This is a genomic window from Sphingomonas sp. S-NIH.Pt3_0716 (assembly GCF_003950715.1).
Lineage (GTDB): Bacteria > Pseudomonadota > Alphaproteobacteria > Sphingomonadales > Sphingomonadaceae > Sphingobium > Sphingobium yanoikuyae_A.
In genome coordinates this window covers 172123-220341 of sequence record NZ_QLJK01000005.1, presented here as the reverse complement: position 1 = coordinate 220341, position 48219 = coordinate 172123, and the positions used below count along the sequence as shown (strand labels likewise).

The window sequence follows — 48219 nt, the reverse complement described above, 5'->3', positions numbered from 1 at the left end:
ATTTGGGCTTCGCTACCGCCGAAGCGAAGCGGGCCGGACGACCGTCGAAGCCGAAGCGCACACCCGAGGAAGAGCGAGAACATCAGCGCGAGAAAAAGGCCCGGCAGCGGGCAGAAGCGAAGGCGAAAAAAGCCGCCTGACGAAACAAAAAAGCCCCGGACCATCGCTATCCTGGGCAAGTCGTAGTTTGAAAAGAAACAGTCTTAAAGACCTTCCCCTTATATCACATTTCGAAATTAAGTCCAAATATAACCAGAAATTCTCAATGATAAATAAAAGTATCAATCATTTTGGTGCTTTTGATTATGATTACCGTTACTGCATTCGGCCAGGCAAACCGGCCGACCACTTCCACCGAAACCTTCAAATCGATCCCTGGCTTCACCCGCTACCGCGTTTCCGACCAGGGCCGCATCGCTACCGCTTCCGGCGCGATCATGGCCGACTACGACAGCGGCAAAGGCTACCGGCAGATCGTCCTGATCGACGACAACGGCAAGGCCCGTCACATGTATGTCCATCGCCTCGTCTTGATGGCGCACGACAGCCTTCCGCCCTTCGAAGGCGCACAGGCCGCGCACTGGAATGGTCGTCGCGCCGACAATCGCCTGGACAATTTGCGGTGGGCCACGCCCCGCGAAAATTCCGCCGATAAGCGCCGCCACGCCGCCGAACGCCGTGCCGCCACCACCCCGACCACCCTGCATTGAGAGTTCCACACCCGTGATCACATTCGACCTTTCCACCCTTCTCGATTTCCCGTCGATCGTCACCGAATTCGCCGAGGAATTCTGCTTTGATTATGACATCGAAAACATCGGCGATTTCATCGCCCGCGCTTCGAAGCGCATCGGACCTGACCTCGACGCCGCCATCTATTCGACCGTCCAGGTCATCGACGGCCGCCTGGTTCTGCAAGCGTCACCGCATCGCCGTGCCCTTGGTCACTTCGTGCAGGTCCACCAGGATATGGTCCGGGAGGGCGCGGCATGACCCACGAAGCCATCCACCAGGCCGTGACGTTCGTCGCCGGTCTCTCGTTCATCGTCGGCTTCCACCTGCTCGACAGCCACATCGACCACCCGGATCGGACATGGCTGCGCCGCTGGGGCCGTCACTTCGGCAGCGCCGGGTCGATGATATTGCTGGCCGGTGTCGCGCCGACTGTCTTCGATTGGCTGACCAAGGGGGGCGCGGCATGACCATCGACCGAACCATCACCCACCGTCTGATCACCATCGAGACCAAACTCGACCGCGTCGAAACCAAGCTGGACCGGCTGCTGTCAATGCTCGACCCGGACGGTCCCGACCAGCAGGCGATGCACCATGATCTGGAAAGCATCCTGTCGTCGATCGGCCAGGCCGTGCTGACCCCGAAACTGGAGGTGAAGGGATGACCGGCAAATCCGTCCAACCATCCCCCGCCATACTGGCGATTTTCGGGTTCGGGCTGTCCACGATCCGCCTTAGCGAAGCCATGAAAGGAATACTGTCGCCCACGGTTGAGCAAAAGGCTGAATTCGAGCGGATGATTTCAAAGCCGTTCATCGTCCGGAGTGACGAGACTTTTGGTGTTCCCGACGACATGCGCATATGGTGTCGTCAGGCGGGCATCTGGTGCCGATTGATCAGCCCCGATTTCGAGATGTATCCGCTCGTCTTCCAGTTCGGTCGGGCCGAAGATGAAATTCTCTTCCGCCTGCGGTGGGGAGGACAGCCGGAGTGACCGACCGTCTGGCCCGCCTGATAGCCCTTGCGGACGCTGCCGATCGTGGCCTGGTCAAAACGGTGGACGTGACGGGCTGGCCCGACGATCGGGTGATGGCCGCCCTGACCGACCTCGATGTCGTCGTCCTGGTCGAACCGATCACCGAAGACTGGGCCACCCCGACCGGGACCGTCAAGCGAACCGTCCCGGCCGGAACAATCGGCGCAATCGTTGCGACCTACGCCGACGGATCGTTCGAGGTGGAATTTCCGGCCACGACCGTGCGGGTGACGGCTGGGCAATTACGGACGGTCGGACGGTCGGAATGACGGGGCGCGACGACGATAGCGCCAATCCGAAAATCTGTCGATTTAATTGATTTATCGGCGAAACGCGGTGACCCGGCTATGATCAGGCTTCAACAGTTTGAAACCATCTAACACCATGTCTGATTACTACCTGTCCCAGGCCGAAGCCATCCGTCTGACCGGCTTGTCGCGCACCACTATTTTCCGCATGCGAAGGGCGGGAGAATTCCCCCCGCCCCGACAGTTGACCAAAAACAGGATCGGCTATCTCGCAAGCGATATCACCGCCTGGCAGACCTCTAGGCCGCCTGCTTAATTGCTTCGGCTCGCTGGACGCTCTCCTGTCGGATCGCGTCCAGTTCGGCTTCCCAGACCAGTAGCGCGCGCTTCTTCTGCGCCCGGTAGGCCGCCCGGTTATAGACGCCTGCCACGTCTGATTTGACGCCACTGATGTGGTTCAGCGTCGCTTCCACGATGGCCGGTTGGATCAGCGGGTTACCGTCCTCGTCCGCCAGGTCGTTCATCATGGTGGCAACGGTGCGCCGCAAATCATGCGCCGTCCAATTCTCCAGCCGAACCCCCTCCGCTGTTGCAATTTCGACCGTGCGTCCGAAAACCACGTCTTTCGCCTTGCTAAATCCCGACATCGGCACTGTCGGCTTCGACACCGAATTGAAGACATATTCGCTGCGGTTAGGTGCTTTCAATCCGCTCAAATATTCCAGCGTGTTCGGCGTCAAATCGAGTAAGAGCGGCAGGCCATTTTTCGTTCGCTCGCCCGGGATGAGCCAGCTTCCCCCATCAAGATCGAATTCATGCCAAGGCGCTTCTGCTGCTTCATCTCGACGAACGCCTGTGGCAACGATCAGGCGCAAACTCCTCGCATAGGGTCCGTAGAATTCCTGGCTGTCGATCATTTCGTCTATGACGCGTAGGACGATTCCAAATTCGTCGCGGCGAAGCACCCGATCGCGCGAGACTTCTTTGGTCGGCGCCATGACATATTCGGCCGGATTGGTCGTCATTAGCGTTTGGCTGCGGTAATAGCTCAATGCGCGTTTGAAGATCGTCTTCGTCATCGAGAGAACGCGATTGGCCCGAACCGGCGCGCGCTGACGCACTTTCTCGACCATGCGTTCGACATCTTCGTGCCTGATGTCGGTCATTACCAGGGCGCCCAGCGCAGGCTGTATGTCGTTCCGCCACATTCCCCGCGAATTGGCTGCGTCGTCCAACACGTCGATAAAGCGCGGCTCGTAAATCGTCCAAAACCAATCGAGCGTCCGGCTGGCGCGATCAGAAGCCGCAGCCGCCGCCGCCGCCGCCTTTGCCTCTTCCTCCCGTCGAACCGCGTCGAGATCGATCCCAGCTTCGCGCGCAGCAGTCAGCTTGTCGGCCCAATCACGCGCTTCTGCCAAGCTGTGCGCGGGATACGATCCCAGCGTCTTCTTCTGGACCGCCGAAGCCCCTTTCGCCTTCCCGCGCCAAGCCCACGACTTTTTCCCGCCAGGCGCAGGCTGCACGATCAGATAAAGGCCGCGACAGCCAGGGTCTGAAATTTCCTGCCGCTTGTCGGTCGCCTTGACTGCCTCGACCCAACGGTCGGTGAATGCCTTTTTCGCTGCCATACTTCCCTCCGAATGTTTCCCCCGATACCGAAGGTCAAAATGCAGAGCAACACAAATCCGGGGGAAACTTGGGGGAAACTTTTGTCGAAACAGCGCAAAACCGCTTGGTTCGACATGAAACAAAGAGCGTGGAATAGATCGTTGTATTTTATAGGATTTTCTAGTTCTAGGCAGTTTCGCTCGGTTTCACCGAGAACACGGCTTTTCGGTTTTGTAAACCGAAGGTCGGGGGTTCGATCCCCTCAGCCGGCACCGACGGACTCTTGAACAGTGCGTTCATGCGCACTGGATGGCACTCGGCATCCCGGAAACAAAATGGGGGCCGACATTGCTGCCGGCCCCCACTAACGTCGATTCCTTTCGGCCACATGCCCTTGCAGGCTGCGCCTTCCGGTCCGGCGATGTGATGTGTTGCCACATCTTCGCGCGGGAGAACGAGCCCGAAGGTCTGTTCACCGTTGCTGACCTTTCATCCGAAGCCCGACGTTCACTTTCGCGCGTACCCGGCATCATCCTGAAAGGCTTGGATCCGATCGTCCCTGCCATCCTCGCGCATGGCAGCTTCCAACGGACCATCAGGGCAAAAAATCCTTGATTTCTCTTGGATTTTCCGGCTTTGGATCGCTCCTTGCCGAATGTCCCGATACGAGGATGCTGTCACGATCCGCGAGTCGCACAAAGCGGATTCCGACAGTTTGAAGACAGGCCGCGCCACAAATCTGTGGATAACTTTGGATAAGTCTGAAAATCGACGGAAATCTGCGCGCTTCAGGCGGGTGCCCAATCGGGCGGTGCCAGCGTGAATCCGGCAAAGTCGAAGCCCGGCGTGACCGTGCAACTGACGAGCGCCCATCCGTCGACCGGCCGCGCCGCCTGCCAATGATGCGCCGGGACCAGGCGCTGCGGCATCTGTCCCGCGGCGATATCCGGGCCGAGGTGATGATCGACGCCAAGCCCCTGCGGCGGAGCGATGCCCAGGACGATCGGCGCCCCCGCATGCCAGAACCACATCTCGTCAGCATCGACCCTATGCCAGTGTGATCGCTGATGCGCCTCCAACAGGAACAGGATCGCCGTGCCGGCCGCCCTCTGGCCCACAGCCGCCTGTGCGCGCCAGGTTTCGCGATACCAGCCGCCTTCGGGATGCGGGGCCAGGTCGAGCGCCCGGATCAGTGCCGCAGCATCCTGCCCGTCGCCTGCGTTCATCGCTTCACCTCAAATTTAATTTCCGCTGAAACAAAAACTTATGCCGTTGTCAGAGGTTCATGCAACCTAGGTCAATAGGCAGGGGTTCAATCGGCTGACAACGCAATTCGGAGGAGATATTATGCGTAACGCCCTGATGGCCATGGCCGCCCTGTCGCTGGCCATTCCCGTGTCGATGGCCGTTCCCACGGACGGCGCACAGGCCCGCAAACATTATCGCTACAAGGAATGGCGCGGTCGCGACGGGCGCACCTATTGCCGCAAGTCCGACGGCACGACCGGCCTGATCATCGGCGGCGTCGGCGGCGCGCTGGTCGGCCGCGCGATCGACACCCGCGGCGACCGTGCGACCGGCACCATCCTGGGCGCTGCTGGCGGCGCACTGCTCGGCAAGGAAATCGACAGCAAGCGCCGCTGCCGCTGATCCCGTCGTCAAGGACAACGAAAAAGGGCGGCTTCCCATTGGGAAGCCGCCCTTTTTGATGGCCGAGGCCAAATGGCTTAGTTGGTCGCGCCCGAAGCCGCGCCGCGCGCGTCATCGACCTTGAACGACACGGTCTGGCCGCCCGAGACGCCCGAAACCTTGTCACCCTTGACCTGCAGGTTGAAGGCGACGGCGTCGGGGTAACGACGGCCCGAGATCACCTTGCCGGTCTTGGTATCCTTGACGTCATAGACGTAGGTGTAGCCTTCGTGGGTGAAGCGCTGCTTGGCGGCGTCCTGCGCATTGGCGGGGGCAGCGACGGCAACGATGGCGCTCAGGGCGCCGGCGACAACAAACTTGGACAGCATTCGCATGGGTGTGCTCCTTGTGAATGCCCTCAAACACCTCTTGGACATTCTGTTCTGTTGCCACCCATATGTTGCAGCGCAAAAACTCATACAATCGCAAAAAACGGCGTTCCAGTTGCGCGGAACGCAATCGAGGCAGTCTCGTTTTTCTAAGCCTTTGACAAGGCGACGATATGCTCGAACTGCTGCGGCGTCAGCGGCGCGACGGACAGGCGCGATTGCCGCAACATCACCATGTCGGCCAATGCCGGGTCCGCCTTCATCGTCTTCAGCGTCACCGGGCGATCCAGTTTCTTGTGCGGCGCAACATGGACCGCGATCCACTTGCCGGTCTCGTCGGTGCTGTCCGGCGCCGCTTCCTCGACAATCTCCATGATGCCGACCGCCTCGACGCCGATATTGCTGTGATAGAAGAAGGCCAGGTCGCCCTTGCGCATCGCCTTCATGTGCAACTGGGCGGCATGGTTGCGCACCCCGTCCCATTCCGCCTTCCCCTTCTTGACCAGGTCGGCATAGGAAAAGACGTCGGGTTCCGATTTCATCAGCCAGTAGTTCATGCCGCATCCTTGCATCAGGCGCCAAGGACGATCAAGGATGGGAACCATGGCGGCTGATCGCTATATCATCTGCAAGCAAATCGATCTGGAGAATATACGTGTCGCAATCCGTGCTGGACCAGGTGCCCGTCCTGTCCATGGCAGAGATGAGCAAGGGCGATTTCGCCGCCGCCTTCGGTGGTTCCTTCCAACGCTTCGGCTTCGCCATGGTCAAGGACCATGGCATGGACCAGGCGCTGGTCGACAAGGGATGGGCGCTGGCCCGCGAATTTTTCGCCCAGCCAGTCGAAATGAAGCGCGCCTATGATGCCAAGTTCAATGGCGGCCAGCGCGGCTACACCGCTTTCGGCGTGGAGATCGCCAAGGGCGCGAGCGAGAATGACCTCAAGGAATTCTGGCATGTCGGCCGCGACCTTGCGCCCGGCGATCCGCTTGCCGAAACCATGCCGCCCAATGTCTGGCCGACCGAAATGCCGGCGTTCCGCGACGTGTTCGCGCCGCTCTATGCCGAGTTCGACCGGGTCGGCGCGGAACTGCTGTCGGCGATTGCCCTCTATCTGGGCCTGCCCGAACGCTGGTTCGACGGCCCGATCAAGGATGGCAACTCGATCCTGCGCCTGCTCCATTATCCGCCGGTGTCGCCCGAGGCACCGGGCATCCGCGCCGGCGCGCATGAGGATATCAACCTCATCACCCTGCTGCTGGGCGCCGAAGAAGGCGGGCTGGAACTGAAGGACCGCGACGGCAACTGGCTGCCGGTCGTGCCGCCGCCGGGCGCGCTCGCGATCAATGTCGGCGACATGCTGCAGCGGCTGACCAACCATGTGCTACCCTCGACCAGCCACCGCGTCGTCAATCCGCCGCCCGAACGGCGCGGCCATTCGCGCTATTCCATGCCCTTCTTCCTGCATCTGCGCCCCGACTTCATGATCGACGCGCTGCCGCAATGCGTGACGCCCGACAATCCGCGCCGCGAGGAGCCGATCAGTGCGCATGATTATCTGACCGAGCGCCTGATCGAGATCGGCCTGATCAAGAAGGCGTAAGAAAAGGCCCGCCGCTGCATCCGGCAGCGGCGGGCCTTTCATTCTCAGCGCAAGCTGCGCTTATTTCCGGCCGCGGCCCAGGGTGATGCCGATTTCCTCGCCCCGCTCGCTCAGCGCCAGCTTGACGATCTTCACCTCGACATGGCGGACCTTGTCGTCCTGCAGGAAGATGGTCTCGATGATATGGTCGGCCACGCCCTCGATCAGAGTGAAGTGCAGCCCCTCGGGCAGCGCGGTCGACGCGGCATGCTTGAGGTCCATGTAATTTTTCGATTCGCTGAGCGGCGTATCGGGATCATAATGGTCCGCAATCCGCAGCTTGGCCCGGATCGAGATGCGCAGCGGCTGGGGCAGATGCGTCTCTTCCGAATAGATGCCGGTCAATACGTCGACGTGCAGGTTGTTGACCTCCAGCGTCAGATAATCGTCAAAAATGCTGTCCATAGCTCGCCATGTCCGGTCGCGCGAAGGGCGCGGGTCCAGTTTGATCTTTCCTTTTGCGGCATGGACGCTATAGGCCCGCCGCTTCCGGCGCGGTCCATGCGCCATTGATGGCGGATCGGCAAGACATGTCAGCAATTCTTCCCCTCGACAGCCAGCCCGCCGACGCGATCGAGGGCCTGCTGGACGCCGCCTTCGGTCCTGACCGGCACGGCCGCACCGCCTATCTGATCCGCGATGGCATGCCCTGGCTGCCCGCCCTGTCCTTCGCGGTGCTGGACGAAAAGGGTGAACTGATTGGATCGCTGCAAAGCTGGCCGGTGGCGCTAACCCACGAGGATGGCAGCCAATTGCCGCTGATCATGGTCGGCCCGGTCGCGGTTGCGCCGGCGCATCAGAAGGGCGGCCACGGCCGCGCGATGATGGATGCGGTGGTCGCCGCCGCCCGCGCACAGGCCTGCGAACCGCTGATGATGATCGGCGATCCGGAATATTATGGCCGCTTCTGGGGCTTCACCGCCGACGGCACCGCCGGCTGGGATTGCCCCGGCCCGTTCGAGCCCCGGCGCCTGCTCGCCTTGTCGGTCGATGGCCGCCCGGTCGGCGGAACCGGCATGCTGTCGCCGCGAATCACCGTTACCGCCTGACCCGACCGAAAGACCTTTGCCAAGCGGGCCGGCCGCTCCTATCTGCTTTTCATGCCGATGGAGCCCCTGCCCGACCTCGCCGAGCTGTCGCTCGCCGACATTGCCCGCCTAGCCGCCGAAAAGCGGCTGCCGCCGGTCGAGAAATGGAATCCCGACCATTGCGGCGACAGCGAGATGCGGATCGCGCGCGACGGCACCTGGTTCCATCAGGGATCGCCGATCGGGCGCGAAGCGATGGTGCGGCTCTTTTCCACCATATTGCGGCGTGAGGGCGACGGCTCCTATGTGCTGGTCACCCCGGTCGAGAAGCTGAGCATCGCGGTCGAGGATGCTCCCTTCGTTGCGGTCGAACTCAAGAGCGAGGGCGAAGGCGCCAGCCGGAACCTCGCCTTCCGGCTCAACACCGGCGAACTGGTACCGGCCGGCCCCGACCATGCACTGACCCTGCGCGAGAAGGATGATGGTCCCCATCCCTATCTCCACGTCCGTGCCGGGCTCGACGCGCTGGTCGTGCGCAGCGTCTATTATGAACTGATGAACCTGGCCTTGGATGAAGAAGGCGAGCGGGTCGGCTTGTGGAGCGAAGGCAGTTTCTTTCCGCTGGACGGCGCGGCATGACGCTGGCCGAGCGGCTGCGCGCCGCCCTGATCGACGGGCATAGCCGCGACATCCAGTTGCTGCCGTCCGAAACCCGCGATCCGCGCATCGTCGGCGACATGGCGCTGGCGCCCGCCGCGGTGCTGGTCGCGATCACCGACCGGGCCAATCCCGGCCTGATCCTGACCCAGCGTTCAGAGACGCTGCGCAAGCATGCCGGCCAGATCGCCTTCCCCGGCGGCCGGGTCGACCCCGGCGATGCCGATGAGATTGCCGGCGCCCTACGCGAGGCCCGCGAGGAAATCGCCCTCCCCTCCGACCGGGTCGACATCATCGGCACCTCGGATCGTTATCATACCTTCACCGGCTTCGACATCGTGCCGGTGCTGGGCGTCATCCCGCCCGACCTGCCGCTGCGCGCCCAACCGGGCGAAGTGGCCGACTGGTTCGAACTGCCGCTTGACTATGCGCTCGATCCGGCCAATCGGGTGCGCCGCAGCCTGATGTTCGAAGGCATCGAGCGGCAATATTATGAAATCGACTGGCAGGGCCGCCGCATCTGGGGCGTGACCGCTGCCATCCTCGCCAATCTTTCCCGCAGGCTCGGCCATGACCCGCATTCTTCCTGACGCCCCGTGGCGCCACCGCTCCGGCCTTTCCGGCCTTCTCGCCGCACTCGATGCCAACCAGGGCCGTGCCCGCTATGTCGGTGGCGCGGTGCGCGACGGGCTGCTTGGCCTGCCGGTCAATGATCTCGACATCGCCACCAGCCTGATGCCGCAGGATGTGGTCGATCGGCTGAAGGCGGCCGGGATCAAGGCGGTGCCGACCGGGATCGAGCATGGCACGATCACCGCCGTGCTGCCCGACGGGCCGGTCGAAATCACCACGCTGCGCCGCGACGTCAGCACCGACGGCCGCCGCGCCACCATCGCCTATACCGATGACTGGCAGCAGGATGCCGCCCGACGCGACTTCACCTTCAACGCCCTCTATGCCGATCCGCTGACCGGCGCGATCAGCGACTATTTCGGCGGCGTGGCCGATCTCGACGCCCGGCACCTGCGCTTCATCGGCGATGCCAGCGCGCGGATCGCCGAGGATCATCTGCGCATCCTGCGCTATTTCCGTTTCCTGGCCCGCTATGGCGACAACGAAGTTGACGCATCGGCCTACGATGCCTGCGTCGCTGCTGCCAACAGCCTGATGGCGCTGTCACGCGAGCGGATCGCCGACGAACTGCTCAAATTGCTGGTGGTGCGCGATCCCGTACCGGCGCTGCGGCTGATGGTGGACGGCGGGATCTGGCTGCCGGTGCTGCCCGAAATCACGCACGAAGGCATCGACCGGCTGGCTAAGCTGATCGCACGGGAGAATGAGGCGAACATGGCGCCATCGGCGCTGCGCCGGCTGGCCGCGCTGGTGCCGGCCGATGCGGCGATAGCCGACCAGATCGGCGCGAGGCTGAAACTGTCCAACAAGGCACGCAAGCGGCTGATCACCGCGCTCGAAACCGCCTCCGCACCCGAAGGGCCGCGCGCGCTGGCGCACCGGGTCGGCATGGAAGGCGCGATCGACCGCATCCTGCTCGATCCCGCAGCGCCCCTGTCGGCATTGGTCCCGCTCGACGGCTGGACACCGCCCAGCCTGCCGATCGGCGGCGGCGCGCTGATCGCGCGCGGCCTCCAGCCCGGCCCGGACGTCGCCCGTGCCTTGCAGGAAGTGCAGAAATCATGGGTGGCGGAGGATTTCCCCGACGCCGACCGGGTCGGCGAAATCGCCGATCAGATCGTCTCGAAATTCCAGCGCACGCGCCAATAGTCGAAGGCATCGGCTTCGCTCATCGGGCGGGCGAAATAATAGCCCTGCCCCTGCCAGCATCCCATCTTCTGCAGCATGTCGGCCAGTTCCTGGGTTTCGATACCCTCGGCCGTGACCCGCAGGTTGAGCGATTCGGCCAATGACAATATGGTGCGTACGATCACAGCTTTATCGTGATCTTCCAGCATGTTGGATACGAAGCTTCGATCAATTTTGAGGATGTCGATCGGCAGGCTGTGCAGGCTCGCCAGGTTGGAGAAGCCGGTGCCGAAATCGTCCATCGCGATCGGCATCTGCAGATCCTTGAGCGCGAACAGCAATTTGCGCGCCTTGTCCGGATCGGCGATGATCGCGCTTTCGGTCAGTTCGGCGGTCAAGCGATGGCCGCCAATGCCCGAATAGCGCAGCGCTTCCTCAAACATCGATGCGACATCGTCGCGCGCCATCTGGATCGGCGACAGGTTGACGTTGACGCCGACCGGCAGGGCCTGGCCGAATTTCGCGTCCCAGCGGCTCAGCGCCTGCGCCGCTTCATAGGCGGCCCAGCGACCGAGCGGGGTGATGAGACCGCTCTCTTCCGCGACCGGCACGAACTCCACCGGCGAGACATGGCCCAATTCCGGGTCATCCCAACGCGCCAGCGCCTCGAAACCGGTAATTTCGCCGGTCTGGAGATGGATCAGCGGCTGATAGGCCAGGGTCAGCCCGCCATGGGCCAGCGCATCACGCAACCGGCTCTCGATCGAGAAGCGGCGCTGCGCTTCCTTGAGCACGCCATTGCGATAGATCTCGACCTTGCCGGTGCGCTTGGCGATCTTGACCGCCGCCTGCGCCTTGCGGACGACATCGTCCGGATCATCCTCCAGATGCGTCGACAGGGCGCAGCCGATCGCGCAATCGACACGGATCTGCAGGTCAGACAGGCGGATCGGCGAACTCAGCGCCTCCCTGATCCTCTGAACGATCTGAAGAGAATCGGACAAGCCATTGTTCAAGCGCGCAAAAATTGCAAAGTCATTGCCGCCGATGCGGGCCAGCACATCGCCCTGACGCAGGCAGGATTTGAGCCGCTTGGCGACCGTGATCAACAGTTCGTCACCCGCCATCGGACCCAGCGATTCGTTCACCCGGCTGAAGCGGCTGAGATCGATCGCGATGATACCGAACTGGGCATTGTCCGGCCAACTGCCATTGGCCAGCCGATCGTCGATTTCCTCACCAAAGCCGGTGCGGTTGGGCAGCGCGGTCAGGCCGTCGGAAAGCAGCTCGCGCCGCAAATTCTTCTCCATCGTCCGCTCGCTGGTGCGATCGATCGCGGTGAAGAGAAATTGTTCGGTGCGCGCACCGGTGGCCCGCAGCCGTCCGAGCGTGCAGAGAAAATATTCAGGGCCAAGCTTGCCATCGCGGCGGATTTCGAAACTTTCCGAATCGCGATCCGACTGGGCGAAACCAGTGACGCGCGCGCGCCATTCGGCCGATGCCTGGGCCGTTGCGGCCGTACGTTCGCGATGTTCCCGGAACGCCTTGAGGAACGGCTCATTCGCCTCGACAATGTTTATAGCATTGTTTTCACACGATAAAATTGCCGCAGCCTGCGACAGGGCGGTGAGCCATTCGCTCGCTCCGATCATGTGCGGCAGATGCGTGTCATCATCCCCGGGCAAGGGGAGGCCACTGGTCTGTTCAGGGGGCCAGCTACGCACCGACATGGCTTTCATGCCTCTGCCTTATCCGCCAAGGGTAAATATTCGGGAAACGAACATCTGCCGATGGTGCTGAATTTGCGTCAGAACTTGTTGTCGCGCGGGAAGCCTGTCGGTGGCATGCGACCGGCGGCGCCGCGCGCGACCCGCCATGGCGTCATGTCCGCCTCGGTCCGGGTCCGGCCGGTCTCGCCGCCCATCGCCCAGCTGATCCCGTCGCTCAGGCGGAAGGCGATCGCGTCGGACAGGCCGCCGTCGCGATAGCGCTGCATCTGCACCCCCTGCCCGCGCGCCATCTTGGGCATTTCGATGATCGAATAGACCAGCAGCTTCCGGTTCTCGCCGATGACGGCAATGCTGTCCGCCTCCGGATCGACCGCATGCACCACGGCAAGCTTGGCGCCCGTGCGGACATTGACCACCTGCTTGCCCTTGCGCGTCTCCGCTAGGATATCCGCCACATCAGCGAGGAAGCCGCGCCCGTCGGACGAAGCCAGCAGCAACTGCCCACCCGTCCTGGCCGGCATCAGCGCGACGATGCCGCCCTGATCGTCCATGTCGACCATCATCCGCACCGGATCACCAAAGCCGCGCCCGCCCGGCAGCTTGTCGGCGCCCAGCGTGTAAATGCGCCCGCTCGACGTCGCCATCAGCAGCTTGTCGGTGGTGTATGCGTGGAAGGCGAATTGCGGGCCATCGCCTTCCTTGAACTTCAGCGTATCGGCCGCGGCCAGGTCGCGATGCCCGCTCATCGCGCGGATCCAGCCGCGCTCGGACAGGATCACCGTCACCGGCTCGCGCTCGATCATCGCCTCCAGCGGGATCTCACGCGCCGGACCGGCTTCCTCGACCAAAGTGCGGCGCCGGCCGATCACCGTATCGGGACCATAGCGCTTGCGCAGGTCGGCAATGTCGCGCTTCAGCCGGGTGCGCTGCCGGGCCGGGCTCTCGACCAGCTTTTCCAGCTCAGCCTGCTCCTTGACCAGTTCGGCATGTTCGCGGCGCAACTCCATTTCCTCCAGCTTGCGCAAGCTGCGCAGCCGCATGTTGAGGATCGCTTCGGCCTGACGGTCGGTCAGGCTGAACTCGGCCATCATCACGTCTTTCGGCTCATCCTCGGTGCGGATGATCTCGATCACCCGGTCGAGGTTGAGATAGGCAATGATATAACCGTCGAGCAGTTCCAGCCGCGCGGCAATCTTCTCCAGCCGGTGCTGCGCCCGGCGGACCAGCACCTCGATCTGGTGCTTGAGCCATTCGACCAGCACCGCGCGCAGCCCCAGCACCCTCGGCGTGTGGCTGGCGTCGAGCACGTTGAGATTGAGCGGAAAACGATTTTCCAGGTCGGTCAGCCGGAACAGGCTGTCCTTGAGCACATCGACCGGGACGTTGCGGCTCTTGGGCACGATGACGATACGGATCGCCTCGTCGCTCTCGTCGCGCACATCTTCCAGGATCGGCAGCTTCTTGTCGTTGATCAGCGCCGCAATCTGCTCGATCAGCTTGGACTTCTGTACCTGATAGGGGATTTCGGAAATCACCAGCTGCCAGGTGCCGCCGGCCAGCTTCTCGATCCCTTCCGCTTCCCAGCTGCCATCCTCGTTGCGGCCGGTCGAGAAGCGGGCACGGGTGCGGAAGGAGCCGCGCCCGGTGCGATAGGCTTCGGAAATGATCGCCTGATTATCGACCAACACGCCGCCGGTCGGGAAGTCCGGTCCCTTGACGATCTCCATCAGCGCGGCGTCGTCCGCCTCCGGGCTGTCGATCAGCAGGGTGGCGGCATCCAGCAGTTCGCCGACATTGTGCGGCGGGATGCTGGTCGCCATGCCGACGGCGATGCCGCTGGCGCCGTTGGCCAGCAAATTGGGGAAGAGGCCGGGAAAAACCTCCGGCTCCTCATCCTCGCCATTATAGGTCGGACGAAAATCGACCGTGCCTTCGTCAAGGCCCGCCATCAGGTCGGCAGCCGCCTGGGTCAGTCGCGCCTCGGTATAGCGCATGGCCGCCGCATTATCGCCGTCGATATTGCCGAAATTGCCCTGGCCATCGACCAGCGGGGTGCGCAGCGAGAAATCCTGCGCCAGACGCACCATCGCGTCATAGACCGACGCGTCGCCATGCGGGTGATATTTACCGATGACATCGCCGACGACGCGGGCGCATTTCTTGTAGCTGGTGGTGTTGCGCGCCGGATTGGCGACCAGAATGTCCGGGTTCGCGCCGCCCGGCTCCATCCGCAACAGGCGCATCGCCCAGAGCAGGCGCCGATGCACCGGCTTCAGCCCGTCGCGCAGGTCCGGCAGCGAACGCGCGGTGATGGTGGAGAGCGCATAGACCAGATAGCGCTGCGAGAGCGCCGCGTCGAAAGGATGGTCCTTGATAGCGTCGAACGGGTCGCGAAAATCGGTCATCGGGAGTGGCTTAGCAGGACGGAACGTGAACGGAAACGAGAATTATGCACCCCCAAGGCTGGGCGCCGCGATCAAAAATTTCGATATTTGTCGAGCGGGAGGCCATGCTTCTCGACATAGGCGTTCCAACTTTCCATCGCGTCCCTATTGGCTTCCATCCAGCGATGGCGGACTTCCTCCACGAAACCGGGCTCGGACCGTAGACTGAGATCCATCCCCAGTTCTTCGGCAGCAGCAATCAGGTTTCGCTCTCGCGCGGCTTCGACCCGCGCCCGGCTTGCCGCGAACTCATCGTCATCCATTGGCCGATCACCTTTTGCAGGACGATATCATGCCATGGATTAACGCGGCAAGAAACGCGCGTCCGGATCGGCGGCGATGGCGGAAGCAAACTCGGCGCTGATCCAGTCGCGAAAAGCCTTGATCTTGGGCGTGTTGCGGGCATGGGGCGGATAGACCAGCCAGTAGCTGGCGATTTCGCGGACATAGGAGGGCACCGCCTCCACCAGTTGCCCCGCTTCCACCTCCGCCCTCCAGAGGAAATGGTTGAGGATGGCCACCCCCTGCCCGGCGATCGCGGCGCGCCCCTCCATCACCTGGCTGTCGAGCGCGATGCCGGGCGGGCCATCGGCCGGGTCGGCCTCAACGCCCATCGCCGCGAACCATTCATGCCACCACATGTCGTCGGGCGACAGGCGCGGCAGGGCATGGAGCGCCTGCGCATCGGCGATCGGCCCGTACCGGTCGCGCCAGGCCGGGCTGCACATCGGCACCAGCCGGTTATGGGTCAGCAGCTTCGCCTCCAGCCCCGGCCATTCGCCCTTGCCGCCGCGCACCGCCAGATCGATGCCGTCGCGCGCCAGGTCGACCACCGCGTCATCGGCCATGATCCGCACGGCGAGGTTCGGGTGGCGCATCTGGAAGGCGCCGATCCGCGGCGCCAGCCAGAGATGCGCGAAACTGTTGGTGCAGCTTATGCTCAGCACCGCCGAATGATCCTGGGTCAGTGCGGCGAAGCCCTGCCGCATCTGGTCGAAGGCGCGGGTCAGGATCGGCGCGATCTCGCGCCCCTTCTCGGTCAGCGCCACCTTGCGCCCGGTTCGCTGGAACAGGCTGATGCCCAGCCGCTCCTCCAGCAATTTCACTTGATAGCTGACCGCCGCTTGGGTCATCCCCAGTTCCTGCGCGGCGGCCGTGAAATTCTCCAGCCGCGCGGCGGCCTCGAACACGCGAATAGCGGACAGGGGCGGCAGCGGCGACATGCGCCATTCGATAAGCCAGGCTTATCTATGCTGTCCATGCTTTTGTTGGCGCCAGAGGGGCCGTTCGGGCAGAGACAGCGGTGCCGGCGGCCCTCCGCGCCCGGCGATGATCATGGGCGGAAGGAACAGTGATGCGCGATCAATATGACGCCCGGCTGTGGAACGACAGCCATGAAGAAATCAGCAAGAGTGCCGACCATTTCCTGCATCGCGTGATGCAGGCATTTCGCGTGCTTCACCGCATCGAATGGAGCGCGCCCTGGGCCGATGAACGCCAATGCAAGCGCCCCTGCCAATCGTGAAAATCCCGGCAAGGGGCAAAACAGGGGTTGCGGTTTCCGGTACAGGCGCCACCTTTAGGCCGTGCCCGAAACCGCTCTTCCCCCTCTGCCCGATCTTCCCGCTCCCCCGCCCGCGCTGCTGACCGGCGCCGCCCTGTTCCTCGATTTCGACGGGACATTGGCGCCGATTGCGGACACGCCCGACGGGGTGCATGTCGATGATGATCTGCTCGCCCTGCTGGCGGCGCTGCGGCGCAAGCTGGACGGGAGGCTCGCCATCGTCAGCGGCCGGTCGATCGCCACGCTGCGCGATTTCGGCTTTCAGGATTTCCTGCTCGCCGGCACCCACGGCCTGGAATTTGCCGCGCCCGGCGAAGCGCCGGATGCCCCGCCCCGCCTGCCCGCCATCGATGCGGTCGAACGGGCCTTCCATATCTTTGCCGACACCCGTCCCGGCGTGCTGGTCGAACGCAAGTCGATCAGCGTCGGCCTCCATTTCCGCGGCGCGCCCGATTGTGGCGAGGCCGCCGGCCTGCTCGCCCATCAGCTTGCAGAGGAACATGGCCTGGCCGTGCAGGCCGGCAAGATGCTGTTCGAACTGCGCCCCGGCGGCGCCGACAAGGGCAGCGCGCTCACCCGCCTGATGCAGCAGGCGCCGATGGCCGGCGGCACGCCGATCTTCATCGGCGACGATGTCACGGACGAGGAAGGTTTCGCCGCCGCCGCGCAATTGGGCGGCCATGGCATATTGGTCGGGCCCGCGCGGCACACGCACGCGGCCTTCGGCTTGGAACAGGTTGCCGCCGTCAGGCATTATCTGGCGCAGGGGGTCGCCGCGATCATCTGACCGGCGGCCACCATTCGCATGAACGAAGGGGGCCGAACATCATCGATACCAGCGACCATATCCTGGCCGGAAACGAGCGTGACCTCGACCTCTGGCCGATCGGAAACTGCCAGGCATCCGCCCTGATCGACCGCGCCGGGCGCATGGTCTGGGCCTGCGTGCCGCGGGTCGACGGCGACCCCGTCTTTTCCGCCCTGCTCGACAACAAGCATTGGGACAGCAAGGAAGCGCGCGGCTTCTGGGCAATCGAGCTGGAAAATTGCGTCGCGGTCGAGCAGCATTATATCCGCAATACGCCGATCCTGGTAACCCGCCAGAGCGACGGCCAGGGCAATACGATCGAGATTTTCGATTTCTGCCCACGCCACAAGCATAAGGGCCGCATGTATCGCCCGGTCGCCTTCGCGCGCATCGTGCGCCCCGCTGCCGGCAGCCCGCGCATCCGCGTCCGCCTGCGCCCCACGACAAGCTGGGGCAAGGAAAATGTCCCGGTCACCTACGGCTCCAACCATATCCGCATGGTCCTGTCCTACATGGCGATGCGGATATCGACCAACGCGCCGATCGGCCTTATTTCCCAGGAAAGCTGGTTCCGGCTGGAATCCGACATGCATTTCTTCATGGGGCCAGACGAGGGATTTTCCGACGCGCTGCGCCCGGCGATCGAGCGGATGCTGGACGACACCATCCTGGAATGGCAGCTCTGGGTGCGCGGCCTTGCCATCCCGCCCGAATGGCAGGAGGCGGTGATCCGTTCCGCCATCACGCTCAAGCTCTGCCAGCATGAGGAAACCGGCGCGATCGTCGCCGCGCTCACCACCTCCATTCCCGAACATGCCGACAGCGGCCGCAACTGGGACTATCGCTACTGCTGGGTGCGCGACGCCTATTATACGGTCGAGGCGCTGAACCGGCTCGGCGCGCTGGACGTGCTGGAAACCTACCTCGTTTATCTGCGCAACATCGTCGACGGTGCCAAGGGCGGCCATATCCAGCCGCTCTACGATGTGCGCGGCAATGCGACGCTGCATGAATGGGAGGCCGCGCACCTGCCCGGCTATCGCGGCATGGGACCGGTGCGGGTCGGCAATGCCGCCTATGAACAGATCCAGCATGACGCCTATGGCCAGATCGTCCTGTCCTCGGTCCAGGGCTTCATCGACCGGCGGCTGCTGCGCATGGCCGGCCATGCCGATTTCGAGGCACTGGAGGCGGTGGGCGAACGCGCTTGGCAGGTTTATGACCAGCCGGACGCGGGCCTGTGGGAATTGCGCACCCGCGCCCATGTCCACAGCTACAGCGCGGTGATGTGCTGGGCCGCCTGCGATCGTCTGGCCCATGCCGCCACCGCGCTCGACCTGCCACTGCGCGCCGCCCATTGGGAAAACCGCGCCGAAACCATGCGCGCCCGTATCATCGAATCCGCCTGGCGCGCCGACAGCAAGGCGATCTCCGCCAATTTCGAGGATGACGCGCGCGACGCGTCGCTGCTGCAACTGCTCGACCTGCGCTTCCTGACCGCCGACGACCCGATGTTCACCGGCACGCTCGAAGCGCTGGAAAAGGACCTGCGCCGCGGCAACGACATGCTGCGCTACAGCGCGCCGGACGATTTCGGCGAGCCGGTGACCGCCTTCAATGTCTGCACCTTCTGGCTGATCGAGGCGCTGCACCGCACCGGCCGGACCGAGGAGGCACGCGAACTGTTCGAGGAGATGCTGTCCCGTCGCACCGCCGCCGGCCTGCTGTCCGAAGATATCGATCCCCATAGTGGGGAACTCTGGGGAAATTACCCGCAAACCTATTCGTTGGTCGGCATCATCAACTGCGCCGTCTTGCTGAGCAAACCGTGGAGCGTGATGCGATGAGCCGTCTGATAGTCATTTCCAACCGGGTCAGTCGCCCCAATGGCGCCGCCAATCAGGGCGGGCTGGCCGTGGCGCTGGCCCAAGCACTGCGCGAAAGCCGGGGCATCTGGGTTGGCTGGTCAGGTGGCACGACCGACAATTTCACCGGCCATATCGGCTTTGCCGACGATGACGGGGTGAAGACCGCGACGATCGACCTGGAAGAACAGGACGTCGACGAATATTATAATGGCTATGCCAACAAGACGCTGTGGCCGCTGTTCCATTACCGCATCGACCTGGCCGAATATGCCCGCGATTTCGAGGGCGGATACAACCGCGTCAACCAGCGCTTCGCCGACACCGCCAGCCCGCTGATCGAACCGGAAGACATTATCTGGGTGCAGGATTATCACATGATCCCGCTGGGCCAGATGCTTCGCGACCGGGGGCATCAGAACCGGATGGGCTTCTTCCTGCACATTCCCTGGCCGCCGACCCGCCTGCTGGTATCCCTGCCCCACCATACCAAGCTGGTCAGCACCCTCTTCGCCTATGACGTGATCGGCTTCCATACCGAGGAATGGCTGGAATCCTTCCGCCATTATGTCGAGCGCGAGATGGGCGGCACCGTGGATGGCGATTTCGTCACCGTCGGCGGTCGCACCATCCAGGCCGTCGCCTGCCCGATCGGCATCAATGCCGAGGAGTTCAAGCAGGCCGCCGCCAGCGACGCGGCGGTGGAAATGCACCGCCAGGTCCGCGCCTCGCTGCAGGATCGCTCGCTGATCGTCGGCGTCGACCGGCTCGACTATAGCAAGGGTCTGGAAGAACGGTTCAACGGCTATGCCCGCTTCCTGAAGGATCATGCCGAACATCATCGCCGCGTCGTGCTGGCGCAGATCGCCCCGCCATCGCGCGGCGAGGTGGAAAGCTATCAGCAGATCCGCGCCACGCTGGATTCGCTCGCCGGCCGCATCAACGGCGAATATAGCGATGTCGACTGGACCCCGATCCGATACGTCAACCAGGGCTATCCGCGCGACAAGCTGGCCGGCATCTACCGCTCCGCCCGGATCGGGCTGGTGACGCCCCTGCGCGACGGCATGAACCTGGTCGCCAAGGAATATGTCGCGGCCCAGAACCCGGACGATCCCGGCGTCCTGATCCTGTCCCGCTTCGCCGGCGCGGCGATGCAGCTCAAGGATGCGCTGCTCATCAACCCCTATAGCCCCGAAGAAATGTCCGACGCGATCGACCGGGCGCTGGCCATGCCACTCGACGAGCGCAAGCGGCGCTGGCGGGCGATGATGGACAGCGTCGAGCAGCAGGATATCAGCTGGTGGCGCAGCGCCTTCACCGATCGGCTGGCGGCGACCCGCCAGGAAGAGCCGGAGGCCGAGCCGGAACCGGCGACCGAATGATTGAGATCAGGCACCGGTCCCGCTAGGCCGGTGCCATGCATAGCGAAGATGATGACGAACCGCGCGGCCTGTGGGCCGCCATCAGCGCCAAATCCGGCGTGATCATTGGCAGCATCGGCCTGATCGCCTGGCTGGCGCTGATCTGGTTCATGTTCGGCGACGTGCTGTAGCGCGCCCTGCGGATTTCCCCTTGCGCCTCGTTGAACCAGCGGCAGACATGATGCCGCTCCGGCTTCGGGAGCGCCAGATGGGGGATGTCCATGCTCGATCGCCGTTCCTTCCTCGGCAGTGCCGCTGCCGCCTCGCTCGCCGCGCCGATCGGTGCGGAGGCGCTGACCAGCGTGCCGCTGCCGGCCGCCGATCTCCATGCGAAGAATGAAGATGCCTATTGGGCGGCGCTGCGCAAACAGTTCCTGATCCCGGCTGATGTCGTGAACCTCAATGTCGGCACGGTCGGCTCCTCGCCGCGCCCGGTATTGAAGGCGATCTTTGACGGGTTCGAGACGACCGAGCAGATGACGCAGCAAGGGTCGGAGGATTATCCGATCTGGGGCTATGGCGCCTGGGACCAGTATCGCAAGCCCTTTGCCGACTTCATGGGCGCCAAGGTCGAGCAGATGGCGATCCTGCGCAACTGTACCGAGGCGAACAGCTACATCGCCAATGGCTTCGACATGAAGCCGGGCGACGAGGTGCTGATATCCGACGAGGAACATGGATCGGGCGAAATGCCCTGGATGCTGCGGTCGCGCCGCTATGGCGTGGTGGTCAAGAAATTCGCCATGCCCAAGCCGCCGAAAAACGCGGCCGAAATCCTCAACCGCATCAACGACGCGATCACGCCGAAAACGCGGATCATCTTCGTCAGCCATATCAGCACCTCGACCGGCGTGGTGCTGCCAGCCAAGGAGATTGCCGCGCTCGCCCGGTCGAAGGGGATCATCTCCGCCTTTGACGGCGCCCATGCGCCGGGCATGATGAAGGTCGACCTCAACGATATCGGCTGCGACCTCTATACCGGGTCGATGCACAAATGGCTGTTCGCGACCAAGGGCACCGGCTTCCTCTATCTGCGCGACAAGGGCGTGATGGACCGGGTCTGGAACACGATCGCGACCGGCGGCTATGACGACCCGAGCCGCATGGCGGATCGTTACATGCAGATCGGCTCCTCCTGCATCCCGACCTTGATGGGCCTCAACGCCGCGATCAGCTTCGCCGACAGCATCGGCATGGACCGGATCGAGGCGCGCAACCGCATGCTCGCCGACTATATCCATGCCGAAATGGTGAAGCGCGGCGCGCAGGACTGGACCTCGCCCGATCCGGCGCTGCGCTGCGCGATCGCGACCGTCAACGTGCCGCCGGTGCAGCGGATGGAATTGCAGGACTGGCTCTGGAAAAATCACAAGGTGCGCATTCGCGGCGGCAACCCCAGCAAGTTGCGCCTCGCCACCCCCTATTTCCTGAGCAAGGCGGACATCGACCGCTTCCTTGGCCTGTTCGACGAATATCGGAAGATGAAGGGGGCATAGCCGCCACAATTGCACCCCCGCCTATATTGCTCTATGGGCCACCCCAAGCAGCCCCGGCACCCGCTGATCCTTTCCGATTCGCGTTTGCCGGGGCAAAATCTTTTGTAAGAAAAAGACAGGAACGCGCATGGCCCGTCGCCGCCAGATCTACGAAGGCAAGGCAAAGATCCTTTACGAAGGCCCCGAGCCCGGCACGATCATCCAATATTTCAAGGATGACGCCACCGCCTTCAATGCCCAGAAGAAGGGCACGATTTCGGGCAAGGGCGTGCTCAACAACCGGATTTCCGAGCATATCTTCACCCTGCTCGGCCAGATCGGCGTGCCGACCCACTTCATCCGCCGCCTCAACATGCGCGAACAGCTCGTTCGCCAGGTCGAGATCGTGCCGATCGAGGTCGTGGTGCGCAACGTTGCCGCCGGTTCGCTGTCGAAGAAGCTCGGCATCGAGGAAGGCACCCAGCTGCCCCGCACGCTGATCGAATATTGCTACAAGGATGATGCGCTGGGCGACCCGCTGATCTCCGAAGAGCATATCGCCTGCTTCGGCTGGGCCACGCAGGAAGAGATGCACGACATCGCCGACATGGCGATCCGCATCAACGACTTCATGTGCGGCCTGTTCGCCGGCATCGGCATCCGCCTCATCGACTTCAAGCTGGAATTCGGCCGCCTCTATGACGGCGACTACAGCCGCATCATCCTGGCCGACGAGATCAGCCCCGATGGTTGCCGCCTGTGGGACATGGCGACCAACGAGAAGCTGGACAAGGATCGCTTCCGCCGCGACCTCGGCGGCGAAGTCGAAGCCTATCAGGAAGTGGCGCGCCGCCTGGGCCTGCTGCCCGAAGGGCTGGATACCACCGTCCTCGACCTCGACACGCATCGCAAGAAGCGCGAGAAGGACTGATCTACGAAAAGGCCGGCCGCAACGCCGGCCTTTTTTTAATGCGCCTTTGGCGCGCCTGCACCGGCCCACACCCCCACCCGACCTCCCATTCAGGATACACTCTGTGGGCGGTCGGGTGGGGGTGTGGGCCGGTACCGCTTCCGAAATGCGCTTTTTCGCGCATTTCGCGACAGCCTCTCAACCGATCAGCGCATCCGCCATCAGCTTGAGCCCCAGCAGCACCATCAGCACATAGATGAGCGTGTAGAAGCGCGCAGCATCCACCCGCCGGACCAGCCAGACGCCGGCGAAGGTCGAGACCACCGCCACCGGCACCAGCAGCGCCGTCGCCATCAGATTGGCATGAGTGAACTGGCCCAGCGCGGCATAGGCCGGCACCTTCATCCAGTTCATGACAGCGAAGGCGACAGCCGTGGTGCCGACCAGCATGTCGCGCGGCAGCTTCTTGGGCAGCACCCACATCTGGAAGGGCGGCGATCCGGCATGGGCGATCTGGCTGGTGAAGCCGCTCGCGATACCGAAGAGGGTGCCGACCCAGCCCGGCGAGGTCGAGGGCAGGACGATCGCCCCGCCCCGCTCGACCCAGAGCCGCTGTAACCCGAACAGGGTGGAAATGGCGCCGAGAGCGCCCAGCACTACGGTTTCGGAAACTTGCGCCGCGAACCAGTAGCCCAGCCCGACGCCGATCGCCATGCCGGGCAGCATCGCCGCCAGGATATGCCCGTCCCAGCTGCGGCGGAAGGCCCAGACGCTGACCGCATCCTGCAGGATCAGGATCGGCAGCAGGATCGCCGCGCCGCGCACCGGATCGACTCCCAGCGCCATGATCGGCATCGCCAGCGCCCCGACACCGGCAAATCCGCCCTTGGCGAGCCCCGATATGATGACGGCGATGATGGCACAGGCGAGATAGAGAAGGTCGGGACTCATGCCCCAGCCTTATAAGCAGTTGCCGGCAAAGAGAATAAGCGGGGCGACCTGGGCCGCCCCGCCCGTGACATTCAGTTCCGCTCGCGCCCCAGATTGGGCAGGAAGGCGGTGAGCAGGCCGATCGCCGGCAGGAAGGCGCAGACCCTGAACACCATCTCGATGCTGCTATGGTCCGCCAGCCAGCCCAGCCCCGCCGCGCCCAGACCGCCCATGCCGAAGGAGAAGCCGAAGAACAGGCCCGAGATCATGCCGACCTTGCCGGGCACCAATTCCTGCGCAAACACGACGATCGCGGGGAAGGCGGAGGCAAGGATCAGGCCGATGATGACGGTCAGCGGCCCGCTCCAGAACAGCCCGGCATAGGGCAGCGCCAGGGTGAAGGGCAGCGCCCCCAGGATCGAGAACCAGATCACATATTTACGCCCGAACCGGTCGCCCAGCGGCCCGCCCGCGACCGTGCCGACCGCCACCGCGGCCAGGAAGGCGAACAGATGGAGCTGCGCATTCTGCACCGACAGGTCGAACCGCTGGATCAGGTAGAAGGTATAATAGCTCGTCAGGCTGGCGAGATAGACATATTTGGAGAAGATCAGCGCCAGCAGGATGGCGATGCCCCGCGCCGCCTGCCCGCGTGGCAGTTCGATATGCAGCGCGCCGGCGCCGCCGACCTGCAACCGGCTGAGGCCATGATGGCGATACCAGTTGGCGACGTTCCACAGCACCGCGCCCGACAGCAGCGCCAGCAGCGCAAAGAAGGCCAGGCTCGACTGGCCCCAGCGCACCACGACCAGCGCCGCCGCCAGCGGCCCCAGCGCCTGCCCCGCATTGCCGCCGACCTGGAACAGCGACTGGGCCAGGCCATGGCGACCGCCGGCCGCCATCCGCGCCACCCGCGAGGATTCGGGATGGAAGACCGAGGAACCGACGCCCAGCAGCGCCGCGCCGACCAGCACGAGGCCGTAGCTGTGCGCGATCGACAGCACGGTCAGGCCCGCCAGCGAGAAGAGCGTGCCACCCGGCAGTGCCATCGGCGTCGGTCGCTTGTCGGCATAGAGGCCGATCATCGGCTGCAGGATCGACGCGGTAATCTGATAGACCAGGGTCACCATGCCGATCTGGCCGAAGCTCAGATGTAGCTCGCTCTTGAGGCCCGGATAGATGGCGGGAAGCAGCGACTGCATCATGTCGTTGAGCAGATGGCAGAAGCTGATCGCCACGATCACGCCGAACGCCGTGCCGCCCGCTGCCAATTGTGCGCCTGTCTTGTCTATCCGTGTCTCTTTCATTGTCGGTTCCTTTCTGAGGCCGGACCGATTAGCGCTTCCCTTCCCGTCCCGCTTCCGCATATGGGTCAATCTCTTTTGCGATCGGGACAATCATGGACCAGCGGCACCCCGACGATCATGAGCATGTCCCCCGGCCCGTGGTCGGCATCGGCAATGATTATCCGCCCTCCTTCGAACTGGCCGAGCATCAGCATCGGCGCGGGCAATTGCTTTATGCGGCGTCCGGCGTGGTCGCGGTCAGCACGCCGCAGGGCGCCTGGGTCGCCCCACCCGAGCGGGCCGTCTGGATTCCGGGCGGCACGCCCCATGCGGTGCGAATGGTCGGCGCGGTGCAGACGCGCAGCGTGCTGGTCGATCAGGCCGTCTATCCCGGCCTGGCCCGGTCCTGCCGGGTGCTCGGCGTATCACCGCTGCTGCGCCAGTTACTGGTGGAGGCCGCCCATGTGCCAGTGGAATATGAGGAAGCAGCGCGCGATGGCCTGGTCATGCGGTTGCTGGTGGCGGAGATCGAGCGGGCGCCGCTGATCCCGCTCGCCGTGCCCTTCCCGCGCCATACCGCGCTTGCGGCCCGCTGCCACGCCTTTGTCGAACAGCCGCAGGCCCATGTGACGATCGACCAATGGGCCGACGCGCTGGCGATGAACCGGCGTCGCTTCACCCGGCTTTTCCGCCAGGAAACGGGGATGAGCTTCGCGCAATGGCGGCAACAGGCCTGCCTGTCGGCCGCCCTGCCCCGGCTGGCGGCGGGCGAAGCGATCACGACGATCGCGCTGGATCTGGGCTATGACGGGCCGGCCAATTTCTCGACCATGTTCAAGCGGGCGCTGGGCGTCTCGCCCAGCCGCTATCGCCCCTAAAGGATCAGGCGGACTTGGCGCGATAGCCGACCAGCAAGCCGAAGCAGAAGGTCGCGAACAGCGCCAGCTGAACCCGCCCATGCGGGTCGTCATAGCCCACAATCTGCTGCCCCCAGGCAAAAAGCCCCACAAACATTGCCAGTGCCAGACCGGACATGCCCCATATCCCTGTAAAAAACTCGCCGATCAGATTATCCTCAGCTTCCTAAGAAAGTCATAATCTCTTGCCTGCGCGCCGCGCCGCGCCTAGGGGGAGCGGCAAAGTTCATCCCCCCGCATCGGCGGGCGGCATGCCAAGGAGTTTGCACCTCATGAAAGCCCGCATCTTCGTCACTCTCAAGGGCGGCGTCCTCGATCCGCAGGGCCGTGCGATCCATCACGCACTCGAAGGCCTGGGCTTTGGCGGCGTCAACGACGTGCGCGCCGGCAAGCTCATTGAGCTGGACCTGGCCGATGGCACCAGCGACGAGGACATCGACGCTATGTGCCGCAAGCTGCTGGCCAACACGGTCATCGAAAATTACCGCATCGAAAAGGTGGCCTGAGCCATGAAGAGCGCCGTCATCGTCTTTCCGGGCAGCAATTGCGACCGCGACCTGGCGGTGGCGTTCGAGGCTGCGACCGGTTCCAAGCCCACCATGGTGTGGCATCGCGATACCGAACTGCCCGACGACATCGACCTGATCGGCGTGCCCGGCGGCTTTTCCTATGGCGACTATCTGCGCTCCGGCGCGATGGCCGCCCGCTCGCCGGTGATGCAGGCCGTCGCCCGCGCCGCTGACCGTGGCGCCTTTGTCCTGGGCATCTGCAACGGCTTCCAGGTGCTGACCGAAAGCGGTCTGCTGCCCGGCGCGCTGCTGCGCAACGCCGGCGGTCATTTCGTCTGCCGCGACGTCGCCCTGACCGTCGAGAACGCCCAGAGCGCCTTCACCAGCCGCTATGCTGCCAGCGAAGCGATCAGCTTCCCGGTCGCCCATCATGACGGCAATTATTTCGCCGACGACGCCACGCTCGATCGGCTGGAAGGCGAAGGCCGCGTCGCGCTGCGCTACGCCCAGAACATCAACGGTTCGGCCCGCAACATCGCCGGCGTCCTCAACGAAGCCGGCAATGTACTGGGCATGATGCCCCACCCCGAGCGCGTGATCGAACCGGCCCATGGCAACACCGACGGCCAGCGCCTGTTCGCCGGCCTGGTCGAGGGCCTGCTCGCCCGCGCCTGATCACCGGATCGAAATCGCAAAAAAGCCCGCCGCGGATCAGCGCGGCGGGCTTTTTTTTAACTTCCGGCTGCGGCGATGCCGGCATCGGTCCTGACTTGCACCATTCCCCCTTTGTTCTACACGAGATGGACAAACACCAAGGGGGATCGATGATCAGCAAATCGCGCGTGCAGCTGATAGCCTTGCTGCTATTGCCGACGGCCGCTCAAGCCGCCGAATCCGGCACGATCGCGGTTCCCGAAGCGGTCCTTGCGCTAAATGGCTGCTGGCAAGGCGAAGGCAACGTGATGGGCAAGCCGGTCCGTGTGTCCATCCGCAGTCAGCCCATAGCGCTCGATGCCATGCTCGCACTCGATGTGGAAAGCAGCGCCCTGGCCGATCCCAAGGATCGCTACGCCGCGCATCTGATCTTCGGCGGCACCGAAAAATCCCATCCGATCATCGGTTTCTGGGCCGACAGTTTCGGCGGCGCCTTCACGGCCCTTGGCGAAGGCGAAAGCCAGCCCGATGGCTTCGACATCGGCTATGCCTATCCCGACGCGACCTTCGTCAACCGTTGGCGCATCAAAGGCGCGCAACTGACATGGAACATTGTCGCGCGGGACGAGGCAAATGCCGAAAAGCCCTTCGCCAGCTACAGCCTCCACAAGGTTGCGTGCGCGCCCGCCAAGACGCGCTAAACGATCAGGTTCTAGCCGCCCCGATGATAGTCATAATCATAGGCCCGGCCATGCGCCTTGGTCAGCACGGCGCCGACGATCGAGCCGCCGGCCCGGCGCAGTCGTTCCACCGCGACCCGCAGGCCGCCATGATGGTTGCGGCCCCATTCGACCACCAACAGTGTGACCTGCACCTTGGCGGCGAGCAGTTGCGCGTCCGACATGCCCAGGATCGGCGGCGCGTCGATCAGCACCGTGTCATAGCGGTCGCGCACCGCGCCCAGCAGCGCATCGAGCGCCGGGGTGGAGAGCAGTTCCGCCGGATTGGGCGGCACCGCGCCACAGGGTAGCAGCGACACGCCCGCGACACCGCTGTCGAGGATCAGATCCTCGACCTTACCCTGCCCGGTCAGCACCTCGCTAATGCCGCGCGTCGCGGTCACCCGGAACAGGCTGTGCTGCACCGGCCGGCGCATGTCGGCGTCGATCACCAGCACCTTCTTGTCCAGCCGCGCCAGCGCGCGGGCCAGCGCGTTGACGGTCAGCGACTTGCCTTCCTCCTCCTGCGCGCTGGTGACCAGGATGGAGCGCGGCAGGCCGGCAACCGATGCCAGTTGCAGCGACGCCGCGATCGGCGCGAAGATGTCGGGCGCGCTCGGCTGGTCACCGGTGGTCGGCACTGCGCCCAGCAGCGGCAGGTCGACACGCTCCGCCAGCGTATCGGCCGACGTCACCGCATCGTCGAACATGTGCCGCGCCGCGATCAGCAGCAGGCCCAGCAGCATGCCGCCGAGCAGCGCGACCAGCATGATCTGGCCGGCATGTGGGGCAAAGGGCGTGGTCGGCACCGCCGCCCGGTCGAGCGGCTGGATGCGGCCGGCCTGGAAGCCCGCCTGCGACGCCATGTCGCGATAACGCTGCAACAGGCTGTCATGCAGCAGGCGATAGGTTTCGACCGACCGGCTCATCATGCTCATCTGCATATCGCGGCCGCGCTCGACCCGCGCATCGCCTTCCAGCGCGGCGATTTCCGAAGCTATCTGCTTCTCGCCATGCGCCGCCACCTCATATTCCTGGCGCAGCGACGCGCGGATGGTGTTCGCCATGCTCTCGGCCTGATCGTCAAGCGCCGCCAGCCGCGCCCGCGCCTCGCGCATTTCTGGGTGGGCATCCTTGCGGAACTGCCGTTCCTCGACCAGTGCCGCGCGCGCCTGCGCCCGTTCCGCCATCAACTGCTGCATGGCGCCATTGCCCAGCACCTCGGGCAGCGTCTCGGCGCTCGCCGCCTTCGCGCTTTCCCAGCGCTTCTGCGCGGCAATACGGTCCGCGACCGCCTGCGCGCGGAAGGCGTTGAGCTGCGCCAGACGCGCCGCGGTCGATCCTTCCGGCACCGGTGCGGCATCGGGCTTTGCATCCTTGCCGTCGCTCTTCTTGTCCTCGTCCGTGGCCGGCTCGGCCGGCACAGCGCCGGTGCGCGAGGCATAGACCGCCAGATCCCGCTCGGCCCGTTCCAGATCCTTGCGCGCGCCATCCAGCTCGCCCAGCAGGAAACGACGCGCCTGCACGCCGGACTCAAAGCCGCGCTTCAGGTCCGCCCGGATCAGGCTGTCGGCATAGCTGTTCGCCACCCGCGCCGACAAGGCCGGATCGGCGCTGACGAAGCTGATGCGCAGCACCCGCGACTTGCCCGGCAGTTCGACCTGCAGATTGTCGCGCAGCAGCTTGATGACCTGCTCATGCTCGACCTGGCGCTGGGTCAGGCTGCCCTGCCCCTGTGCCGGGCGGCGCGCATCCATGCCCTGGAAGAAGACCGGACTGCCGACCAGCGCCAGATCGCGCGCGACATCCTCGGCCAGTGCCCGACTGCGCAGCACTTCCAGTTCGGTCTGCATCATGCTTTCCGTGTCGGCCGCGCTGACCGGCTTCTGCATCGCGCCGGCGCCGGCGGCCCCCGCCGGCACATCCTCCACCTCGACCGAGGCGGTCGCGCGATAGTCGGGCGTCGACAGCAGGATATAGATGACGCCCGCCAGCACGCAGAGCGCCATCGTGACGAACAGGATCACCCTGTGTCGCCGCACCACGGTCCATGTGCCGCGCGCACTCTCGACAAAGCGGGTGGTGCGATCCTCCTCGCCGGCCTGACGCTGTTCCAGTTCGATGATCCGGGACACCATCAATTGCCTCCGTCTATGGCGATGAAGCCGGTCGCGACGGCAGGAATGGCGATCAGCGCGCCGCCAAGGATAGCCTTGGCGCGCGACAGGCCGACGATCACCAGATCGCCGGGCAATATTTCAGGATCGGGCGCTTCGCCCTTGCGGATGGCACCCAGGTCGAAAGTCGCGGCCTGGCGCTGTCCCTCGACGGTGCGGACCACCACCACCTGCCCCAGGCTCGCCAGCCGGGTTGGGCCATGGGCCAGCGCCACCGCCTGGATGAGGCCGATCCGTCCTTCGATCGGGAACAGGCCGGGCTCGCGCACCTCGCCATCGACGGTGATGCGGCGGCCGACCGCCTGCTTCACGAACACCGTGACCTGCGGCGACACCAGATAGCGTTCGCCCAGCCGGCCGGCGATCACGTCCGACGCCTCGCCGGCGGTCAGCCCGCCGATCGACACATCGCCGACCAGCGGCATGCGGACCATGCCGGCCGCGCTGACCCGCGCATCCTCCAGCGACAGGTCGGGCTCGTGATAGACCTGGATACGCAGCACATCGTCGGGACTGATGACATAGTCGCGGCCCACCGCGGCGGGCGCAGGCATCAACGCATAGGCAGCTTCGCCGCGCGGAGCATCCTCCACGGTCGAGCAGCCGGCGAGCAACATCGCCGCTGCCGCGACGGCGCCGCCCTTCATGCCCTTGCCATAGTGCCCCAAAATCTGGCGCTTCATGCGCATCAACACCCCATTGCGAACCGGGTGCGGCCCGCAAAAGGGCCGCTCGGCTCGGGGGTTAGCGACGCGGCACCGTCATGGCAACCGCGCGGGGGGCAGGACGAACCGCCCGGCCGACGATCAGACCGCGATGCGCTGCGCGGCCGGCTCGGGCTGACGGCGCGGCTGGTCGGGCCAGATGCCGCGCGTATCATAGACGGCCTTGCCGGCACGTTCGTCGACGGGAACGGATTTGAACATGTCATGATCGACAAGAATGATGAACACGCCGCATTGTTCCAGAGCCGTATCGAGATCGATCAGTTCGGCACCGGTGCCGGCGAACTCCATCGGCAGATCCTGGGCATAGGGTTCGACGAGCTTGACCCGCTTGCCGTAGCGGCGGGCGAGCCGGCTGGCGACCTTGACCGCCGGGCTTTCGCGGAAATCGTCGATGTTCGGCTTGAAGGCGAGGCCGAGGCAGGCAACATCCTCGCCGGCAAAGGCGTCGATCATGTCCGACGATTTGGCCACGACATAGTCGGTCTTGCCGTCATTCACTTCGCGCGCGGTGCGGATGATGCGGGCATTTTCCGGGTCGCCATGGACGATGAACCAGGGATCGACGGCGATGCAATGACCGCCAACGCCCGGCCCCGGCTGCAATATGTTGACGCGCGGATGGCGGTTGGCCAGGCGGATCACCTCCCACACGTCGATGTCCATACGGTCGGCGATCACCGACAATTCATTGGCGAAGGCGATGTTGACGTCGCGGAAGCTGTTTTCCACCAGCTTCACCATCTCGGCCGCCCGCGCCGTGGTGGTGATGCAGGCGCCGCGCACGAACTGGCGATAGAAGCCCAGCGCCTTGCGCGCGCAACGCGGCGTGATGCCGCCGATGCAGCGATCATTGTCGATCAGCTCGACCAGGATGCGGCCGGGCAGCACCCGCTCGGGGCAATAGGCGATGGCGATGTCACCCGCCACGCCGGGCGCCGGCATCCTGAGGTCGGGGCGCAGCTCGGCGATCAGGTCTCGCATCGCCTCGGTCGTGCCGACCGGCGAGGTGGATTCCAGGATCACCGTATCGCCGTTCTTCAGCACCGGCGCGACGGTCCGCGCCGCCTGCAGCACATAGGAGATGTCGGGCGCGCGGTCCTCGGCCACCGGGGTCGGCACCGCGATGATGAAGACGTCGCTGGCCTCGACGCTGAGCGACGCGCGCAGATTGCCGCGTGCCACCACGCCCTGCACCAGGCCGTCCAGATCGACTTCCTCAATATGGACCCGGCCCGAATTGACCGTCTCGACCACATGGGCGCTGACATCGACACCGACGACCTGCGCGCCGCCGCGCGCGATCAGCGCCGCAGTCGGCAGGCCGATATAGCCCAGGCCAATGACGGAAACCTTCTGCTTGCTGTCGACGGGCATGGGGGAGATAATCCTTCATTCACCAAAATTCGGAGCGACATTGCCCGGAAATGTTGAAGATTTGGGTAATGTCAGGCGGCAAGATGCGCCGCGCCGGCCTTTCCTGCAATGATATCGGCAATCCGCTCGGCCGCCTTGCCGTCGCCGAACGGGTTATGGGCACGGGCCATCGCCTGATAGGCGGCATCATCGTCGAGCAGCGCCAGCACCTCGCGCACGATCCGGTCCCGGTCGGCGCCGACCAGCTTCGCCGTGCCGGCCTGCACCCCTTCGGGCCGTTCGGTGGTCTCGCGCATCACCAGCACCGGCTTGCCAAGCGAGGGCGCCTCTTCCTGCACGCCGCCGCTGTCGGTCAGCACCAGATGGCACAGGTCGAGCAGGCGGACGAAATGGGGATAGTCGAGCGGTTCGATCATCGCGACATTGGGCAGCTCGCCCAACACCGCATCCATGACCGGACGGACATTGGGATTGGGATGGACGGGGAAGATCACCGCGACATCGGGCCGCGCAGCGATATCGGCGATGGAGCGCGCGATCGCCTCCATCCCGCCGCCGAAATTCTCGCGCCGGTGGCTGGTGACGGCCACGATCCGCTTGCCGGCGAAGCGAGTAGACAGATCGTCGAGGCCGCTGGCCAGCGCCGGTTCGCCATGGACCCGATCGACCGTCGCCAGCAGCGCGTCGATCACGGTATTCCCCGTGACATGAATGCCGGCCGCATCGCGATTTTCCCGCAGCAGCGCATCGGCCGCCGCCTGGGTCGGCGCGAAGTTCATGTCGGCAATGCACGCCACGACGCGGCGATTGACCTCCTCGGGCCAAGGATGATGGATGTCGCCACTGCGCAGGCCGGCCTCGACATGGGCGACCGGGATCTTGCGATAATAGGCCGCCAGGCTCGCCACCATCGTCGTCAGCGTGTCGCCATGCACCACCACCCGGTCGGGCTTTTCCGCGTCGAACGCCTCGCCCAGCGCGACGATCAGCTTGGCGGTCAGCCCGTCCAGTGTCTGGTTGGGCGTCATGACGTCCAGATCAATGTCGGGCACGATGCCGGCAATCTCCAGCACCTGGTCCAGCAGGCCGCGATGCTGCGCCGTCACGATCACGCGGGTGTCGATATCGGCACGCGCCTTGAGCGCGTGGATCACCGGAAACAGCTTGATCGCTTCCGGCCGTGTCCCAAATACCAGCGCTACTTTCACTCTGTGCCCTTTCGTTCGGATGCGCCTTCCCTGGCAAAAAAGGGTAACCAGCCGCTAAACGGTAGCATGGTAATTACGCAAAGGCGCGAATTGTATTGCGTTATGACTATGCTAGAGCCTCAAACCAATCACTTCCCGTTTGGAGTTCCACCAACTCATGAAAATCACCATGATCGGCACCGGCTATGTCGGCCTCGTCTCCGGGGCCTGCTTTGCGGATTTCGGCCATGATGTCGTCTGCGTCGACAAGGATGCGGGCAAGATCGCCGCGATCGAGGCCGGCACGATGCCGATCTACGAACCCGGCCTCGACCAGCTGGTCGGCACCAACGCCGCCGCCGGTCGCCTGACCTTCACCACCGACCTGCCCGAAGGCGTGAAGGGCGCCGACGCCATCTTCATCGCCGTCGGCACGCCCTCGCGGCGCGGCGATGGCCATGCCGACCTCAGCTATGTCTATGCCGCCGCCAAGGAGATCGTCGAATCCCTGGATGGCCCGGCGGTCATCGTCACCAAGTCGACCGTGCCGGTCGGCACCGGCGACGAGGTCGAGCGGATCGCGCGCGAACTGCGCCCGGACCTCGACATCCAGGTCGTGTCGAACCCCGAATTCCTGCGCGAAGGCGCCGCGATCGGCGACTTCAAGCGTCCCGACCGCGTCGTCGTGGGCACCACTGGATCGGAACGCGCCATTTCGGTGATGAGCCAGGTCTATCGCCCGCTGAACCTCAACCAGGCGCCGCTGATGTTCACCGGCCGTCGCACGGCCGAACTGATCAAATATGCCGCCAACGCCTTCCTGGCGACCAAGATCACCTTCATCAACGAGATGGCGGACCTGTGCGAGGCGGTCGGCGCCGAAGTGCAGGACGTGTCGCGCGGCATCGGCCTCGACAAGCGGATCGGCAGCAAGTTCCTGCATGCCGGTCCGGGCTATGGCGGCTCCTGCTTCCCCAAGGATACGCTGGCCCTGGTCAAGACCGGGCAGGATTACGACGCGCCGATCCGCATCGTCGAAACCGTGGTGCAGGTGAACGACCTGCGCAAACGCGCCATGGGCCGCAAGATCGTGAAGGCGCTGGGCGGTGAAGCGCGCGGCAAGACCGTCGCCCTGCTGGGCGTCACCTTCAAGCCCAATACCGACGACATGCGCGACGCGCCCAGCCTGGCGATCGTGCAGGCGCTGGAGGATGCTGGCGCGAAGGTCGTCGCCTATGATCCCGAGGGCATGGACGTCGCCGCGCCGATGATGCCCGGCGTCACCATGGCCGGTTCGGCCTATGAGGCCGCGTCCGGCGCCGACGCGCTGGTGCTGGTGACCGAATGGGACGCCTTCCGCGCGCTGGATCTCAAGCGCCTGGCCGGTTCGATGAGCGCGCCGGTGCTGGTCGACCTGCGCAACATCTATCCGGTCGCGGAAGCGGAAGCCGCCGGCTTCACCGTCACCCGCGTGGGTGGAAAGGGCAGCGCGGCCTAATGTGGCCATGGGAAGAGGAGGGCGTCAGCGCCCTCCCCCGACTGCGCCACTGGCTGCTGGCAGCCATGCTGATCCTGGGCGCGATGCTGGCCGTGCCGATCTTTGCGGCCCTGACCTGACGCCGTCAGGCCTTGAGCTTCCAGCCCTTGCGCAGCAGCACATAGCAGAGCACCGCCAGCCCGGCATTGAGCGCCAGCAGCACGACGCTTCCGACCAGCACATTGCCGTCCGCCGCCGCGACGAAGCCATAGCGGAAACCGGAAATGGCGTAGAAGAAGGGGTTGGCGTGGCTGATCGCCCGGAAGAGCGGCGACAGGCGGTCGATCGAATAGAAGGTGCCCGACAACAGGGTCATCGGCCCGATCACGAAATTGGTGATGGCGGCGGCATGATCGAATTTTTCTGCCCAGATCGACGTCATCACGCCGATGAACGCGGTCAGGCTGGCGCCCATCAGGCCGAACCAGATCACTGCCCACAGATGCGTCGGCGTCACATGCACGCCGGGCCAAAGCGCCATCGCACCCCACAGCGCCAGACCGACCGCTACCGCGCGCGTCACCGCCGCGCCGACCAGCGCCAGCAGCAGTTCGCCCACCGACAGCGGCGGCATCAGATAGTCGATCAGCGTCCCCTGCATCTTGCCCGCTAGCAGCGAGAAGCTGCTGTTGGCGAAGGCATTGTTCATCATGCCCATCATCATCAGGCCCGGCGCGATGAAATCGGCAAAGGGCACGCCCAGCACCTGGCGGTTCGCCCCGCCCAGCGCGATGGTGAAAATCACCAGGAACATCAGCGTGGTAACGGCCGGCGCCCAGATCGTCTGGAGTTGCACCTTCATGAAGCGCCGCACTTCCTTGCGGTAGAGCGCGCGCATGCCGGCCCAATTGACGTTGCGGATCACCAACTCCCCCGGTTCATGGAAGGGAACGGGTGCGGGATGGGCGGCTGCAATTTTGGGCTGGTCGTTCATGATGGGATCGACTATCGGCTGGTCCGTTATGCCGCAAGGGCGTTCTGCGCGGTTGGAAGTCGCGCCTGCATGCCCCATATAGGGCGCATAGCACAGATTGTGAGGAGTTTTCATTGTCCTGGACCGACGAACGTATCGACCAGCTCAAGGCGATGTGGGAAAAGGGCCTGACCGCGAGCCAGATCGCGGACGAACTGGGCGGCGTCAGCCGTAACGCGGTGATCGGCAAGGCGCATCGCCTTGGCCTGCAGTCGCGCCCGTCCCCGGTGAAGGCCAACGAGGCGCCCAAGAAGGCCGCGCCCGCCCGCAAGCCGGCAGCCCCTGCCCCGGAAGCCGAAGCGCCCCGCGCCGCCGCGCCCGTGGCCGCCCCGCCGCCGCCGCCGCGTCCGGCCCCGGTCGCCGCACCGGCTGCGCCTGCCGCACCGGCTGCTGCCGCTGCCCCCAGCGACGCGCCTGCCGCGCCGCAGCCGCGCATCGTGTCGGTCGGCCCCGGCGGCTTCCTGCGCCAGGGCCCCGGTGACCAGCAGGCACCGATCCCGCCGGCGCCGCCGCGCCGTCTGGTGCCCGCCAAGCCGAGCGCCGAAATTGCCGGCAAGACGAGCCTGCTCGACCTGACCGAGCGGATCTGCAAGTGGCCGATGGGCCATCCGGGCGAGCCGGACTTCCATTTCTGCGGCGAAGCGGTGAACCCTGGCTTCCCCTATTGCGTGGAACATTGCGGCCGCGCCTATCAGGCACAGCTGCCGCGCGGCACGCGCCGCCCGCCCCCGCCGCTACCCTTTGGCGGCCCGCGGGTTCGCTGAGCCAAACCAGATAAGGAAGGCCGCCCCACCGGGCGGCCTTTTCTTTTGCCCCCTATTTGCTGACCAGTTGCGGATTTTCCGCCTTCCAGACCATCGCGGCATGGATGCGCCGTTCGACGCTGGGATGGTCGTAGAACAGGATTTCCTCCAGCCGCGAGGGCGATGAAGCGCGATATTCGATCGTCTTGACCAGCGCCTTGGCAAGGCCATCGGGCTCATGCGCGACCTTGAGCGAGAAACGGTCGGCAGCATTCTCGTCATAGCGGCTGATGCTGTTCATCAGCGGCACCAGGAATATCCCGACCACTGCCGCCACCGCCCAGGCGACCGGCATATGCGCCGGATCGCTGATCGCGCTGCCCGCGCCGAACCAGCGCGCCGCCACCGGATAGAGCCGGTCGACCAGGAAGAAGAGCAGCATCGCCAGCAGGCTCATGCCGCCCGCCAGCCACAGCACATGATGTTCGGCATAATGGCCCATTTCATGGCCTACGACGCCGCGCACCTCGGCCAGGTCGGCGCCACGCTTGAACATGACATCACTCATCGCTACCCGCGCCGTGCCGAACAGGCCGGAGACATTGGCGGTATAGCGTTCCGACTGCTTCGCCCCGTCATAGATATAGATTTTGTCGCCCGGCACGCCGGCACGATGCGCCAGTTCGACCACCGCATCGCGGGTCGGCCCGGCGGGCGCGGGCGTATATTTATTGAACAGTGGCTCGATCGCCACCGGCGCGATCACCACCATCAGGATGATGCCCAGCACGACCACCAGCCCCGACCAGGCCCACCACCAGCGCGGCGTGCGGCGCATCAGCGCATAGATGGCGACCGCCAGCAGCGCCAGCAACGGCAAGCTGATTGCAGTCGACAATATGTCCTCGCCCAGCCAGCCGCCAAAACCCTGGCTGGTCAGCCCATAGCTGCGCTCGCGTCCCCAATTGGCATAGATGGACCAGGGCAGTTCGATCAGCCAGTCGAGCAGGAAGAAGAGCAAGGCGGACAGGAACACCGCCAGATTGGGGCGCCGCACATGCACCCGCCGCCCCAGCCGCACCAGCAGGCCGCTGCGCCAGATCAGCGCCATGGCGACCAGCGTCACCAGCATGCCCCACAGCAACAGCCAATGCCCGCCCTGGGTATAGGCGATCGCCCGTTCATGCTGGGCCGGCGACAGCGTCGCCAGATAGGCGGCGGTCGCCGCATCGGGGTTGAAACCTGCCGCCATATTCTCGACCTCCCGCCTTATCTTGTCGGCGGGAAGCTATGTCGGGCGCGGGATCAGGTAAAGATCACAAGAGGAAAGGGCCGGAACATCGCCCCGGCCCCTTCATGGCAGCGGATCAGAAGCGGAAGCTGGCGGTCGCCATCAGGCTCTGATTGTCGAACTTGTCGCCACGGTTGATGCTGGTGCCGCCGGATGGCGTGATGATGAAGGGGTTGGTCGCGGGCGCGCTGCCCTGCCCTACATCGACGCGATAGTCGCCCGTGTTATAACGGGTCCAAAGATAGCGGGCGCCGATCGAGAAATTCTGCGCAACCTTGGCTTCGACACCGCCGCCCATGGTGTAGCCCCAGGCATCTTCCTTGCGATCATATTCGGTGAAGCTGTTGGCGGTGTTGCTGGTGTCGAAATGATTCTTCACCTTCGCATAGGCCAGACCGCCGGTGATATAGGGCATGAACCCGCCATCGGTGGTATAGCCCAGCCGCGCGCGCAGATTGGCGTTCCAGCCGATCCGCCGGGTCATGGTATAGCTGGCCGGCGTGGTCGAATATTCGGTCACGCTGTCGCTGACATAGGCCTTGCCCGCTTCGCCGACGATGCCCGCGACGATATTGCCGAACTGCCGGTCATAGCCGACATGGCCCATCCAGCCGATCGCATCCTTGTCACCATTGCAGCCGCTGGCCGGCGTCGCCCCCCGAGCCGAACCGCCGCACGTGCCGGGCGAAAAGGCGTTGGCCCCCGCCGCCGTGGTGACGACATTATCATAATTGCCGTCCCCGTCCGTGTCGAAGCGCAGATGCTCGCCACCATCGCCCTTCGACCAGTTATAGCCGAAGGAGCCGCCGACATAGGGGCCGGTCCAGTCAACCTTGCCGCTGTCGTCCTGCGCCATTGCCGGCGTCGCCAGGGCGAGCGCCAGCGTGGCGCCGATCGGCGCAAAATGCTTGAATGTCATGAATTTCTCCAGCCTGACCTTGGGAATATACCCTGATGGAGGCAACGGGTCGGTCGGCGGATTTGTTGCACAGCATCTTGTAACAATTGATTGCTGACGATCGCGTGCGCGCAGCGCTTGCGCCCGACGCCCGGCTGCCTATAGCTTGGCGGAATGTCCGAAGACCTGTTCGCCTCCGCCCAGTCCACCACCTCTCCGGGCTATGACGCCTCCACCATCGAAGTGCTCGAAGGGCTGGAGCCGGTCCGGCGCCGTCCGGGCATGTATATTGGCGGCATCGACGAGCGCGCCTTCCACCATCTCGCCTCCGAAGTGCTCGACAACAGCATGGACGAAGCCGTCGCCGGTCACGCCACCCGGATCGAGATCAGCCTGGAACCGGGCAACAAGCTGACCATCACTGACAATGGTCGCGGCATTCCGGTGGACGACCACCCGAAATTCCCCGGCAAGTCGGCGCTGGAAGTCATCCTCACCACGCTCCATTCGGGCGGCAAGTTCGAGGGCAAGGCCTATGCCACCTCGGGCGGCCTGCATGGCGTCGGCATCAGCGTCGTCAACGCCCTGTCGATCAAGACGGTGATCGAGGTCGCGCGCAACAAGGAACTGTTCCGCCAGAGCTTCAGCCAGGGCCTGCCCACCAGCGGCCTGGAAAAGGTCGGCGCCGCCCCCAACCGGCGCGGCACCGCGGTCAGCTTCATCCCCGACAGCGAGATTTTCGGCGAGCAGAAGTTCAAGCCGGCCAAGCTCTATCGCCTTGCCCGGTCCAAGGCCTATCTGTTCGCCGGGGTCGAGATACGCTGGAAATGCGCACCCGAACTGATCGGCGACGACACCCCGCCCGAAGCGGTGTTCCAGTTCCCCGGCGGCCTGGCCGACCATCTGAAGGAGCAACTGGGCGACCGCGAATGCGCCACCACCCAATTCTTCTCGGGCAATCAGGATTTTCCGGGCGAAGCCGGCCGGGTCGAATGGGCGGTCGCCTGGCCGCTCTGGTCCGACGGCAGCTATAGCTGGTATTGCAACACCATCCCGACCCCCGATGGCGGCACCCATGAAAACGGCCTGCGCGCCGCGTTGGTCAAGGGCATCCGTGCCTTTGGCGAACTGGTGGGGCAGAAGAAGGCGAAGGACATCACCGCCGATGACATCATGACGTCATCGGAGATCATGCTGTCGGTCTTCATCCGCGATCCCCAGTTCCAGAGCCAGACCAAGGATCGCCTGACCAGCCCCGACGCCGCGCGCCTGGTCGAAAATGCGGTGCGCGACCATTTCGACCATTTCCTGACCGACCATATGGACCGGGGCAAGGCGCTGCTCGCCTATGTCATCGACCGCATGGACGAGCGGCTGAAGCGCAAGCAGGAAAAGGAGGTCAAGCGCAAGACCGCCACCAGCGCGCGCAAGCTGCGCCTGCCCGGCAAGCTCACGGATTGTTCAAACGATGACCCGGAAGGTGCTGAAATCTTTCTGGTCGAAGGTGATTCCGCAGGCGGATCGGCCAAGCAGGCCCGCGACCGCAAGACGCAGGCGATCCTGCCCCTGCGCGGCAAGATCCTCAACGTCGCCTCAGCAAACACCGCCAAGATATTGGCAAACCAGGAAATTGCCGACATGATCCTGGCGTTGGGCTGCGGCACGCGCAAGGATTGCAACCCCGACAATCTGCGCTACGAACGCATCGTCATCATGACCGACGCCGATGTCGACGGCGCCCATATCGCCACCCTGCTGATGACCTTCTTCTTCCAGGAAATGCCCGAGCTGGTACGGCGCGGCCATCTCTATCTGGCGCAACCGCCGCTCTATCGCCTGACCGCCGGCGGCAAGAGCCTCTATGCGATGGACGATGCCCAGCGCGAGGCGATGCTGGCCAAGGAGTTCAAGGGCAAGAAGGTCGAGATCAGCCGCTTCAAGGGGCTGGGCGAAATGAACCCGATGCAGCTGCGCGAAACCACCATGGACCCCAAGACCCGCAGCCTGATCCGCATCACCCTGCCCGACGATATCGAGGATCGGCAGCAGGTGCGCGATCTGGTCGAGCGGCTGATGGGCACCAACCCAGCCCATCGCTTCGCCTTCATCCAGGAAAATGCGGCAGCGGTCGATGAGGAAGCGATTGACGCATGAGGCTGCTGGCGGCCGCGCTTGTCCTCATCGGGATGGCGCTGCTGCCGGGCCGCGCCATGGCTGATCCTGCCCCTGCCTTTCGCGCGCGCGCCACGCAACTGGTGACCATCCTTGCCGGCCCCGGCAACGAAGCCGACTTCTTCTCCCCCGTCTTCATCGACGCGATCCCGGTCGACCGCTGGCGCGCGCTCGCCGCCGACCTGCGCCGCCAGCATGGCCGTCCGATCGCGCTTGGCGCCGTCACCCAGCAGAGCGCAACCGCCGGGCAGATGGAGGTCCGCTACGAACGGGCGATCGTCGCCATCACGCTGGTGATCGCCCCCGATCCGCCCAACCGCGTCGTCGGCCTACGCATCATCGGCAGCCGCCAGGCCGATGACAGCATGGCCACAGTGCTGCGCGACATCGCCGCCCTGCCGGGTCGCAGCAGCTTCGCCATCGCCCGGCTGACCGACGCCGGTCCCGTCCTGCTCCAGTCGCACCGTCCCGACCAGCCGATGGCCACCGGCTCCTCCTTCAAGCTGACCGTGCTGGCCGAACTGGCGCGTGCGGTGCAGGCCGGCGAGCGGCGCTGGAGCGATGTCATCCCGCTCGGCCCGAAAAGCTTTTCCGGCCGGCTGATGGCATGGCCCGATCATGCGCCGATGACGCTGCACAGCCTGGCGACCGCGATGATCGCCGAAAGCGACAATAGCGCATCGGACACGTTGCTGCTGGGCCTCGGCCGCGACAAGGTCGACGCCATGCGCCAGCGCTTCGGCATCACCGATCCCCGCAGCCTGCCGATGCTGACCACGGCAGAGGCCTTTGCCCTCAAGATGCCGGCCAATGCCGAATTGCGCCGCCGCTATGAGGCCGGGACCATCGCCGATCGCCGCGCCCTGTTGCGGGATGCCGCCACCCGGCTGACCGCCGCTCATGTCGATGTCGGCACCGTGTCGGAAAATCCGGTGGCGATCGATACGCTCGAATGGTTCGCCAGCCCGCAGGAGGAAATCGCCCAGCTCGACTGGCTGCGCCGCACCGGTGGCGATGCCCTGTCGATCATGGCGGTCAATCCGGGCATCGCCCCCGCCAACGCGAAACGCTGGCGCTATTTCGGATACAAGGGCGGCAGCGAACCCGGCGTCATTGCCATGAACTTCCTGGTGCAGGCGCAGGACGGCCAATATTACGCGGTCAGCGGCGCCTGGAACGATCCGGTCGCCCGCGTCGACGAAGGCCGCTTCGTCATGCTGATGACGCGCGCGCTCAACCTGCTCGCCGACTGATCGCCCGGTCCGGCGCCTGTCCTACACGCCGCCGATCCTCTATACATGCCCGATGGGACATGGACGACGCTCGCAACAATCCATCACCAGTTGGACATTTAATGTCAAAATGCGCGGAAAATATGCGAAGTTAAGCGGACCAAATCCTATTTTCCTGCCCCCGCCGGGTCAGGCCGTGAGCGCCTCGACCAGCGCCTTGACCTTCTTCTGGCGCCATTGCGGCAGCGGGGCGATCAGCCAGTAGCTGAGCATTGTCGGCAGGGCATCGCCCACCTTGCGCACCCGTCCATTCTCGATATCCGCCTGCGCCAGCAGCAGCGGCACGCTCGCCCGGCCAAAGCCGTTCGCCGCCGCCTCGATCGCCAGCCCTGCATCCGCCACCCGGATCGCGGCAGGCAGGTCGCCCGAGGGGCAGCCGGGCCATTCGATCCGCTGCTCCGGCCCACCTGCCGCCGCTTCCACGGTGACGAAGGCGGTTTCGCCGATCTTGATGCCCTCATGCTCGCCCGCGCCATCGGTCAGGCGCAGCGCCAGATCCAGATTGGCCTCGGTAAAGTCCAGCGCCTCGTCGGCGGCAACCAGCGAGAAAGTCAGGCCAGGCTGGCTCGCAGCATAAGCGGCCAGGCGCGGCTGCAGCCATTTGGCGGTAATGTCGCGCGGTGCCGCGATCGTCAGCGACGAACTGGACTGGCCTGCCTGCATCGCCCGCACCGCTTCCTCGAACTCCAGGAAACCGGCGCGCAGCGCTTCCAGCCCCGCCTCGGTCTCGGGCGTCAGTTCCAGCCCCTTGGGCGTGCGACGAAACAGCACCACGCCCAGCATATCCTCCAGCGCGCGGATCTGCTGGCCGACCGCCGCCGGCGTCACCGCCAGTTCGTCGGCGGCGCGGGTGAAGGACAGGTGACGCGCCGCGGCATCCAGCACGCGCAGGCCGTTGAGCGGCAAATGGGTCCGCTTCATTCGGCCACCGCCGGCGCGATCAGCGCGAAATGGGGAATGGTCACCTCGAACGTCTCGCCATCGGAACCGATCATCGTATAGGCGCCGCGCATCGACCCCGTCGCCGTGTTGAGCGGGCAGCCCGACACATAGTCATAGCTTTTGCCCGGTTGCACCACCGGCTGTTCCCCGATCACGCCTTCACCCTCCAATTCCTGCTGAATGCCCCGCCCATCGGTGATGATCCAGTGACGGCTCAGCAGTTGCACCGGCTGTTCGCCCTGATTTTCGATCCGGATATGATAGGCCCAGAACCAGCGCCCCCGGTCCGGCTCCGACTGTTCGGGCAGGAAAGTCACGGCGACATGGACGATGATGTCCCGCGTCGTCGCGTGCAGGGGGAACAATGCGTTCATATCTCCCGCATGCGCCTCCCTGCCCGGTTCCGTCAACGCCCTATCGTCTTGAGCGCCTGGTCGAAGTCCGCGATCACATCGTCCGGATCTTCCAGGCCGACGTTCAGGCGCAGCATATCCTCGGTGATGCCGACTTCCAGCCGCGCCTCTTCGGCCATGCCGAAATGGGTGGTGGATGCCGGATGGGTCATCAGCGAGCGCGAGTCGCCGATATTGTTGCTGATGTCGACCAGTTCCAGCGCGTTGAGCAGGCCATGCGCCTCAGCCCGGCCACCACCGGTGTAGATGGAAAAGATCGGCCCGGCCGCTTCCATCTGCCGCATCGCCAGCGCATGCTGCGGATGGCTCTCCAGCCCCGGATAATTGACCTTGGGCAGGCGGGTTTCGAGGAATTGCGCAACCTTGAGCGCATTCTCGCTCTGGCGGCGAATGCGCAGGTCCAGCGTCTCCAGCCCCTTCAACACCACCCAGGCGTTGAACGCACTCAGCGTCGGGCCGGTATTGCGGTGGAAGGGCAGCAGCACATTGTCGATCCAGTCGCGGCTGCCACAGATGGCGCCGGCCAGCACTCGGCCCTGCCCGTCCATCATCTTGGTCGCGCTATAGGCGACCACGTCAGCGCCGAACTCCATCGGCCGCTGCAGCGCGGGCGAGGCGAAAGCGTTGTCGACGACGGTGGTGATGCCGCGGGCCTTGGCGATCGCGCAGACGGCAGCGATGTCGACCACGTCCATGGTCGGGTTGGCCGGCGTCTCGAAGAAGAAGACCTTGGTATTGGGCTGTACCGCCGCTTCCCAGGCGGCAACGTCGCTGCCGTCGATCGTCGTCGTCACGATGCCGAACTTGGGCAGCAGCGTGTCGACCAGCCAGCGGCAGGAGCCAAAGGCCGCCTTGGCCGCGACGACATGGTCGCCGGCCGACAGCTGGCACAGCAGGGCAGCAGTCATCGCCGCCATGCCGGTCGCGGTCGCGCGGCAGGCTTCGGCGCCTTCCAGCAGGGCGATGCGCTGCTCCAGCATCTCGACGGTCGGGTTCTGCAGCCGGCTATAGGTCATGCCCTGCTGTTCACCGGCGAAGCGCGCGGCGGCATCCTCGGCCCGGTCGTAGCAATAGCCGCTGGACAGGAACAAAGCCTCGGACGTCTCGCCATATTCGGTGCGCGCGGTGCCGCCCCGGATGGCCAGCGTCGCCGGCTTCCAGTTCTTGGTGATCTCAGGGTTCTGCCCGCTCTTCCGCTTCATATCGCCTTCCGCATATCCGTCGTGACGCGCGGCGTTTCGCCGCCCAATATCTGTGCCATCTGGCTCATGTCGCCATTACCGCCCGAGAGGATAACCGCAACCTTCTTGCCGCGCATCTGCTCCTTTTCCTGGATCAGCGCGGCCAGCGCCACCGCACCGGCGCCCTCGGCCAGATTATGGGTGTCCTGCCAGTAGATGCGGATGGCGTCGGCCACCTCGTCATCGGTGACGCCGACGAAACGGTCGGCGCGCGGCCCGAAATAGTCGAGCGCGGCCTGGACCGGGGTGCAGACGGCGACGCCATCGGCAAAGGTATAGGCAGTCGGGCTGGTGAGCAATTGCCCTGCCTCGAACGAGCGCTTGGCCGCATCGACATGGGCGGACACGACGCCGACGACCTTGGTCTTGAGGCCCAGCGCATCGCGCGCCGCGATCGTGGCGCACAGGCCCGATCCGCAACCGACGGGGACATAGACGGTGTCCAGGTCCGGCACCGCATCGAACAGTTCCAGCCCATAGCTGGCGACGCCGCGCACCAGTTGCGCATGATAGGCCGGGACCATGAACAGACCTTGCTCGGCGGCCAACCGCACCGCCTCCGCCTTGGCGCTGTCGAAATCATGGCCGTGTTCGATCAGCGTCGCGCCGAATGCGCGCATCGCCGCATTCTTTTCCAGCGCATTGCCGTGGGGAACGACGATCGTCGCCTGAAGACCGGCGGCGCGGGCCGCGCGCACCTGCGCCTGGCCATGATTGCCGCGGGTCGCGGTGATGATTCCCGTCACTTCGGGATGGGTGCGACGCAGCCAGTCGATATAGGTGATGGCGCCGCGCACCTTGAAGGCGCCGGTCGGCGTGTGGTTCTCATGCTTGACCCAGGTTTCGACGCCGATCCGCCCGGCCAGCAGCGGCCAGGCATATTGCGGGGTCGGCGGCACCTGGTCATGAACCATGGCGGCGGCGGCACGAAGGCTGGGCAGGGAAAAGTCGTCCATGCCGCTGCCTAGCTGGCGCGTGTAAGAGCCGACAGGACCGATATGCGCGAATTGGCCCCCTAGAGCCTGATCGTTTGAGGCGGAAGCGCCTTGCGCTTCCACCGATAGCGTGAATCAGGCTCTATTCTTGGATGCTAGACCTTGATTCACGCTTCAGGCAGATTCAGCCTGAAGCGATCAAGGTCTAGGCGGCCCTGCGCACCCTGCCCTCGATCAGCGGATGCAGATGCGCTTCCTCCCATTCCATATGGTCATAGAGGGAATCCTGCAGCTCCAGCGTCGCCCGCTTGTAATTGCCCCAGTCGGCCGCGATCTGGGCCGGGGTCCATTGCTTGATATGGTCGCTATAGCGCAGGAACAGGGCCACCATGGTGCGGCCATGCTGATGCACGACCGGCTCGGCTTCCATCGCCAGCGGCCCCTGGCGCAAGCCCCGCGCCAGCATGTCCTCACGCCCCATATGGTCGCGAAACAGCTGGGCGAAGCGAATGCGCCAGCGGGTCAGAAGTGCCATATCACGGACGTCATCGTCCATCATGCTGGCAAAATCCCGCATCATGCCCCGCAGGACATGATGGTCTTCAATCAGTTCAGTCGGCATTTGCGTCCCCATTCACCGTTCATATCGACCGGAAACGAAGAAACTTTACGTTCGCGTCACGCAAATGCGATGAACCGCGGCCCGTCAGAGCGCCGCGAGGACCGCGTCGCCCATCTCCACCGTGTTCATCGTGCCGCCCAGATCCGGCGAACGGGCACCGTCGGCCAGTGCCTTGGCCACCGCCGCCTCGATCCGGTCGGCCGGCTCGGGCAGGTTCAGCGAGTAACGCAGCATCATCGCCGCCGACAGGATGGTCGCCAGCGGATTGGCCTTGCCCTGGCCGGCAATGTCGGGCGCGGACCCGTGGATCGGTTCATAGAGGCCCTGACCGCTGCCGTTGAGCGTCGCCGACGCCAGCATGCCGATCGAGCCGACGCACATGCTCGCCTGATCCGACAGGATATCGCCGAACATGTTGCCGGTGACGATGACGTCGAACTGGCCGGGATTGCGGACCAACTGCATCGCGGCATTATCGACATACATGTGGGTCAGGGCGACGTCGGGATATTCGGCCGACACCTCGATCACCACGTCGCGCCACAGCTGGCTGGTTTCCAGCACATTGGCCTTGTCGACCGAGCAGAGCTTGCCGCGACGGGCGCGCGCCGCCTGGAAGCCGGCATGGGCGATGCGGCGCACTTCGGCTTCGTTATAGGACATGATGTCATAGCCTTCGCGCAGGCCATCGGCGGTGGTGCGCATGCCCTTCTCGCCGAAATAGACGTCGCCATTGGTCTCGCGCACGATCAGCAGGTCGATCGATCCGGCCACTTCGGGCTTCAGCGCGCTTTCATGCGCCAGTTCGGGGAAGACCTTGGCCGGACGAAGATTGGAGAAGAGGCCCAGTTCCTTGCGCAAGCCCAGGATCGCCTGTTCCGGACGCAGATGGCGTTCCAGCGAGTCGCAGTCGGGATCACCGACCGCGCCGAACAGGATGGCGTCGGCGCACTTGGCGATGTCCAGCGTCTCGGGCGGCAGCGGATGGCCGACCGCCTTGTAGGCCGAACCACCGACCAGTCCCTCTTCATAGGTGAGGCCGTCGATCGCCAGCGCATCAAGTACGCGCTTCGCCTGCGCGACGATCTCGGGGCCGATACCATCTCCAGGGAACAGGGCGATCAACATGGGAAACCTCTTTCTAAATCTCTGCCGCCACGGTTCCGCGAAAGAAAATGGCCGCCGCTGCCCGACGGGCGAACGGAGAATGCGGAAACGGCGCGCCCGCCCTTGCAAAAACTGCGCGCGTTACGCAACCGCTCTTTTCAGCCGATCGACCAGTCTTTCGCGCGCGGCCAGCACATCGGCCCGCCTTTCGGTCAGCACGGACCGTTCCAGGAAGAAGCCTGTCAGCCGCAATCCATCCATGATCTGCGGCCAGTCTCCCGCCCCGCCCTGCAACAGGAAAGGCGGCAGCGGCAGCAGGCGCGCCTCATAGCCCTCCGCCCCGGCCCGGCTGACCGCCGCCGCGCTGCGCGGGCTGACAAAGGCCAGGTCGTCGGCGGTGCCGGTCGCGGCGCAGCGGCTCAGATCAAGGCCAAACCCCAGTTCCGCCAGCAACAGCAATTCGTAGCGAACCAAAGCCGCCGCCCAGCCCCGTGCCGCCGGCGCTGCCTCGACCGCGCCAAGCACGCCATCGAGCGCTTCGTAGAGCGTCGGATAGGGCGTTCCCTCCGGCAAAGCGGCCGCCGTCAGCGCGCAGGCCCAGTCGATCGCTGCCGCCGGCA

The 48219-nt window shown here is 64.7% G+C and carries 55 protein-coding genes and 1 tRNA gene (1 of these 56 only partly in view); 30 read left to right on the top strand and 26 right to left on the bottom strand.

Annotation, left to right across the window (positions count from 1 at the left end; genetic code table 11):
* The first annotated feature begins 305 nt into the window (after window positions 1-305).
* The 7 genes from BRX37_RS05970 (at window position 306) to BRX37_RS05940 (ending at window position 2334) form a co-directional block, all read left to right on the top strand.
* Window positions 306-710 carry an HNH endonuclease signature motif containing protein gene (locus BRX37_RS05970; RefSeq protein ID WP_017501257.1) on the top strand — a complete coding sequence of 135 codons (405 nt, stop codon included), beginning with the start codon at window positions 306-308 and terminating at the stop codon, window positions 708-710.
* 13 nt (window positions 711-723) lie between these two features.
* Complete coding sequence (locus tag BRX37_RS05965; RefSeq protein ID WP_017501256.1) at window positions 724-993, top strand: hypothetical protein; 270 nt, start codon at window positions 724-726, stop codon at window positions 991-993.
* Complete coding sequence (locus BRX37_RS05960; protein ID WP_069338738.1) at window positions 990-1202, top strand: hypothetical protein; 213 nt, start codon at window positions 990-992, stop codon at window positions 1200-1202. The genes BRX37_RS05965 and BRX37_RS05960 overlap by 4 nt, the downstream gene beginning before the upstream one ends.
* A complete protein-coding gene (locus BRX37_RS05955) occupies window positions 1199-1399 on the top strand; it encodes a hypothetical protein (RefSeq protein ID WP_069338737.1) in 201 nt (66 codons plus the stop codon). Before BRX37_RS05960 ends, BRX37_RS05955 begins: the two co-directional genes overlap by 4 nt.
* The gene (locus tag BRX37_RS05950) at window positions 1396-1728 is read left to right on the top strand and encodes a hypothetical protein (RefSeq protein ID WP_069338736.1); all 333 of its coding nucleotides are present in this window, start codon (window positions 1396-1398) and stop codon (window positions 1726-1728) included. The genes BRX37_RS05955 and BRX37_RS05950 overlap by 4 nt, the downstream gene beginning before the upstream one ends.
* Entirely contained in the window at window positions 1725-2039 is a 315-nt protein-coding gene (locus BRX37_RS05945) for a DUF4926 domain-containing protein (protein ID WP_125985888.1), read from the top strand. The genes BRX37_RS05950 and BRX37_RS05945 overlap by 4 nt, the downstream gene beginning before the upstream one ends.
* A 115-nt stretch (window positions 2040-2154) precedes the next feature.
* Window positions 2155-2334, top strand: a complete 180-nt coding sequence (locus tag BRX37_RS05940; protein ID WP_081331813.1) for a helix-turn-helix transcriptional regulator — start codon at window positions 2155-2157, stop codon at window positions 2332-2334.
* Here the strand turns inward: BRX37_RS05940 and BRX37_RS05935 are convergent.
* On the bottom strand, window positions 2318-3646 hold the full coding sequence (locus BRX37_RS05935; protein ID WP_125985887.1) for a tyrosine-type recombinase/integrase: 1329 nt from the start codon (window positions 3644-3646) through the stop codon (window positions 2318-2320). The genes BRX37_RS05940 and BRX37_RS05935 overlap by 17 nt on opposite strands.
* A gap of 169 nt (window positions 3647-3815) precedes the next feature.
* Here BRX37_RS05935 and BRX37_RS05930 point away from each other — a divergent pair.
* Both BRX37_RS05930 and BRX37_RS05925 read left to right on the top strand, forming a co-directional pair.
* A tRNA-Thr gene (locus BRX37_RS05930) sits at window positions 3816-3895 on the top strand.
* A gap of 40 nt (window positions 3896-3935) precedes the next feature.
* Window positions 3936-4241 carry a hypothetical protein gene (locus BRX37_RS05925; RefSeq protein ID WP_125985886.1) on the top strand — a complete coding sequence of 102 codons (306 nt, stop codon included), beginning with the start codon at window positions 3936-3938 and terminating at the stop codon, window positions 4239-4241.
* A gap of 173 nt (window positions 4242-4414) precedes the next feature.
* Here the strand turns inward: BRX37_RS05925 and BRX37_RS05920 are convergent, their stop codons facing one another.
* Window positions 4415-4852 (bottom strand): cupin domain-containing protein, encoded by a 438-nt coding sequence (locus BRX37_RS05920; protein ID WP_125985885.1) that lies wholly within the window; start codon window positions 4850-4852, stop codon window positions 4415-4417.
* A gap of 121 nt (window positions 4853-4973) precedes the next feature.
* On the opposite strand from BRX37_RS05920, the gene BRX37_RS05915 reads away from it, so the two are divergent.
* Entirely contained in the window at window positions 4974-5276 is a 303-nt protein-coding gene (locus BRX37_RS05915) for a glycine zipper 2TM domain-containing protein (protein ID WP_004207333.1), read from the top strand.
* Between the two features lie 77 nt (window positions 5277-5353).
* On the opposite strand, the gene BRX37_RS05910 is transcribed toward BRX37_RS05915, so the two are convergent.
* Complete coding sequence (locus BRX37_RS05910; RefSeq protein ID WP_010337758.1) at window positions 5354-5644, bottom strand: hypothetical protein; 291 nt, start codon at window positions 5642-5644, stop codon at window positions 5354-5356.
* A 149-nt stretch (window positions 5645-5793) separates the two neighbouring features.
* The gene (locus BRX37_RS05905) at window positions 5794-6201 is read right to left on the bottom strand and encodes an EVE domain-containing protein (RefSeq protein WP_004207335.1); all 408 of its coding nucleotides are present in this window, start codon (window positions 6199-6201) and stop codon (window positions 5794-5796) included.
* A gap of 98 nt (window positions 6202-6299) precedes the next feature.
* Here BRX37_RS05905 and BRX37_RS05900 point away from each other — a divergent pair, with 98 nt between their 5' ends.
* Complete coding sequence (locus BRX37_RS05900; protein WP_004207336.1) at window positions 6300-7247, top strand: isopenicillin N synthase family dioxygenase; 948 nt, start codon at window positions 6300-6302, stop codon at window positions 7245-7247.
* Window positions 7248-7307: 60 nt separating this feature from the next.
* On the opposite strand, the gene BRX37_RS05895 is transcribed toward BRX37_RS05900, so the two are convergent.
* Window positions 7308-7691: a dihydroneopterin aldolase gene (locus BRX37_RS05895; protein ID WP_004207337.1), complete on the bottom strand. Its 384-nt coding sequence runs from the start codon at window positions 7689-7691 to the stop codon at window positions 7308-7310.
* A 125-nt stretch (window positions 7692-7816) separates the two neighbouring features.
* Here BRX37_RS05895 and BRX37_RS05890 point away from each other — a divergent pair, with 125 nt between their 5' ends.
* Genes BRX37_RS05890 through BRX37_RS05875 form a run of 4 tightly spaced genes read left to right on the top strand, consistent with a single transcriptional unit; the run spans window position 7817 to window position 10753 of the window.
* The gene (locus tag BRX37_RS05890; RefSeq protein ID WP_026108829.1) at window positions 7817-8335 is read left to right on the top strand and encodes a GNAT family N-acetyltransferase; all 519 of its coding nucleotides are present in this window, start codon (window positions 7817-7819) and stop codon (window positions 8333-8335) included.
* 51 nt (window positions 8336-8386) lie between these two features.
* Window positions 8387-8953: a DUF1285 domain-containing protein gene (locus BRX37_RS05885; protein WP_125985884.1), complete on the top strand. Its 567-nt coding sequence runs from the start codon at window positions 8387-8389 to the stop codon at window positions 8951-8953.
* On the top strand, window positions 8950-9561 hold the full coding sequence (locus tag BRX37_RS05880) for a CoA pyrophosphatase (protein ID WP_125985883.1): 612 nt from the start codon (window positions 8950-8952) through the stop codon (window positions 9559-9561). The genes BRX37_RS05885 and BRX37_RS05880 overlap by 4 nt, the downstream gene beginning before the upstream one ends.
* A complete protein-coding gene (locus tag BRX37_RS05875; RefSeq protein ID WP_125985882.1) occupies window positions 9542-10753 on the top strand; it encodes a CCA tRNA nucleotidyltransferase in 1212 nt (403 codons plus the stop codon). The genes BRX37_RS05880 and BRX37_RS05875 overlap by 20 nt, the downstream gene beginning before the upstream one ends.
* On the opposite strand, the gene BRX37_RS05870 is transcribed toward BRX37_RS05875, so the two are convergent.
* From BRX37_RS05870 to BRX37_RS05855, 4 genes are all read right to left on the bottom strand, one after another.
* Window positions 10717-12471: a putative bifunctional diguanylate cyclase/phosphodiesterase gene (locus tag BRX37_RS05870; RefSeq protein ID WP_017499514.1), complete on the bottom strand. Its 1755-nt coding sequence runs from the start codon at window positions 12469-12471 to the stop codon at window positions 10717-10719. The genes BRX37_RS05875 and BRX37_RS05870 overlap by 37 nt on opposite strands.
* A 68-nt stretch (window positions 12472-12539) precedes the next feature.
* The gene (parC, locus tag BRX37_RS05865; RefSeq protein WP_097383427.1) at window positions 12540-14867 is read right to left on the bottom strand and encodes a DNA topoisomerase IV subunit A; all 2328 of its coding nucleotides are present in this window, start codon (window positions 14865-14867) and stop codon (window positions 12540-12542) included.
* Between the two features lie 71 nt (window positions 14868-14938).
* A complete protein-coding gene (locus BRX37_RS05860; RefSeq protein WP_125985881.1) occupies window positions 14939-15169 on the bottom strand; it encodes a type II toxin-antitoxin system CcdA family antitoxin in 231 nt (76 codons plus the stop codon).
* Between the two features lie 39 nt (window positions 15170-15208).
* Window positions 15209-16129, bottom strand: a complete 921-nt coding sequence (locus tag BRX37_RS05855; protein WP_206434124.1) for a LysR substrate-binding domain-containing protein — start codon at window positions 16127-16129, stop codon at window positions 15209-15211.
* Window positions 16130-16260: 131 nt separating this feature from the next.
* On the opposite strand from BRX37_RS05855, the gene BRX37_RS26650 reads away from it, so the two are divergent.
* From BRX37_RS26650 to purC, 7 genes are all read left to right on the top strand, one after another.
* A complete protein-coding gene (locus BRX37_RS26650) occupies window positions 16261-16431 on the top strand; it encodes a hypothetical protein (protein ID WP_004207346.1) in 171 nt (56 codons plus the stop codon).
* A 61-nt stretch (window positions 16432-16492) separates the two neighbouring features.
* Window positions 16493-17257 carry a trehalose-phosphatase gene (otsB, locus tag BRX37_RS05850; protein ID WP_097383429.1) on the top strand — a complete coding sequence of 255 codons (765 nt, stop codon included), beginning with the start codon at window positions 16493-16495 and terminating at the stop codon, window positions 17255-17257.
* Between the two features lie 98 nt (window positions 17258-17355).
* Complete coding sequence (locus BRX37_RS05845) at window positions 17356-19125, top strand: glycoside hydrolase family 15 protein (RefSeq protein ID WP_318276615.1); 1770 nt, start codon at window positions 17356-17358, stop codon at window positions 19123-19125.
* On the top strand, window positions 19122-20528 hold the full coding sequence (gene otsA, locus BRX37_RS05840) for an alpha,alpha-trehalose-phosphate synthase (UDP-forming) (RefSeq protein ID WP_004207349.1): 1407 nt from the start codon (window positions 19122-19124) through the stop codon (window positions 20526-20528). The genes BRX37_RS05845 and otsA overlap by 4 nt, the downstream gene beginning before the upstream one ends.
* A gap of 35 nt (window positions 20529-20563) precedes the next feature.
* Window positions 20564-20698: a hypothetical protein gene (locus BRX37_RS27235; RefSeq protein ID WP_004207350.1), complete on the top strand. Its 135-nt coding sequence runs from the start codon at window positions 20564-20566 to the stop codon at window positions 20696-20698.
* Window positions 20699-20788: 90 nt separating this feature from the next.
* Entirely contained in the window at window positions 20789-22063 is a 1275-nt protein-coding gene (locus BRX37_RS05835; RefSeq protein ID WP_125985879.1) for an aminotransferase class V-fold PLP-dependent enzyme, read from the top strand.
* Between the two features lie 127 nt (window positions 22064-22190).
* Window positions 22191-22973 carry a phosphoribosylaminoimidazolesuccinocarboxamide synthase gene (gene purC / locus BRX37_RS05830; RefSeq protein WP_004207352.1) on the top strand — a complete coding sequence of 261 codons (783 nt, stop codon included), beginning with the start codon at window positions 22191-22193 and terminating at the stop codon, window positions 22971-22973.
* 177 nt (window positions 22974-23150) lie between these two features.
* On the opposite strand, the gene BRX37_RS05825 is transcribed toward purC, so the two are convergent.
* Window positions 23151-23903 (bottom strand): sulfite exporter TauE/SafE family protein, encoded by a 753-nt coding sequence (locus tag BRX37_RS05825; RefSeq protein WP_125985878.1) that lies wholly within the window; start codon window positions 23901-23903, stop codon window positions 23151-23153.
* Between the two features lie 71 nt (window positions 23904-23974).
* Window positions 23975-25189: an MFS transporter gene (locus tag BRX37_RS05820; RefSeq protein ID WP_125985877.1), complete on the bottom strand. Its 1215-nt coding sequence runs from the start codon at window positions 25187-25189 to the stop codon at window positions 23975-23977.
* A 92-nt stretch (window positions 25190-25281) separates the two neighbouring features.
* On the opposite strand from BRX37_RS05820, the gene BRX37_RS05815 reads away from it, so the two are divergent.
* The gene (locus BRX37_RS05815) at window positions 25282-26046 is read left to right on the top strand and encodes an AraC family transcriptional regulator (protein ID WP_125985876.1); all 765 of its coding nucleotides are present in this window, start codon (window positions 25282-25284) and stop codon (window positions 26044-26046) included.
* 4 nt (window positions 26047-26050) lie between these two features.
* Here the strand turns inward: BRX37_RS05815 and BRX37_RS26645 are convergent, their stop codons facing one another.
* Window positions 26051-26203: a hypothetical protein gene (locus tag BRX37_RS26645; protein WP_004207357.1), complete on the bottom strand. Its 153-nt coding sequence runs from the start codon at window positions 26201-26203 to the stop codon at window positions 26051-26053.
* A 154-nt stretch (window positions 26204-26357) separates the two neighbouring features.
* Between BRX37_RS26645 and purS the strand changes: the two genes are divergently transcribed.
* The 3 genes from purS to BRX37_RS05800 all read left to right on the top strand — a co-directional run bounded on the left by purS (window position 26358) and on the right by BRX37_RS05800 (window position 27949).
* The gene (gene purS, locus BRX37_RS05810) at window positions 26358-26591 is read left to right on the top strand and encodes a phosphoribosylformylglycinamidine synthase subunit PurS (protein WP_004207358.1); all 234 of its coding nucleotides are present in this window, start codon (window positions 26358-26360) and stop codon (window positions 26589-26591) included.
* Between the two features lie 3 nt (window positions 26592-26594).
* Window positions 26595-27269 (top strand): phosphoribosylformylglycinamidine synthase subunit PurQ, encoded by a 675-nt coding sequence (gene purQ / locus BRX37_RS05805; protein ID WP_125985875.1) that lies wholly within the window; start codon window positions 26595-26597, stop codon window positions 27267-27269.
* Window positions 27270-27418: 149 nt separating this feature from the next.
* Complete coding sequence (locus BRX37_RS05800; protein WP_125985874.1) at window positions 27419-27949, top strand: hypothetical protein; 531 nt, start codon at window positions 27419-27421, stop codon at window positions 27947-27949.
* 11 nt (window positions 27950-27960) lie between these two features.
* Here the strand turns inward: BRX37_RS05800 and BRX37_RS05795 are convergent, their stop codons facing one another.
* The 4 genes from BRX37_RS05795 to wecB form a co-directional block, all read right to left on the bottom strand.
* Window positions 27961-30105, bottom strand: a complete 2145-nt coding sequence (locus BRX37_RS05795) for a GumC family protein (RefSeq protein ID WP_125985873.1) — start codon at window positions 30103-30105, stop codon at window positions 27961-27963.
* Window positions 30105-30833, bottom strand: a complete 729-nt coding sequence (locus tag BRX37_RS05790; protein WP_010337739.1) for a polysaccharide biosynthesis/export family protein — start codon at window positions 30831-30833, stop codon at window positions 30105-30107. Before BRX37_RS05790 ends, BRX37_RS05795 begins: the two co-directional genes overlap by 1 nt.
* A gap of 117 nt (window positions 30834-30950) precedes the next feature.
* Window positions 30951-32246, bottom strand: a complete 1296-nt coding sequence (wecC, locus tag BRX37_RS05785; RefSeq protein ID WP_004207363.1) for a UDP-N-acetyl-D-mannosamine dehydrogenase — start codon at window positions 32244-32246, stop codon at window positions 30951-30953.
* Between the two features lie 71 nt (window positions 32247-32317).
* Entirely contained in the window at window positions 32318-33454 is a 1137-nt protein-coding gene (gene wecB, locus BRX37_RS05780) for a non-hydrolyzing UDP-N-acetylglucosamine 2-epimerase (protein ID WP_125985872.1), read from the bottom strand.
* Between the two features lie 157 nt (window positions 33455-33611).
* Here wecB and BRX37_RS05775 point away from each other — a divergent pair, with 157 nt between their 5' ends.
* Window positions 33612-34931, top strand: coding sequence for a UDP-glucose dehydrogenase family protein (locus tag BRX37_RS05775; protein ID WP_017499497.1), 1320 nt, complete (start codon window positions 33612-33614; stop codon window positions 34929-34931).
* 124 nt (window positions 34932-35055) lie between these two features.
* Here BRX37_RS05775 and BRX37_RS05770 read toward each other — a convergent pair whose 3' ends face one another.
* Window positions 35056-35904: an ABC transporter permease gene (locus BRX37_RS05770; protein ID WP_010337736.1), complete on the bottom strand. Its 849-nt coding sequence runs from the start codon at window positions 35902-35904 to the stop codon at window positions 35056-35058.
* Window positions 35905-36017: 113 nt separating this feature from the next.
* Here BRX37_RS05770 and BRX37_RS05765 point away from each other — a divergent pair, with 113 nt between their 5' ends.
* Window positions 36018-36707, top strand: coding sequence for a GcrA family cell cycle regulator (locus BRX37_RS05765; protein ID WP_037519632.1), 690 nt, complete (start codon window positions 36018-36020; stop codon window positions 36705-36707).
* A gap of 52 nt (window positions 36708-36759) precedes the next feature.
* Here the strand turns inward: BRX37_RS05765 and BRX37_RS05760 are convergent, their stop codons facing one another.
* Complete coding sequence (locus tag BRX37_RS05760) at window positions 36760-37938, bottom strand: M48 family metalloprotease (protein ID WP_125985871.1); 1179 nt, start codon at window positions 37936-37938, stop codon at window positions 36760-36762.
* Between the two features lie 115 nt (window positions 37939-38053).
* Window positions 38054-38896, bottom strand: coding sequence for an outer membrane protein (locus BRX37_RS05755; protein ID WP_125985870.1), 843 nt, complete (start codon window positions 38894-38896; stop codon window positions 38054-38056).
* A 153-nt stretch (window positions 38897-39049) separates the two neighbouring features.
* Here BRX37_RS05755 and parE point away from each other — a divergent pair, with 153 nt between their 5' ends.
* A complete protein-coding gene (gene parE / locus BRX37_RS05750; RefSeq protein WP_037519628.1) occupies window positions 39050-41029 on the top strand; it encodes a DNA topoisomerase IV subunit B in 1980 nt (659 codons plus the stop codon).
* Window positions 41026-42300: a serine hydrolase gene (locus BRX37_RS05745; protein ID WP_125985869.1), complete on the top strand. Its 1275-nt coding sequence runs from the start codon at window positions 41026-41028 to the stop codon at window positions 42298-42300. Before parE ends, BRX37_RS05745 begins: the two co-directional genes overlap by 4 nt.
* Window positions 42301-42468: 168 nt before the next feature.
* On the opposite strand, the gene BRX37_RS05740 is transcribed toward BRX37_RS05745, so the two are convergent.
* The 7 genes from BRX37_RS05740 to recO all read right to left on the bottom strand — a co-directional run.
* On the bottom strand, window positions 42469-43260 hold the full coding sequence (locus BRX37_RS05740) for a LysR family transcriptional regulator (RefSeq protein WP_004207374.1): 792 nt from the start codon (window positions 43258-43260) through the stop codon (window positions 42469-42471).
* The gene (gene apaG, locus BRX37_RS05735) at window positions 43257-43655 is read right to left on the bottom strand and encodes a Co2+/Mg2+ efflux protein ApaG (RefSeq protein WP_004207375.1); all 399 of its coding nucleotides are present in this window, start codon (window positions 43653-43655) and stop codon (window positions 43257-43259) included. The genes BRX37_RS05740 and apaG overlap by 4 nt, the downstream gene beginning before the upstream one ends.
* Window positions 43656-43687: 32 nt before the next feature.
* Entirely contained in the window at window positions 43688-44896 is a 1209-nt protein-coding gene (locus BRX37_RS05730) for a trans-sulfuration enzyme family protein (RefSeq protein WP_125985868.1), read from the bottom strand.
* A complete protein-coding gene (locus BRX37_RS05725) occupies window positions 44893-45891 on the bottom strand; it encodes a threonine dehydratase (RefSeq protein WP_004207377.1) in 999 nt (332 codons plus the stop codon). Before BRX37_RS05725 ends, BRX37_RS05730 begins: the two co-directional genes overlap by 4 nt.
* Before the next feature lie 184 nt (window positions 45892-46075).
* Window positions 46076-46492: a hypothetical protein gene (locus tag BRX37_RS05720; protein WP_017502836.1), complete on the bottom strand. Its 417-nt coding sequence runs from the start codon at window positions 46490-46492 to the stop codon at window positions 46076-46078.
* A gap of 84 nt (window positions 46493-46576) precedes the next feature.
* Entirely contained in the window at window positions 46577-47620 is a 1044-nt protein-coding gene (leuB, locus tag BRX37_RS05715) for a 3-isopropylmalate dehydrogenase (protein WP_125985867.1), read from the bottom strand.
* A gap of 120 nt (window positions 47621-47740) precedes the next feature.
* Window positions 47741-48219: the 3' portion of a DNA repair protein RecO gene (gene recO, locus BRX37_RS05710; protein WP_010337726.1), read on the bottom strand. Its footprint extends 256 nt past the window's final position; 479 of the gene's 735 nt are visible here — the last part of the coding sequence; its start codon lies off the right edge, out of view; its stop codon occupies window positions 47741-47743.

Coding starts and splice junctions, on each gene's coding strand:
- BRX37_RS05970 (WP_017501257.1), top strand. CDS start 306: ATGATTACCGTTACTGCATTCGGCCAGGCAAACCGGCCGACCACTTCC.
- BRX37_RS05960 (WP_069338738.1), top strand. CDS start 990: ATGACCCACGAAGCCATCCACCAGGCCGTGACGTTCGTCGCCGGTCTC.
- BRX37_RS05955 (WP_069338737.1), top strand. CDS start 1,199: ATGACCATCGACCGAACCATCACCCACCGTCTGATCACCATCGAGACC.
- BRX37_RS05950 (WP_069338736.1), top strand. CDS start 1,396: ATGACCGGCAAATCCGTCCAACCATCCCCCGCCATACTGGCGATTTTC.
- BRX37_RS05940 (WP_081331813.1), top strand. CDS start 2,155: ATGTCTGATTACTACCTGTCCCAGGCCGAAGCCATCCGTCTGACCGGC.
- BRX37_RS05935 (WP_125985887.1), bottom strand. CDS start 3,646: ATGGCAGCGAAAAAGGCATTCACCGACCGTTGGGTCGAGGCAGTCAAG.
- BRX37_RS05925 (WP_125985886.1), top strand. CDS start 3,936: ATGGCACTCGGCATCCCGGAAACAAAATGGGGGCCGACATTGCTGCCG.
- BRX37_RS05920 (WP_125985885.1), bottom strand. CDS start 4,852: ATGAACGCAGGCGACGGGCAGGATGCTGCGGCACTGATCCGGGCGCTC.
- BRX37_RS05915 (WP_004207333.1), top strand. CDS start 4,974: ATGCGTAACGCCCTGATGGCCATGGCCGCCCTGTCGCTGGCCATTCCC.
- BRX37_RS05910 (WP_010337758.1), bottom strand. CDS start 5,644: ATGCTGTCCAAGTTTGTTGTCGCCGGCGCCCTGAGCGCCATCGTTGCC.
- BRX37_RS05905 (WP_004207335.1), bottom strand. CDS start 6,201: ATGAACTACTGGCTGATGAAATCGGAACCCGACGTCTTTTCCTATGCC.
- BRX37_RS05895 (WP_004207337.1), bottom strand. CDS start 7,691: ATGGACAGCATTTTTGACGATTATCTGACGCTGGAGGTCAACAACCTG.
- BRX37_RS05890 (WP_026108829.1), top strand. CDS start 7,817: ATGTCAGCAATTCTTCCCCTCGACAGCCAGCCCGCCGACGCGATCGAG.
- BRX37_RS05885 (WP_125985884.1), top strand. CDS start 8,387: ATGCCGATGGAGCCCCTGCCCGACCTCGCCGAGCTGTCGCTCGCCGAC.
- BRX37_RS05880 (WP_125985883.1), top strand. CDS start 8,950: ATGACGCTGGCCGAGCGGCTGCGCGCCGCCCTGATCGACGGGCATAGC.
- BRX37_RS05875 (WP_125985882.1), top strand. CDS start 9,542: ATGACCCGCATTCTTCCTGACGCCCCGTGGCGCCACCGCTCCGGCCTT.
- BRX37_RS05870 (WP_017499514.1), bottom strand. CDS start 12,471: ATGAAAGCCATGTCGGTGCGTAGCTGGCCCCCTGAACAGACCAGTGGC.
- parC (WP_097383427.1), bottom strand. CDS start 14,867: ATGACCGATTTTCGCGACCCGTTCGACGCTATCAAGGACCATCCTTTC.
- BRX37_RS05860 (WP_125985881.1), bottom strand. CDS start 15,169: ATGGATGACGATGAGTTCGCGGCAAGCCGGGCGCGGGTCGAAGCCGCG.
- BRX37_RS05855 (WP_206434124.1), bottom strand. CDS start 16,129: ATGTCGCCGCTGCCGCCCCTGTCCGCTATTCGCGTGTTCGAGGCCGCC.
- BRX37_RS26650 (WP_004207346.1), top strand. CDS start 16,261: ATGCGCGATCAATATGACGCCCGGCTGTGGAACGACAGCCATGAAGAA.
- otsA (WP_004207349.1), top strand. CDS start 19,122: ATGAGCCGTCTGATAGTCATTTCCAACCGGGTCAGTCGCCCCAATGGC.
- BRX37_RS27235 (WP_004207350.1), top strand. CDS start 20,564: ATGCATAGCGAAGATGATGACGAACCGCGCGGCCTGTGGGCCGCCATC.
- BRX37_RS05835 (WP_125985879.1), top strand. CDS start 20,789: ATGCTCGATCGCCGTTCCTTCCTCGGCAGTGCCGCTGCCGCCTCGCTC.
- purC (WP_004207352.1), top strand. CDS start 22,191: ATGGCCCGTCGCCGCCAGATCTACGAAGGCAAGGCAAAGATCCTTTAC.
- BRX37_RS05825 (WP_125985878.1), bottom strand. CDS start 23,903: ATGAGTCCCGACCTTCTCTATCTCGCCTGTGCCATCATCGCCGTCATC.
- BRX37_RS05820 (WP_125985877.1), bottom strand. CDS start 25,189: ATGAAAGAGACACGGATAGACAAGACAGGCGCACAATTGGCAGCGGGC.
- BRX37_RS05815 (WP_125985876.1), top strand. CDS start 25,282: ATGGACCAGCGGCACCCCGACGATCATGAGCATGTCCCCCGGCCCGTG.
- BRX37_RS26645 (WP_004207357.1), bottom strand. CDS start 26,203: ATGTCCGGTCTGGCACTGGCAATGTTTGTGGGGCTTTTTGCCTGGGGG.
- purS (WP_004207358.1), top strand. CDS start 26,358: ATGAAAGCCCGCATCTTCGTCACTCTCAAGGGCGGCGTCCTCGATCCG.
- purQ (WP_125985875.1), top strand. CDS start 26,595: ATGAAGAGCGCCGTCATCGTCTTTCCGGGCAGCAATTGCGACCGCGAC.
- BRX37_RS05800 (WP_125985874.1), top strand. CDS start 27,419: ATGATCAGCAAATCGCGCGTGCAGCTGATAGCCTTGCTGCTATTGCCG.
- BRX37_RS05795 (WP_125985873.1), bottom strand. CDS start 30,105: ATGGTGTCCCGGATCATCGAACTGGAACAGCGTCAGGCCGGCGAGGAG.
- BRX37_RS05790 (WP_010337739.1), bottom strand. CDS start 30,833: ATGCGCATGAAGCGCCAGATTTTGGGGCACTATGGCAAGGGCATGAAG.
- wecC (WP_004207363.1), bottom strand. CDS start 32,246: ATGCCCGTCGACAGCAAGCAGAAGGTTTCCGTCATTGGCCTGGGCTAT.
- BRX37_RS05775 (WP_017499497.1), top strand. CDS start 33,612: ATGAAAATCACCATGATCGGCACCGGCTATGTCGGCCTCGTCTCCGGG.
- BRX37_RS05770 (WP_010337736.1), bottom strand. CDS start 35,904: ATGAACGACCAGCCCAAAATTGCAGCCGCCCATCCCGCACCCGTTCCC.
- BRX37_RS05760 (WP_125985871.1), bottom strand. CDS start 37,938: ATGGCGGCAGGTTTCAACCCCGATGCGGCGACCGCCGCCTATCTGGCG.
- BRX37_RS05755 (WP_125985870.1), bottom strand. CDS start 38,896: ATGACATTCAAGCATTTTGCGCCGATCGGCGCCACGCTGGCGCTCGCC.
- parE (WP_037519628.1), top strand. CDS start 39,050: ATGTCCGAAGACCTGTTCGCCTCCGCCCAGTCCACCACCTCTCCGGGC.
- BRX37_RS05745 (WP_125985869.1), top strand. CDS start 41,026: ATGAGGCTGCTGGCGGCCGCGCTTGTCCTCATCGGGATGGCGCTGCTG.
- BRX37_RS05740 (WP_004207374.1), bottom strand. CDS start 43,260: ATGAAGCGGACCCATTTGCCGCTCAACGGCCTGCGCGTGCTGGATGCC.
- apaG (WP_004207375.1), bottom strand. CDS start 43,655: ATGAACGCATTGTTCCCCCTGCACGCGACGACGCGGGACATCATCGTC.
- BRX37_RS05730 (WP_125985868.1), bottom strand. CDS start 44,896: ATGAAGCGGAAGAGCGGGCAGAACCCTGAGATCACCAAGAACTGGAAG.
- BRX37_RS05725 (WP_004207377.1), bottom strand. CDS start 45,891: ATGGACGACTTTTCCCTGCCCAGCCTTCGTGCCGCCGCCGCCATGGTT.
- BRX37_RS05720 (WP_017502836.1), bottom strand. CDS start 46,492: ATGCCGACTGAACTGATTGAAGACCATCATGTCCTGCGGGGCATGATG.
- leuB (WP_125985867.1), bottom strand. CDS start 47,620: ATGTTGATCGCCCTGTTCCCTGGAGATGGTATCGGCCCCGAGATCGTC.